At 61.5% G+C, this 55,540-nt stretch carries 56 protein-coding genes and 1 pseudogene (2 of these 57 running past the window's edge); 32 read left to right on the top strand and 25 right to left on the bottom strand.

What is annotated here, in order from left to right; genetic code table 11:
* Positions 1–334, top strand: partial view of an aldehyde oxidoreductase molybdenum-binding subunit PaoC gene (gene paoC / locus AC1UK9_RS17155; protein WP_482578091.1) — the 3' portion only. 1,865 nt of this gene lie to the left of the window's left edge; only the last 334 of its 2,199 coding nucleotides appear in the window; the start codon falls outside the window, past its left edge; it ends in the stop codon at positions 332–334.
* 49 nt (positions 335–383) lie between these two features.
* Here paoC and AC1UK9_RS17160 read toward each other — a convergent pair whose 3' ends face one another.
* The 4 genes from AC1UK9_RS17160 to AC1UK9_RS17175 form a co-directional block, all read right to left on the bottom strand.
* Complete coding sequence (locus AC1UK9_RS17160; RefSeq protein ID WP_482578092.1) at positions 384–2,798, bottom strand: TonB-dependent siderophore receptor; 2,415 nt, start codon at positions 2,796–2,798, stop codon at positions 384–386.
* 135 nt (positions 2,799–2,933) lie between these two features.
* Positions 2,934–3,899 carry a FecR family protein gene (locus AC1UK9_RS17165; RefSeq protein ID WP_482578093.1) on the bottom strand — a complete coding sequence of 322 codons (966 nt, stop codon included), beginning with the start codon at positions 3,897–3,899 and terminating at the stop codon, positions 2,934–2,936.
* Positions 3,896–4,429: a sigma-70 family RNA polymerase sigma factor gene (locus tag AC1UK9_RS17170; RefSeq protein ID WP_482578094.1), complete on the bottom strand. Its 534-nt coding sequence runs from the start codon at positions 4,427–4,429 to the stop codon at positions 3,896–3,898. The genes AC1UK9_RS17165 and AC1UK9_RS17170 overlap by 4 nt, the downstream gene beginning before the upstream one ends.
* 119 nt (positions 4,430–4,548) lie before the next feature.
* Positions 4,549–5,025: a (R)-mandelonitrile lyase gene (locus tag AC1UK9_RS17175; RefSeq protein ID WP_473012924.1), complete on the bottom strand. Its 477-nt coding sequence runs from the start codon at positions 5,023–5,025 to the stop codon at positions 4,549–4,551.
* Positions 5,026–5,122: 97 nt separating this feature from the next.
* On the opposite strand from AC1UK9_RS17175, the gene AC1UK9_RS17180 reads away from it, so the two are divergent.
* Positions 5,123–6,016 (top strand): LysR family transcriptional regulator, encoded by an 894-nt coding sequence (locus AC1UK9_RS17180; RefSeq protein ID WP_482578095.1) that lies wholly within the window; start codon positions 5,123–5,125, stop codon positions 6,014–6,016.
* Positions 6,017–6,020: 4 nt separating this feature from the next.
* Here AC1UK9_RS17180 and AC1UK9_RS17185 read toward each other — a convergent pair whose 3' ends face one another.
* Positions 6,021–6,965, bottom strand: coding sequence for an aldo/keto reductase (locus AC1UK9_RS17185; protein ID WP_025111296.1), 945 nt, complete (start codon positions 6,963–6,965; stop codon positions 6,021–6,023).
* A 112-nt stretch (positions 6,966–7,077) separates the two neighbouring features.
* Here AC1UK9_RS17185 and AC1UK9_RS17190 point away from each other — a divergent pair, with 112 nt between their 5' ends.
* Together AC1UK9_RS17190 and AC1UK9_RS17195 are read left to right on the top strand one after the other, a co-directional pair.
* Positions 7,078–7,851: an alpha/beta hydrolase gene (locus AC1UK9_RS17190; RefSeq protein WP_482578096.1), complete on the top strand. Its 774-nt coding sequence runs from the start codon at positions 7,078–7,080 to the stop codon at positions 7,849–7,851.
* A gap of 274 nt (positions 7,852–8,125) precedes the next feature.
* Complete coding sequence (locus AC1UK9_RS17195; protein WP_482578097.1) at positions 8,126–8,992, top strand: CAP domain-containing protein; 867 nt, start codon at positions 8,126–8,128, stop codon at positions 8,990–8,992.
* 130 nt (positions 8,993–9,122) lie between these two features.
* Here AC1UK9_RS17195 and AC1UK9_RS17200 read toward each other — a convergent pair whose 3' ends face one another.
* Both AC1UK9_RS17200 and AC1UK9_RS17205 read right to left on the bottom strand, forming a co-directional pair.
* Positions 9,123–9,761, bottom strand: a complete 639-nt coding sequence (locus AC1UK9_RS17200; RefSeq protein WP_482578098.1) for a Vgb family protein — start codon at positions 9,759–9,761, stop codon at positions 9,123–9,125.
* Positions 9,762–9,802: 41 nt separating this feature from the next.
* Complete coding sequence (locus tag AC1UK9_RS17205) at positions 9,803–11,014, bottom strand: helix-turn-helix domain-containing protein (RefSeq protein WP_482578099.1); 1,212 nt, start codon at positions 11,012–11,014, stop codon at positions 9,803–9,805.
* A gap of 214 nt (positions 11,015–11,228) precedes the next feature.
* Between AC1UK9_RS17205 and AC1UK9_RS17210 the strand changes: the two genes are divergently transcribed.
* Positions 11,229–11,837 carry a hypothetical protein gene (locus AC1UK9_RS17210; RefSeq protein ID WP_482578100.1) on the top strand — a complete coding sequence of 203 codons (609 nt, stop codon included), beginning with the start codon at positions 11,229–11,231 and terminating at the stop codon, positions 11,835–11,837.
* A 352-nt stretch (positions 11,838–12,189) separates the two neighbouring features.
* Complete coding sequence (locus AC1UK9_RS17215) at positions 12,190–12,621, top strand: nuclear transport factor 2 family protein (protein WP_482578101.1); 432 nt, start codon at positions 12,190–12,192, stop codon at positions 12,619–12,621.
* Between the two features lie 68 nt (positions 12,622–12,689).
* Here AC1UK9_RS17215 and mqo read toward each other — a convergent pair whose 3' ends face one another.
* The 3 genes and pseudogenes from mqo to AC1UK9_RS17230 all read right to left on the bottom strand — a co-directional run.
* Positions 12,690–14,336, bottom strand: a complete 1,647-nt coding sequence (mqo, locus tag AC1UK9_RS17220; RefSeq protein ID WP_025111288.1) for a malate dehydrogenase (quinone) — start codon at positions 14,334–14,336, stop codon at positions 12,690–12,692.
* 482 nt (positions 14,337–14,818) lie between these two features.
* Positions 14,819–15,682, bottom strand: coding sequence for a methyl-accepting chemotaxis protein (locus AC1UK9_RS17225; RefSeq protein WP_482580484.1), 864 nt, complete (start codon positions 15,680–15,682; stop codon positions 14,819–14,821).
* 39 nt (positions 15,683–15,721) lie between these two features.
* Positions 15,722–16,345: pseudogene (locus AC1UK9_RS17230) on the bottom strand (methyl-accepting chemotaxis protein); the annotation flags it as partial.
* Positions 16,346–16,621: 276 nt separating this feature from the next.
* On the opposite strand from AC1UK9_RS17230, the gene AC1UK9_RS17235 reads away from it, so the two are divergent.
* Together AC1UK9_RS17235 and AC1UK9_RS17240 are read left to right on the top strand one after the other, a co-directional pair.
* On the top strand, positions 16,622–16,936 hold the full coding sequence (locus AC1UK9_RS17235) for a DUF2388 domain-containing protein (protein WP_025111286.1): 315 nt from the start codon (positions 16,622–16,624) through the stop codon (positions 16,934–16,936).
* Positions 16,937–17,004: 68 nt separating this feature from the next.
* Positions 17,005–17,427 (top strand): hypothetical protein, encoded by a 423-nt coding sequence (locus AC1UK9_RS17240; protein ID WP_473012933.1) that lies wholly within the window; start codon positions 17,005–17,007, stop codon positions 17,425–17,427.
* Here AC1UK9_RS17240 and ligD read toward each other — a convergent pair whose 3' ends face one another.
* Together ligD and AC1UK9_RS17250 are read right to left on the bottom strand one after the other, a co-directional pair.
* Positions 17,428–20,028, bottom strand: coding sequence for a DNA ligase D (gene ligD, locus AC1UK9_RS17245; RefSeq protein ID WP_482578102.1), 2,601 nt, complete (start codon positions 20,026–20,028; stop codon positions 17,428–17,430).
* Between the two features lie 127 nt (positions 20,029–20,155).
* The gene (locus AC1UK9_RS17250; RefSeq protein ID WP_482578103.1) at positions 20,156–20,923 is read right to left on the bottom strand and encodes a tellurite resistance TerB family protein; all 768 of its coding nucleotides are present in this window, start codon (positions 20,921–20,923) and stop codon (positions 20,156–20,158) included.
* A gap of 260 nt (positions 20,924–21,183) precedes the next feature.
* On the opposite strand from AC1UK9_RS17250, the gene pcsA reads away from it, so the two are divergent.
* Positions 21,184–21,906, top strand: a complete 723-nt coding sequence (pcsA, locus tag AC1UK9_RS17255; RefSeq protein ID WP_025111282.1) for a phosphatidylcholine synthase — start codon at positions 21,184–21,186, stop codon at positions 21,904–21,906.
* Between the two features lie 139 nt (positions 21,907–22,045).
* On the opposite strand, the gene AC1UK9_RS17260 is transcribed toward pcsA, so the two are convergent.
* Together AC1UK9_RS17260 and AC1UK9_RS17265 are read right to left on the bottom strand one after the other, a co-directional pair.
* Positions 22,046–22,858: a class I SAM-dependent methyltransferase gene (locus AC1UK9_RS17260; protein WP_025111281.1), complete on the bottom strand. Its 813-nt coding sequence runs from the start codon at positions 22,856–22,858 to the stop codon at positions 22,046–22,048.
* Positions 22,859–22,888: 30 nt separating this feature from the next.
* A complete protein-coding gene (locus AC1UK9_RS17265; protein WP_025111280.1) occupies positions 22,889–23,161 on the bottom strand; it encodes a DUF4242 domain-containing protein in 273 nt (90 codons plus the stop codon).
* A 228-nt stretch (positions 23,162–23,389) separates the two neighbouring features.
* Here AC1UK9_RS17265 and AC1UK9_RS17270 point away from each other — a divergent pair, with 228 nt between their 5' ends.
* From AC1UK9_RS17270 to AC1UK9_RS17280, 3 genes are all read left to right on the top strand, one after another.
* Positions 23,390–23,851, top strand: a complete 462-nt coding sequence (locus tag AC1UK9_RS17270; RefSeq protein ID WP_482578104.1) for a GNAT family N-acetyltransferase — start codon at positions 23,390–23,392, stop codon at positions 23,849–23,851.
* A 339-nt stretch (positions 23,852–24,190) separates the two neighbouring features.
* Positions 24,191–25,237, top strand: a complete 1,047-nt coding sequence (locus AC1UK9_RS17275; RefSeq protein ID WP_482580485.1) for a class I SAM-dependent methyltransferase — start codon at positions 24,191–24,193, stop codon at positions 25,235–25,237.
* A 100-nt stretch (positions 25,238–25,337) separates the two neighbouring features.
* Positions 25,338–26,180: an NAD-dependent protein deacetylase gene (locus tag AC1UK9_RS17280; protein WP_482578105.1), complete on the top strand. Its 843-nt coding sequence runs from the start codon at positions 25,338–25,340 to the stop codon at positions 26,178–26,180.
* A 49-nt stretch (positions 26,181–26,229) separates the two neighbouring features.
* Here AC1UK9_RS17280 and AC1UK9_RS17285 read toward each other — a convergent pair whose 3' ends face one another.
* Positions 26,230–27,105: a LysR family transcriptional regulator gene (locus AC1UK9_RS17285; RefSeq protein ID WP_025111275.1), complete on the bottom strand. Its 876-nt coding sequence runs from the start codon at positions 27,103–27,105 to the stop codon at positions 26,230–26,232.
* A gap of 150 nt (positions 27,106–27,255) precedes the next feature.
* Between AC1UK9_RS17285 and AC1UK9_RS17290 the strand changes: the two genes are divergently transcribed.
* Genes AC1UK9_RS17290 through AC1UK9_RS17300 form a run of 3 tightly spaced genes read left to right on the top strand, consistent with a single transcriptional unit; the run spans position 27,256 to position 29,837 of the window.
* A complete protein-coding gene (locus AC1UK9_RS17290) occupies positions 27,256–27,954 on the top strand; it encodes a CoA transferase subunit A (RefSeq protein ID WP_482578106.1) in 699 nt (232 codons plus the stop codon).
* Positions 27,955–27,978: 24 nt separating this feature from the next.
* The gene (locus AC1UK9_RS17295) at positions 27,979–28,644 is read left to right on the top strand and encodes a CoA transferase subunit B (protein ID WP_025111273.1); all 666 of its coding nucleotides are present in this window, start codon (positions 27,979–27,981) and stop codon (positions 28,642–28,644) included.
* An 11-nt stretch (positions 28,645–28,655) separates the two neighbouring features.
* Positions 28,656–29,837: an acetyl-CoA C-acetyltransferase gene (locus tag AC1UK9_RS17300; protein ID WP_473012942.1), complete on the top strand. Its 1,182-nt coding sequence runs from the start codon at positions 28,656–28,658 to the stop codon at positions 29,835–29,837.
* Positions 29,838–30,062: 225 nt separating this feature from the next.
* Here the strand turns inward: AC1UK9_RS17300 and AC1UK9_RS17305 are convergent, their stop codons facing one another.
* A complete protein-coding gene (locus tag AC1UK9_RS17305) occupies positions 30,063–31,319 on the bottom strand; it encodes an Nramp family divalent metal transporter (protein WP_482580486.1) in 1,257 nt (418 codons plus the stop codon).
* A 142-nt stretch (positions 31,320–31,461) separates the two neighbouring features.
* Positions 31,462–31,995, bottom strand: a complete 534-nt coding sequence (locus tag AC1UK9_RS17310) for a chalcone isomerase family protein (protein WP_482578107.1) — start codon at positions 31,993–31,995, stop codon at positions 31,462–31,464.
* Between the two features lie 147 nt (positions 31,996–32,142).
* On the opposite strand from AC1UK9_RS17310, the gene AC1UK9_RS17315 reads away from it, so the two are divergent.
* Complete coding sequence (locus AC1UK9_RS17315; RefSeq protein ID WP_025111269.1) at positions 32,143–32,937, top strand: hypothetical protein; 795 nt, start codon at positions 32,143–32,145, stop codon at positions 32,935–32,937.
* A 75-nt stretch (positions 32,938–33,012) separates the two neighbouring features.
* Positions 33,013–33,579, top strand: a complete 567-nt coding sequence (locus tag AC1UK9_RS17320) for a DcrB/PsbP domain-containing protein (RefSeq protein ID WP_482578108.1) — start codon at positions 33,013–33,015, stop codon at positions 33,577–33,579.
* A gap of 3 nt (positions 33,580–33,582) precedes the next feature.
* Here the strand turns inward: AC1UK9_RS17320 and AC1UK9_RS17325 are convergent, their stop codons facing one another.
* The 4 genes from AC1UK9_RS17325 to AC1UK9_RS17340 all read right to left on the bottom strand — a co-directional run bounded on the left by AC1UK9_RS17325 (position 33,583) and on the right by AC1UK9_RS17340 (position 37,223).
* The gene (locus AC1UK9_RS17325; protein WP_482578109.1) at positions 33,583–34,299 is read right to left on the bottom strand and encodes an alpha/beta hydrolase; all 717 of its coding nucleotides are present in this window, start codon (positions 34,297–34,299) and stop codon (positions 33,583–33,585) included.
* Between the two features lie 160 nt (positions 34,300–34,459).
* Positions 34,460–35,572, bottom strand: a complete 1,113-nt coding sequence (locus AC1UK9_RS17330; protein ID WP_482578110.1) for a succinylglutamate desuccinylase/aspartoacylase family protein — start codon at positions 35,570–35,572, stop codon at positions 34,460–34,462.
* A gap of 197 nt (positions 35,573–35,769) precedes the next feature.
* Complete coding sequence (locus tag AC1UK9_RS17335) at positions 35,770–36,549, bottom strand: ABC transporter substrate-binding protein (protein ID WP_025111265.1); 780 nt, start codon at positions 36,547–36,549, stop codon at positions 35,770–35,772.
* Between the two features lie 245 nt (positions 36,550–36,794).
* On the bottom strand, positions 36,795–37,223 hold the full coding sequence (locus AC1UK9_RS17340) for a rhodanese-like domain-containing protein (RefSeq protein ID WP_473012947.1): 429 nt from the start codon (positions 37,221–37,223) through the stop codon (positions 36,795–36,797).
* Positions 37,224–37,325: 102 nt separating this feature from the next.
* Here AC1UK9_RS17340 and ftrA point away from each other — a divergent pair, with 102 nt between their 5' ends.
* A complete protein-coding gene (ftrA, locus tag AC1UK9_RS17345) occupies positions 37,326–38,300 on the top strand; it encodes a transcriptional regulator FtrA (RefSeq protein ID WP_482578111.1) in 975 nt (324 codons plus the stop codon).
* A 106-nt stretch (positions 38,301–38,406) separates the two neighbouring features.
* On the opposite strand, the gene cobF is transcribed toward ftrA, so the two are convergent.
* Both cobF and AC1UK9_RS17355 read right to left on the bottom strand, forming a co-directional pair.
* The gene (gene cobF, locus AC1UK9_RS17350; RefSeq protein WP_025111262.1) at positions 38,407–39,162 is read right to left on the bottom strand and encodes a precorrin-6A synthase (deacetylating); all 756 of its coding nucleotides are present in this window, start codon (positions 39,160–39,162) and stop codon (positions 38,407–38,409) included.
* Positions 39,162–39,752, bottom strand: coding sequence for a histidine phosphatase family protein (locus AC1UK9_RS17355; protein ID WP_482580487.1), 591 nt, complete (start codon positions 39,750–39,752; stop codon positions 39,162–39,164). The genes cobF and AC1UK9_RS17355 overlap by 1 nt, the downstream gene beginning before the upstream one ends.
* 310 nt (positions 39,753–40,062) lie before the next feature.
* On the opposite strand from AC1UK9_RS17355, the gene AC1UK9_RS17360 reads away from it, so the two are divergent.
* The 12 genes from AC1UK9_RS17360 (at position 40,063) to AC1UK9_RS17415 (ending at position 50,524) form a co-directional block, all read left to right on the top strand.
* Entirely contained in the window at positions 40,063–40,917 is an 855-nt protein-coding gene (locus AC1UK9_RS17360; protein ID WP_025111260.1) for a MurR/RpiR family transcriptional regulator, read from the top strand.
* A 2-nt stretch (positions 40,918–40,919) separates the two neighbouring features.
* Positions 40,920–41,564: a cysteine hydrolase family protein gene (locus AC1UK9_RS17365; RefSeq protein ID WP_482578112.1), complete on the top strand. Its 645-nt coding sequence runs from the start codon at positions 40,920–40,922 to the stop codon at positions 41,562–41,564.
* Complete coding sequence (locus AC1UK9_RS17370; RefSeq protein WP_482578113.1) at positions 41,561–42,892, top strand: type I glutamate--ammonia ligase; 1,332 nt, start codon at positions 41,561–41,563, stop codon at positions 42,890–42,892. Before AC1UK9_RS17365 ends, AC1UK9_RS17370 begins: the two co-directional genes overlap by 4 nt.
* Positions 42,876–43,628: an N-formylglutamate amidohydrolase gene (locus AC1UK9_RS17375; protein WP_482578114.1), complete on the top strand. Its 753-nt coding sequence runs from the start codon at positions 42,876–42,878 to the stop codon at positions 43,626–43,628. Before AC1UK9_RS17370 ends, AC1UK9_RS17375 begins: the two co-directional genes overlap by 17 nt.
* 88 nt (positions 43,629–43,716) lie before the next feature.
* A complete protein-coding gene (locus AC1UK9_RS17380; protein WP_025111256.1) occupies positions 43,717–45,066 on the top strand; it encodes an APC family permease in 1,350 nt (449 codons plus the stop codon).
* A 119-nt stretch (positions 45,067–45,185) separates the two neighbouring features.
* Positions 45,186–46,202: an arginine N-succinyltransferase gene (locus AC1UK9_RS17385; protein WP_482578115.1), complete on the top strand. Its 1,017-nt coding sequence runs from the start codon at positions 45,186–45,188 to the stop codon at positions 46,200–46,202.
* Positions 46,203–46,263: 61 nt separating this feature from the next.
* Positions 46,264–47,298, top strand: coding sequence for an arginine N-succinyltransferase (gene astA, locus AC1UK9_RS17390; RefSeq protein WP_025111254.1), 1,035 nt, complete (start codon positions 46,264–46,266; stop codon positions 47,296–47,298).
* Between the two features lie 121 nt (positions 47,299–47,419).
* Entirely contained in the window at positions 47,420–48,289 is an 870-nt protein-coding gene (locus AC1UK9_RS17395) for an isocitrate lyase/PEP mutase family protein (protein ID WP_025111253.1), read from the top strand.
* A gap of 282 nt (positions 48,290–48,571) precedes the next feature.
* Positions 48,572–48,751 carry a hypothetical protein gene (locus AC1UK9_RS17400; RefSeq protein WP_025111252.1) on the top strand — a complete coding sequence of 60 codons (180 nt, stop codon included), beginning with the start codon at positions 48,572–48,574 and terminating at the stop codon, positions 48,749–48,751.
* A gap of 149 nt (positions 48,752–48,900) precedes the next feature.
* Positions 48,901–49,674, top strand: coding sequence for a hypothetical protein (locus AC1UK9_RS17405; RefSeq protein WP_482578116.1), 774 nt, complete (start codon positions 48,901–48,903; stop codon positions 49,672–49,674).
* Positions 49,671–50,351 (top strand): transposase, encoded by a 681-nt coding sequence (locus AC1UK9_RS17410; RefSeq protein WP_482578117.1) that lies wholly within the window; start codon positions 49,671–49,673, stop codon positions 50,349–50,351. Before AC1UK9_RS17405 ends, AC1UK9_RS17410 begins: the two co-directional genes overlap by 4 nt.
* A complete protein-coding gene (locus AC1UK9_RS17415; RefSeq protein ID WP_473012956.1) occupies positions 50,348–50,524 on the top strand; it encodes a hypothetical protein in 177 nt (58 codons plus the stop codon). The genes AC1UK9_RS17410 and AC1UK9_RS17415 overlap by 4 nt, the downstream gene beginning before the upstream one ends.
* Positions 50,525–50,723: 199 nt before the next feature.
* On the opposite strand, the gene AC1UK9_RS17420 is transcribed toward AC1UK9_RS17415, so the two are convergent.
* The gene (locus AC1UK9_RS17420; RefSeq protein ID WP_482578118.1) at positions 50,724–51,959 is read right to left on the bottom strand and encodes a M20/M25/M40 family metallo-hydrolase; all 1,236 of its coding nucleotides are present in this window, start codon (positions 51,957–51,959) and stop codon (positions 50,724–50,726) included.
* Positions 51,960–52,168: 209 nt separating this feature from the next.
* Positions 52,169–53,242: a diguanylate cyclase gene (locus AC1UK9_RS17425; RefSeq protein WP_473012958.1), complete on the bottom strand. Its 1,074-nt coding sequence runs from the start codon at positions 53,240–53,242 to the stop codon at positions 52,169–52,171.
* A 613-nt stretch (positions 53,243–53,855) separates the two neighbouring features.
* Between AC1UK9_RS17425 and AC1UK9_RS17430 the strand changes: the two genes are divergently transcribed.
* Both AC1UK9_RS17430 and AC1UK9_RS17435 read left to right on the top strand, forming a co-directional pair.
* A complete protein-coding gene (locus AC1UK9_RS17430; protein ID WP_482578119.1) occupies positions 53,856–55,310 on the top strand; it encodes a flavin-containing monooxygenase in 1,455 nt (484 codons plus the stop codon).
* Between the two features lie 21 nt (positions 55,311–55,331).
* On the top strand, positions 55,332–55,540 hold the 5' end (the start) of the coding sequence (locus AC1UK9_RS17435) for an alpha/beta fold hydrolase (RefSeq protein WP_025111246.1). It continues 718 nt past the right edge of the window; 209 of the gene's 927 nt are visible here — the first part of the coding sequence; it begins with the start codon at positions 55,332–55,334; the stop codon falls past the right edge of the window.

A 55,540-nucleotide genomic window follows, 5' to 3' on the forward strand; every position in this document is an offset into this window, starting at 1 on the left:
GCGCAGCCAGGTGATAGGCGCGATGACCATGGGCGTCGGTGCTGCATTGATGGAGGAGCTGGCGGTGGACAAACGGCTGGGCTTTTTCGTCAATCACGACCTGGCCGGGTACGAAGTGCCGGTGCATGCCGACATCCCGCATCAGGAGGTGATTTTCCTCGACGAGACCGACCCGGTTTCATCGCCAATGAAAGCCAAGGGTGTGGGGGAGCTGGGGATTTGCGGCGTGAGTGCCGCAGTGGCGAATGCGATCTACAACGCCACCGGGGCGCGGGTACGCGAATATCCGATCACGCTGGACAAGATTCTTTCGTCGTTGCCGCCGATGATCTGAAGCAACCCCACAGAATCGCCCCTCCCTGCGCAGAGAGGGGCGTTCACCGTTACCAGCGATACGTCGCCGAAGCCACGGCGGTGCGCGGATTGCCGTACAGGCAACGGGTCGCGTCGTAGCATCCGGAAATGTAGTCATCATCGGTCAGGTTGGTGACGTTCAGTGCCAGTTTCCATGGCCCGGTCACGTAATGCGCCGAAGCATCGAACACAGTGTACGAGGGGATCTCCAGCGAGTTATCCGCCGCACCCGGGTTACTGCCGACGTAGCGCACGCCCGCGCCCATGCCGAAGTTCTTCAGCCAGCCATCGTGGAAGGTGTAGTCAGCCCACAGCGACGCCATGTTGCGCGGCGTCGGGATGAACGTCGGGGTCTTGCCCTCGCTGACGTCGTTGGCCTTGGTGATCTTTACGTCCTGATAGGTGTAACTGGCGATCACGTCCAGCTCACGGCTCAGGCTTGCCGTGCCTTCCAGCTCGAAACCACGGGAGCGGATTTCGCCGGTCTGCACCGAGTAATTGGGATTGATCGGGCCTGGCGTCAACACGTTAGTCTGGGTGATCTGAAAGACCGCCGCAGTCACCGACGCGTTGCTGTCCTTGGGCACGAATTTGATCCCGGCCTCATACTGCCTGGCCTCGGTCGGATCGAACGGTTTACCGTTGGCATCCAGCCCTGCGTTGGGGGTGAATGCGGTGGAGTAGCTGACGTAGGGTGCCAGGCCGTTGTCCGCCAGGTACACCAGACCGGCTCGACCGCTGAAGGCCTCGTCTTTCTGGTGGGTGGTGGTGTGCGCCAGGTGATCCTGGGTTTCGCTGCTGGCCCAGTCGTAGCGACCGCTCAGGGTCAGGCGCCAGTGCTCGTCGAACTTCAGCTGATCCTGCAGATACAGGCCGGTCTGATTCAGGGTCGAATCGATGTTGCTCGGGTAGCTCTTGTCCGGATCGTTGAAGATCGAGCGGTCGAACGGCACGAACACCGGGTGGTACGCGTTGACCGGCGCCGCGAGGGCATAGACCTCTTTGTCGGTGGCGTCCTGATGCTGATAATCCAGGCCCACGAGCACCGTGTGATCGACCCCGCCGGCACTGAAGTCGGCTTGCGCCTGGTTGTCCACGGTCCAGCGTTTGTAGGTGAAATCGGCGATGCCGGCCCAACGGTCGATGGTCGTCAACGAGCCTGCCTGGAAGCCACCGCCGTAGATCATGTTGTCGTTCAGGTCGAGGTGCGAGTAGCGCAGGTTCTGCCGCACTTGCCAGGTGTCACTCAGGCGTTTGGAGAACTCATAGCCGAACGAATACTGGCGCTTTTCGTACTTCTGAAAGTCTCGGTCGGCCTCGAAGATGTTGCGCTTGATGTGGCCGTTGGGGTTGTAGTCGATGGTGCCCGCCGACGGATAAAAACCATCGCCGGAATTGCTGTCGTCGTACAGGTAACTCGCGAGCAACGTGAAGCGCGTGTCGTCATCCGGCGCAAAGGTAAGCGAGGGCGCCAGTGATTGGCGCTTGTCCTGCCACGGAGTGTCCTTGATGTTCTGGTCGCGCAGCACGCCGACCATGCGGTACGACCACACGCCCTGCTCGTCCAGCGGGCCGGTGCTGTCGAAGTTGATCTGGCGGCGCGCATCGGTGCCGTATTGCACGCCGACTTCGTTGGCCGCCACTGCACTCGGGCGCTTCGATACCTGATTGATCACACCACCAGGATCGCCCTGCCCGTACAACACACCGGCCGGACCGCGCAGTACTTCGACGCGCTCGAGCATGTACGGATCGACCATCCAGCTCGCCAGATTGATCGTGGTCGGCAGTTGCAGGCTATCGAGGTACGTGGTCGGGGAGAAACCGCGAATCACCGTGTACCAGTCCGAGCGATTGTTGGCGCCATAGCTCGACACGCCGGGGGTGTAGCGCAACGCTTCGTTGACCGACTGCACGCCTTGCGCATCCATGCGCTCACGGGTGATGACCGAAATCGATTGCGGGGTTTCGTGGATCGGTGTGCCGGTCTTGGTCGCGCTGATGCTGTTCTGCGCAACGTAACCGTCCACCGGCCCGAACGGCCCATCGACCGTCTCCGGCGCACTGATCGACAGGCTGTCGAGCTGTACCTGGCCGGTGCCGGAAGGCAACGCCTGCAAACGATAAGTCGAGCCAACCTGTACCGCTTCCAGGCCACTGCCGCTGAGCAGCCTTGCCAGCGCCATTTCCAGGGTGTAGCGCCCGCTCAGGCCCGGCGTCTGTTTGCCACGGGTCAGCGCCGGATCGAACGCCTGGGCCACGCCGGCCTGCTCGGCCAAGGTGCTCAAGGCTACGCTGAGGTCACCGGCCGGCACCGCGAAGGTCTGCACGCGGCTCTGGGCGACACTGGCATCGTCAGCCGCCGCCGGCAGCACAGCACCGGCGAGAAAGATCGGAAACAGCGCGGCGGCAAGAGGGTGCAGCCGGACAACGGGGCGGGTCATGGGGTGGATTCCTGGGAGTTGTTTGGGTTTCTCAGGCCATGACGGGCGAGTTCGGGAAAGGGACAGTGAAGCGCTGAATTATTTTTCAGATCACCGCCCCCGGCAGGCGAAGGCCTGCAAAGTTTCGTGGTGAACTCAGGATTTGGGTTTGATCAGCACCAGCCAATCGGTAAAGCGCTGCACGCGAATCGGCAGGTTGGTCTGCAATGCCGCCAGCGCTGCGTTGCTGTCACCGAGCGGGAACGAGCCCGAGACCCGCAACCCGGCCAGCGCCTGCCGATCGAAGTGCAGGACGCCGGAGCGGTAGCGCGCCAGCTCATCGAGCACCTCCACCAGTGGCCGGTCGTCGACCTTGAGCACGCCTCGGGTCCAGCTCGCCGGGTCGCCGTTGGCCAAACCCATCGGGCTGTCGACATGATCGGCAAACACCGTCGCCTGCTGCCCGGCCGCCACCCGCACGGGACCCTCCGGGTGCTCGACCGGGCGCGCGGCAATCGCCGATTCCAGCACGGTGACACGGGTCTGGCCGTCCTCGCGGCGCACCAGGAACTGCGTGCCGAGTGCCGTCACGGTGCCGTGCTCGGTGCGCACCACGAAAGGCCGTTGCGGGTCCTTCGCCACCTCGACCCACAGCTCGCCGCGCTTGAGATCGATCAGCCGTTGCTGGCCGTCGAAATGCAGATCCACCGCCGTGTCGCTGTTGAGCTGCAAGTGGCTGTGATCGGCCAGCACCAGATCGCGCCGCTCGCCCACTGCCGTGCGTTGATCCGCCAGCCACACCGGCGCCTGGCGCACACCTTGCCACGCCACGCTCGCGGCGATCAGCAAGGCCAGACAAGTGCCGGTGCGCCGCAGGGTGCTGCCGCGCTTTGGCGTGAGGACACGGTCGAGGGTCTTGCGCGCGCGGCTCTTCGGCAAGCCGTCGAAACGTCCCCACAGCAGCGCCAGACGCGAAGCCGCCAAAGCATGGCTGGGGTCGGCATCGCGCCATTGGGCGAACGCCTGATGCTGATGATCACTGGCCTCACCGGAGTGCAGCAGCGCCAGCCATTGCGCCGCCGCGACCACCGTTTCATGGCTTGGCTCAGGCCCGTTGTTCACGCGGCACCGCCATACAGCGCGACATAGCAATGCACCATGACCTGAGCGATGTACTGCTTGATCATGCTTTTCGACACACCGAGGTGTTCGGCGATCTCGGCATGGCTCCAGCCGTCCAGGCGATTGAGCAGAAACGCCCGTCGTGGTTTCTCCGCAAGGCCGTCGAGCAGCCGGGCGATGGATTCGAGCAGTTCGATGATCTGATGGAAGTCCTGCGGGCTGATCGCCGCGGCGTCTGCATTTTCATGCGCCAGCACCGCCAGGTATGCCCGCTCCAGCTTGCGCCGGCGCTCGCCATCGATCAGCAGGCGAATCGCCGTGGTCGTGAGAAACGCCCGCGGCTCCTGCAAGCGCTCGGGTTCAGCGAGGGTCAGCACGCGGATGAAGGTGTCCTGCGCCAGATCCGCCGCTCGCTGCGAACAGCCGAGTTTTTTACGCAACCAGTTCTGCAACCAGCCGTGATGGTCGCTGTAAAGCAACGTCAGCAGCTGATTGCGCGGGGATTGGGCGGAAGGCAAATGAGCGGGCACAACGGCATCCTGGGAGGGGGCAACCTACACGAATGCGAATATATTTCATTTGCTAACAAGTGTCACCCAGCGCAAAAAAACGCTAGCGCACTCGCATGAGGTTCCAGCGGGCTGGTGCCTCATTCAGCCTTCGGATATTGCGCGTCGCTGACCTGCTCCATCCAGTCCACCACCTTGCCATCCAGCACTTCGGCAATGGCAATGTGGGTCATCGCCGTGTTCGGTGCAGCACCGTGCCAATGCTTGGCGCCGGGAGCGATCCACACGGTGTCGCCGGGGCGGATATCGCGAACGGGCTGGCCCCACTCCTGCACAAGACCGGCCCCGGCGGTGACGATCAACGTCTGCCCCAACGGATGGGTGTGCCATGCGGTGCGTGCGCCCGGCTCGAACGTCACCGTGGCGCCGCTGACGCGCGCCGCATCGCTGCCCTTGAACGGCGCGTCGACGCGCACGGTGCCGGTGAACCAGTCCGCCGGGCCCTTGGCCGAGGGTTGCGAGCCGTTGGGGGTGACAATGACGCGCAGGGGTTCGTTGGCCTGGGTCTCGCTCGCGAGTAAGGACAAGGTCAATGCGCAAGTGGCAATCGGGTTCATGGCGGTGGTCTCCGGTGAGCAATAACGGCACTTTACCGAGCTGAACTGTTCAGATAATCGACTAGAATTCGAAAAAACTTATGCAGGACACTCATCAATGCTTCGAGAAAACGCCAGTGACCTGCTCGCCTTCCTCGCCGTGGCCCGCGAGCGCAGTTTCACCAAAGCAGCGGCCAAACTCGGCGTCTCGCAATCGGCGCTCAGCCACACCATCCGTGCGCTGGAAGCGCGCCTGGGCCTGCGCCTGCTGACCCGCACCACCCGCAGCGTCTCGCCCACCGAGGCCGGCGAACATCTGCTGCAAACGATCGGCCCGCGTTTCGACGAGATCGAACTGGAACTGGCGGCCCTGAGCAACCTGCGCGAAACCCCGGCAGGCCGCATCCGTATCAGCGCCACCGACCATTCGCTGAACTGGCTGCTACGACCGGTGCTTCAGGCGTTCCTGCCCAAATACCCGGACATTGCCGTGGAGGTGTGTTGCGACTACGGTTTCGTCGACATCGCCGGGCAAGGCTTTGACGCCGGCATACGCCTGGGCGAGGACGTCGCCCAAGGCATGATTGCCACCCGCATCGGCCCGGACATGCGCATGGCGGTGGTCGGCTCGCCCGCCTATTTCGCCAACCGCACGCAACCGGAAACACCGAGAGAGCTGACCGACCATGCCTGCAACAACCTGCGTCTGCCCACCAACGGCGGGTTGTACACCTGGGAGTTCGAAAAGAACGACGAAAGCCTCAAGGTGCGCGTGTCCGGGCAAATCACCCTGAATGGCGTGTACCCGCTACTCGACGCTGCACTCGACGGCTTCGGCCTGAGTTACATCCCGCAAAACATCGTCGCACCGCACCTGGCCGACGGGCGTCTGGTGCAAGTGCTGGCGGACTGGTGCCCGACGTTTGCCGGTTATCACCTGTACTACCCGAGCCGACGGCAGGCAGCGCCGGCGTTTTCGCTGTTGCTGGAGGCGTTGCGTTATCGCGGTTGAGCGCCTACCCCAGCAGCGCAATCAACTGATGACGCTGCGCATCCGTCAGCATCGGCCCGAACCCGGCGCCGGCGTTGTCGGCCATGTAGCGCGGATTACCGGTGCCGGGAATCACGCAGGTCACCGCCGGGTGCGACAGCAGAAACTTCAGCGCCAGTTGCGGCCAACTGTTGACCTGCACATCCGAGACCCAGGCTGGCAGCGGCTTGCCCTTGAGCCGCGCGAGCAACCCGCCACCGCCGAACGGCCGGTTGCAGATCACCGCCACACCGCGCTCGCGGCACATCGGAAGAATGCGCTTCTCGACGCCACGGTCATCGAGGGCGTAGTTGATTTGCAGGAAGTCGAGCGGTTCGGCCTTGAGCAGCGCTTCGACTTCGTCATAGGCCGACGGCGTGTAATGGGTGATGCCGATGTAGCGGATGCGCCCCTGTTCTTTCCATTCACGCAGGGTTGGCAGATGGGTCTGCCAGTCCAGCAGGTTATGAATCTGCATCAGGTCGATGCGTTCGGTACGCAGCAGGCGGAAGGATTGTTCCATCTGCGCGATGCCCTCCTCACGCCCGCGCGTCCATACCTTGGTCGCCAGAAATGCCGGCGAGTGCGGTTGGTGGATCGACAGCAACTCGCCGGTGGTTTGCTCGGCGCGGCCGTACATCGGTGAGCTGTCGATCAGCGTGCCACCCTTTCGGAATAGCTCGTCGAGCACGGCAGGCAGTTGTTTGTAAGCAGTTTCACCGGGCGCAACGTCGAAGCCGCGATAGGTGCCCAAGCCCACCAGGGGCAGCAGCTCGGAGCTTGAGGGGATGGCGCGGGTCTGCATGGTCTGGTCTCCTGAGGCGCTCGACGAGGTGGCGGTGGCCAACGCCCGGTGCAAGGTGAAAACCGCCGAAACCCCGGCAGCCAGCGTGAGCAGACGACGCCGCGAGTAACCCTCAGTGTGGCGCATGCCGGTGCTCCTGCTACGTGGATCTGTTGCAGGGTATGTGGCATGGCAATCAGCAGACAACGCTGGACTACACTGCCACGACGCACCTGCGCGTCCCGTTAAAGTTAGCCGAATGTCCCGAACCGTCCTGTCACTCGTCGCATTGATCGTCGCCCTGTACCTGGCGCTGTGCGCGGCGGCGTTCGTGTTTCAGCGCTCGCTGATCTATTTCCCCCGGCCTGACAGCGCCATCACCACCCCGGATTCGCGGCTGAAACTGGCGATGCCGGATGCCGATGTGTGGGTAAGCGTTCGCGAGCACACCGGCCCCAAGGCGCTGATCTACTTTGGCGGCAACGCCGAGGACGTGTCACGCAATCTGCCTTCGTTCAGCCAGGCCTTTCCCGAGTACGCCGTGTTTCTCATGAACTACCGGGGGTTTGGCGGCAGTGGCGGCGCGCCCTCGGAGGAAGCGATTGCCGAAGATGCGCTGGCACTGTTTGACCGGGTGTACGCCAGCCATCCGCAGATTGCCGTGGTCGGCCGCAGCCTGGGTTCCGGGGTGGCGGTGCGGCTGGCGAGTCAGCGTCCGGCGACCCGGTTGATTTTGGTGACGCCATACAACAGCCTCGAAGAAATCGCCGTGCGCCAATACCCGTGGCTACCGGTGCAGTGGTTGCTCAAGGATCGTTTCGAGTCAGGCCGCTATGCCGCGCACATTCAGGTGCCGACCTTGCTACTGGCGGCCAGCGATGACGAGGTGATTCCACGGGACAGCACGCAGCGGCTGCTGGCGCATTTTCCCAAAGGCGTGGCGACGTTGCGGGTGGTGCCGGACTCAGGGCACAACTCGATTTCCGAGCGGGTGCAGTATCTGCAGTGGATGGGGGATGCGCTTGATCGCTGATCGGGTTTGATCAACCGATTTTGCGGTGGTGCAACTGGCCCTTTCGCGAGCAAGCCCGCTCCCACCTTGGCAATGCGCTCCACCGTGGGAGCGGGCTTGCTCGCGAAGGCGCCAGCGCGGACAACACAAATCCAGGCTCGCCCTGCCCTTCATCATCCCACCCAAAAAAGCCTTATGGCCACCATGAACCAAGTCCAAAAAGCCCAGTCCTAGTGGCGCCGCATTCCGCGGATCCGCACTTCAGCACTGTCCTTTTCCCAGAGCTTGCCGTCCCATGCGCCATGCCGTTCGCTCATCACGTTTCGTTTCGCTGTGCCTGCTGATCCTTGCCCCGCTGTTCACCGAGACCGCCCACGCCAGCGAAGAGCGGCAACTGGTGGCGGCCATCAACGACTACCGTGCTCACCCGCAACGCTGCGACCGCCGTCCTGCCCAACGCCTGGCGCCACTAGCGATGAAATCAAATCTGGCGCTGCCGATCGGCTATGGCTACGGTGGTGGCTTGCGCGAGACGTTGAAGTCTGCGGGTTATTCGGCGGTGGCGGTGCGCAGCATCCGCATTGTCGGTGCCGGGGATGCCGAGCAAGCCTTTGAACAGCTGCAAGACAGCCACTGCACCGCACTGCTCGACGCCCAGTACGCCGACATCGGCGTCAGCCGCTCCCGTGGTGAATGGCAAGTGGTGCTGGCGCAACCGGTGCTCGACAACCGTGTCGGCGACAACCGCAGTGTCGGTAAAGCCTTGCTCGCCGAGGTCAACGCCGCCCGGGCACGCCCACGGATGTGCGGGCGCCAGCGTTTCGCCGCCGCCCGGCCCTTGAGCTGGAACCCGGCGCTGGGGGCCGCTGCTCAAGGGCACAGCAAGGCCATGGCCTACGGCAACTACTTCGCCCACCGTGATCCGGACGGCGACATGCCGGCGGATCGCGCCCGGGCGGCGGGTTATCGCGGGCGACAGATCGGCGAAAACATCGCCGCCGGCCAGAGTTCGCCGGGCAAGGCGATGACCGGATGGCTGGCCAGTCCCGGACATTGTGCCAACCTGATGAACCCGATCTTCACCCAGGTCGGTGCCGGGTTTGCGAGTGAGGCGCGCAGTGATGAGGGGGTTTACTGGACGATGGTGTTTGGCGCGCCTTGATTCGCTGGGGAGATTTTCAGGGAAGCTACTGGCCGCTTCGCGAGCAGGCTCGCTCCCACATTTGTCCGGTTAACGCTGAACCAATGTGGGAGCGAGCCTGCTCGCGAAGGGGCCAGCACAGACACATCAATCACTTGGGCCGCCGCACCGCCCGCACCCGCCCACTGCCCCCGCCACCGCCACCGCAATAAAACCGCTCACCACCGTCCGCTTCCAGCCCGGAAACGCCGATCCCTGCGGGCATCTTCAGACTTTCCAGTACCTCGCCATCCTCTGGATCAACCCGACGCAATTCACTTTCATCGCCCTCCCAGGTGCCGTGCCACAAAGCCCCGTCAACCCAGGTCACCCCGGTGACAAAACGGTTCGATTCCAGCGTGCGCAGGATCTCGCCAGTGTCCGGATCAACCTGATAAATCTTGCGATCACGGTATTGGCCAATCCACAGCGAGCCCTCGGCCCAGGCCATTCCCGAATCGTTGCCAGCACCCGGTGCGGGAATCGTATTGAGGATGTACCCGGTCGCGGGGTCGATTTTCTGGATGCGGCTGTCGGCGATCTGGAACAGATGCTTGCCGTCGAACGCGGTGCCGGCGTCGGCGCCGACCTTGATCGTGCGCACCGTTTCTCCGCTGGCCGGGTCCAGCGCATTGAGCTGGCCGTCGCTGGCGAACCAGACTTGCCGGCCGTCGAAAGTGACGCCGTGGACACGTTCGACGCCTTCGAACGGGCCGTACTCACGAAGGATTTCTGCGTTTGCCTGTTTCATGATGCCTTCCTCGCTGATGGATGAGTCTGGGTGAGTCCAGCCTAGCCATTGCCCAGCGACATCGGGAGTAACAAGATCGTCGCGAAACCTGGCACCGGCGGCGTGGTCCAGCGACGCGCCCGGCCAACGCCGAAAGATTGCACCCGGTCCGTCGTTGCCAGGCTTTCCAACGCCCGTTGCACCTGGCGCTGGCTGCTGCCCAACGCCAGGGCCAGCGCCGAACTCGCCCAGGCTTCGCCATCGGCGAGCAACGCCAGCAACGCAGCGTGTTTGTCCTCGACCGGCAGGGTGAGCAACGCGACGTCGGCGGCCACCAATGCAAAACCACGCGCAGTCGCGACGATCCGCGCCAGCGGCTGCAACGCCGAACGCAATCGCCCGATCTCCACCCGCAGGCGTGCGCGATGGGATTCGTCGCTCAGTTTCAAGCGAAACGCCTTGGCGATCAGCGCCTCTCGCGAGACATCTTCGGGCCACGCCTGGGCCAGCATTTGCAGCAGACTGAACAGCACCGGACGTGTCGCCAACGCCAGCGTCATCCCGGCGCCGCGCACGCTGTAGCGACAGGCATCGACCACCAGGGTGCTGGAAGCGAACAACGCCTGTACCTGCTCAAGCTTCACTGGTTGCGCTTGATCGCCCCTGCTCAGTCGCGCGGCCGGGGCTTCAAGGATCTGCCCGGCGTGTTCAATCTCGGCAGTGAGCGCCGGAATCCCGGCCTGCTGCGCCGCCAGCGCGGCCCGAACCAGCGCAGCCCGCGCCGTGTGCGCCTGCACCTGACGCAAGGCAATGCCCGCCGTCAGCAATTCGTGGACAGCCCGCAGCGCCGGCGCCAACGGCGCGGGGTCCAGTTCAGCGAGCAACGCCTGCGCCTCATCGAGTTGACCGATCAACAACAAGCGGCGGATCTGCAAATACCGGGCGTGCGATGCGTTCAGGTGATCGGCGTGATCGTGCAACACCCGTCGCGCCGCCTCCAGCGCCTGCACCGGCCAGCCCAAATCCCGCGTCGCCAACGCCACCTCAGCCTCGGCGACCACACAGCGCGCCCGGGACAACGGCTCATTGGCGCCGAACGCCTTGACCGCCCGCTGCAGCAACGCCTTGGCCCGGGGCAAATCACCGAGCTGGGCCATGGCAATGCCGCGCAGCGCCAACGCGGGCGGGTCTTCGCGCAGGGCGACGAGCTTAAGTGCGGACAGCGGATCCCCCGCCGCAAGCGCGCGGCCGGCGGCGTTGATCAATGAGTCCATGGTGAGTTCGACATGGCAGCGCTTCTCGCTATCAGATCCTGTGGGGAGTCTAATACCGAATGCGCTTTTAATTAGATGGCGGTGTTCTTTCTGGCCCTTGATCGAGGATTGCACCGCATTTGAGGCCCCGCGGTGGCTGAGCGGTACACCGTTGGCAATTCAGGTAATCTGCGGCAGCTGGAAAAGGAAAACAGTCAATCACGGAGTCGATTAATTGAAACGTCTTGCCTTCTATCTGCTGGTTCCTCTGTTTGCAGCCTGTAGCACGGGTCCTTACCTGAATCCGCAATCGGCTGTCGGTCAGAACGCATTGCTGATCAGAACATGCCCCGGCCCACACCAGGCCATGAGCTACAAGACCACGTCGGAGGAACTCGATTGGGTGCACCTGCTGGTTTACGCAGCGCTGCCGGGGACCCCGACCAGGCCGGACTTGCATCACAACACCGATACCGAATTACGGATGTACGCGTACCTGTATACGCCACCCTATATGCGTAACCTGGACACCAAGGAAAAATGGGATGCTGCCTACAGCACTCCCCCACCGGCACTCTGGGTCAGCGCGGCCTCGCCCATGGCCACCGTGCAACTGGCCAATGGCAAATCCTATCAGGTCAGCATCGAACGCTTGAAAACCGGCTTCGACCCGCGTGAGCAATGGCTGGACCTGTATTCGCCCGGGACACCCTTGGGCAGCGGTGAGATGGACGATTTCATCCTGACGCTGCCGGAGCTCTTTCTGAATGGTGAGAAAATCCCGACAGCACCGATCCATTTCAAAAAACGTGAGGATCGTTACATGCCGGTACTCAACTGCTGATCGTCAGACCGGAGAAATCGTCGCGAGCATTCCGATCAGAATGGTCAACGCCAGAAACCCACCCAGGAAAATCGCCATCTTGTTCATGCTGCTCTCCTTAATGCTGAGCGTGCGGTGCACCGGGCGCTTCAGGATGAAGGACTGCCGCAAGTGACCGAACTGCAGGGGTATTTTGAGCGCCTGACTGAACCGGTAACAGAGGCAGATCCAGCATAAAAATACGGATCAGATGCCAAACTGATCCGCTCCCGCCATAGCACGGTATTCAGATCGCCACACAAAGGTTCGTCCACGGCCGCTTTGATCTAGAGTCATTGGCGTCGCGCAAACAACAACAAAAAGGAGTGAAACCATGTCCGACCTGAACCTGCACCCCAACGCCGCCGAGTCATTGAAGCGCTGGCACGAGATGATCCGCACCGGCAATCTCAAGGCCCTGCCCGAGCTGCTCGACCCCAACGCGGTGTTCCGCTCGCCCATGGCCCACACGCCTTACCCCGGCGCTCAGGTAGTGACGATGATCCTCAACACCGTGTTCGACGTGTTTGAGGACTTCAAATACCACCGCGAACTGGCAACTGCCGACGGCGTGAGTGTGGTTTTGGAGTTCAGCGCCAAAGTGGGGGCGAAAGAGCTGAAGGGGATCGACATGATTCGCTTTGACGAGCGCGGGAAGATTGTCGAATTCGAAGTGATGGTGCGGCCGCTGAGCGGGTTGCAGGCGTTGGGGGATGAGATGGGGCGCAAGCTTGGGGCGTATCTTGCGAGCGCAAAACCCAGGTAGACCCGAGGCACAAAAAAAGCCCACTGACCGTTACCGGTTCAGTGGGCTTTTGTGCGAATGGCGTCTAGTTACAGAGCCATGTCACGTGCAGCATTTTCCTTCGGTGCTTCAGCTTTTTCAGCTGCAGGTGCCGCCGGAGCAGCCGCCTGACCAATTACCGGAGGCGTTGGCAGTTCGAGGATCTTGGCGGTGTACGCCCACTCTTGTGCCACTTTGGCCGGATCGTTGTTCAGCTGGGTGCCGTAGCTTGGAACGATCTGGTGCAGCTTGGCTTGCCACTCAGGGGTTGCGACTTTGTCTTTGAAGACTTTCTGCAACACGCTCAGCATGATCGGTGCAGCGGTCGACGCGCCTGGCGATGCGCCCAGCAGGCCGGCGATGGAGCCGTCTTGTGCAGCAACGATTTCGGTGCCCAGTTTCAGCACGCCGCCAGCGGCTTCATCACGCTTGATGATTTGCACGCGTTGGCCGGCTTGCCACAGGCGCCAGTCTTCGGCTTTGGCGTTCGGGAAGTATTCCTTCAGCGCGTTCAGACGGTCTTCATCCGACAGCATCAGTTGACCGGCCAAGTACTCGACCAGCGGGTATTCCTTGATGCCGACCTTGGTCATAGGCCAGATGTTGTGGGTGGTGGTGCTGGTCAGCAGGTCCAGGTACGAGCCTTCTTTGAGGAACTTGGTGCTGAAGGTCGCGAATGGGCCAAACAGGATAACGCGCTTGCCGTCCAGGACACGGGTGTCCAGGTGCGGAACCGACATCGGCGGTGCGCCAACCGAAGCTTTACCGTAAGCCTTGGCCAGGTGCTGCTCGGCGATGGCCGGGTTATCGGTCACCAGGAACGAGCCGCCGACCGGGAAGCCTGCGTATTCCTTGGCTTCAGGAATGCCCGACTTCTGCAGCAGGTGCAGAGCGCCGCCACCGGCGCCGATAAACACGAACTTGGCGTCGGTTTCGGTCTTGGTGCCGTCTTTCAGGTTTTTGTAGCTGACGCGCCAGGTGCCGTCGGCGTTCTTGGTGATGTCTTCGACTTCGCTCGACAGCTTCAGGTCGAAGTTAGGCTTGGTCTGCAGGTAACCGGCGAACTGGCGGGTGATTTCGCCGAAGTTCATGTCGGTACCCAGCGGGCTCCAGGTGGCCGCGATTTTCTGGTTCGGGTCACGCCCTTCCATCATCAGCGGGACCCACTTCTTGATCACAGCCGGGTCTTCGGAGTACTGCATGCCGGCGAACAGCGGGCTCGCCTGCAGGGCTTCGTAGCGCTTTTTCAGGAACTTGATGTTGTCATCACCCCACACGAAGCTCATGTGCGGCGTGGTGTTGATGAACGAGCGAGGGTTCTTCAGAACACCTTGCTGAACCTGCCAGGCCCAGAACTGACGGGACACCTGGAACGCTTCGTTGATCTCGACAGCTTTCGGGATCGTCACGTTGCCTTTGTCGTCTTCCGGGGTGTAGTTCAGCTCGGCCAGCGCCGAGTGACCGGTACCGGCGTTGTTCCAGCCGTTGGAGCTTTCCAGGGCGACGCCATCGAGGCGCTCGACCATTTCCATCGACCAGCTCGGCTCCAGCTCATTGATCCACACACCCAGGGTGGTGCTCATGATGCCGCCGCCGATCAGCAGAACGTCGACTTTCTTCGCTTCTTCAGCATTGGCAGACGACATCCCCATCGCCAAAGCCAGCCCTAGCAAGGCTGTGTTCACTTTCTTAAACATCCGTTGCACCTATGATAAAACGCCTTCCGCCCGCCGCTGTTGTGGGTATGAGGGCCTTTTGTCGCGACACTCAGGCCAGGGTCGCGGGCACCTTCACACTGCAATTTTGACGGGTGGGCACACAAGGCCGACGTACCGCATCGACCTCAGTTAATGTCCCTTCTGAACTGACTTTTTATCATTATTGGCTTCAGCTACTTGAGCGACAGGGATTCCGTCAGCCTGCCAAACGGCAAGCAAACTGAATAAGGTCAAACCAAGTTGGCGCGAAGAATATCACGTCAGGGCAAACCCGCGCGTCTGTTCCCGACTTGAGAGTCTTTTTCCGCTCTGGGCGTTATCGGCCAATCCGGGCTGAACATGACCCCGAAAGCTGTGGTGCCCGGGCTGGCCCCATCGCGAGCAGGCTCACGCCTGCATAACACTGCCAACCCCTGCAGGCCTTCGCCTGCGCGCGATGGCGATAGTTCAAACACTCCCCACTACAAGCGAAACCGATCCACCGACAACGCCAGTGCCCCCGCCAGACTCGACAACTCATCCGTCGTATTGGCCGTCTGCCCGATCACCTTGCTGTTGCCCTCCGACATCCCGGCGATCATTTCCACCTGATGGGCTATTTCGTTGCTGGCCTGGCTCTGCTCGCCGATGGTGCGGGTGATGTCGTTGACCAGTTGCGTGGTGCTGAGGGTAGCGTCGAGGATTTCGCGAATCGCCCGTTCGACTTCGGCCGTGACCGCCATGCCCTTGTCGACCTGCGCCACACCCGCCTCCATGCTGCTGACCGCCTCGCGGGTGCTGTGCTGGATGCGCGCGACCATGGCGGCGATTTCCTGGGTTGAAGCGCTGGTGCGCGCAGCCAGGCTGCGTACCTCGTCGGCCACCACCGCAAAGCCCCTGCCCTGCTCACCGGCCCGCGCCGCTTCGATGGCCGCGTTGAGCGCCAGCAGGTTGGTCTGATCGGCAATGCTCTTGATCACCTGAATGATGTTGAAGATGCCTTCGGATTCCTGATCCAGCGTGCGGATGACCTGCGCCGACTGCTGCGCCGAGCGGGCGATGTCGTCCATGTCGCTGACCACCTGATGGATCACCTGTCCGCCACTCTTGGCCAGCGACTCGGCCTGATTGGCCATGCCCAGCGCACGTTCGGCGTGGCGGGTGATGTCCTCGATGCTGGCAGTCATCTGGCTGGCGGCAGCGGCCATGGTGCCGGCGGCAGCGCTTTGCTGCTGACTGCTGTCGGCCACCTGATGGCAGCCGTGGCTCAACTGCTCGCTCATGCCGCTGACGCCATGGGCGTTGCGTCGCACCACGTCGATCATGTCGCGCAGATCGCGCTGCATGGTCGCCAGGCTGCGGATCAGCGTGCTGGCCTCGTCCTTGCCGGCGGGTTCGCTGATCGCTTCGCTGAGGTTGCCATGGGCAATGCTTTGAGCGATGTGGTTAGCGGACTTCAGCGGCCCCATGATGCTGCGGGTCACCCAGCGCCCTTGCGCCAACAACAGCAACAGGCTGGCGAGCAACACCGCACCGAGGGCGATCTTGGCGTTGCGAATGGCGCTTTCAGTGGCGTGACGGGTGTCGCGGGTATTGCTTTCGATCAGTTCGCTGAGCCCGGCCATCTGCGCTTCGAGTTGACTGAACGCGGCATTGAAAGTGCCTAGTTCCCGCTGGGCACTGTCCGGGTTGTCCAGTGCGAGGCCGACGATGCGCTCGGCCGCCTCGATGTAGGTGTCCAGGCTGGGCTTGATGTGTTCCAGCGCAGCCTTGATCGTCGGGTTGACCGGCAGTTTGAGGTTTGCCTCCAGCACCTCGCGAAAGTGCGTCGCGTGCTCGTTGATCGAATCCCGCACCTCGGCCGCCGTGCCGGTGCTTTTGCCCAGGCCCACCAGCATCGCCGAATACACGTCGGCGCGCAGCGCGTCGTGCATCATGTCGGCTTCCATGTGATTGCGCAGCGCGGTCATGCTCACCGCATTGTCGTCCACCGCGCCGGACATGCGCATATTCCCCACATAGCTGACCAGACTCACGATCAGCGCCGTCAGCAGGCTGGTTGCAATCAGCAACCGCAAACGCAATTTGATCGACACCGTGGGTTCCTCCCTGAGGCTCGCTGGAATGCGCCTGTCAGGATTTCAGTTAAGCCTATTTGCGCGAATGCGCCGCCCCAGAGCGTTTCAGCAAGTATCCGTGCGTGCGAATGGAACTCCGGCAAGCGGTTCACCTCTGAGATTATGTAGTCCTTCCTTTTTGCTTCGCGCTTGTGGAGGAACACCGTCATGCGCAAGTTAGTGCTCGTTTCTTCTCTCCTGCTGTGCCTCCCTGTCGGCTCGGCTCTGGCTCGTGTCGATGCCGGAGACGTCGCTACCTCGGCGGGTGTTTCCGCCTCGCTGTACTCGACCTTCAAGGATCACAAAATGGTGATTCCGGCACGCGACGACCTGTCAGCGTTTGTCGCCAGCGGCGGGGCCATCCGTGGGGTTTATCTTGAGTCGGTGTTGCAACAGGTACGCCACGACAACCCTGGTCTGAACGCCAGCGATGAAGACCTCGCCAATGCGATTCTGGTGCATTACGAAGGTCTGAATCAGTAGCTGCCAGGGATAACGCGGCCGATGGATGGCAGCTGAAGGCACATAGGCAAAACTGTCCGACGGCCTCTATGATGGAGGCCATGACGACTCTTGCGCCCGTTGTGCCTTTGCGCTCACCTTGCCCGCCCGGCGCCTGCGATTGCGGGCGCGAATCATTGCTGGAGACGCCCGGCACGGATCTGCGCATCCTGCGGCTGACCCGCGAGCAGGAAAAAATCCTCCTCGCTCGCCTGGAACAACTCAAGGATCTTGCCGACCTGCGGCATCTGCAAAACCGCATGTACGAGCAATTGGGCGTACGGGTGGAAGTCTCACCGGGCTTTCATGAAGTGCGCACGATGCTCGGTATCGACATACAGATCGAGGCGCTGCCGGGACTGTGCCGCAAGACACGCAAGTCGATTCCGGCAGCCATTCGCCGGGGCCTGACCAACCACCCCGAAATCGCCTTCGAACTGCTCAACGCACACGACTTGCTGCGCGACACCTGATCACTTTTTCATACCGACCCGCTTGCGCATCTCGGCGGTGATGCTCTGGCGGGTTTTCTTCAGGTCAGCCCACGGCGCATCGCCGACCTCGTTCAGGCGCTCATGGACGTTGCTGATGTTCCACTGATTGCCGCCCTTGATCTCGGCCACCTCTTCGCGAAACAACGGCACCGATACCGGCAACCCTTCGCGGGTGCGCGCCGCGTAGGCACAAATGGTAGTGGCGCCCAAGCCGTTGCGCAGGTAATCGATGAAGATCCGCCCTACGCGATTTTTCGGCCCGGACACTGCGGAAAACCGCTCTGGCAAAAGCTTCGCCATGTGACTGACGATCGCATGGCTGAAGTCTTTGACCTCATCCCAGCCATGCTTGCGGGTCAACGGCACCACCAGGTGAATACCCTTGCCGCCGCTGGTCTTGAGAAACGCCTTGAGCCCCAGTTCATCGAGCACGGTCAGGGTCAGTGCGGTGGCCTCGACCATGCTTTTCCACGGCAGCGCAGGGTCCGGGTCAAGGTCGAGGACAAAGCGATCTGGCGTGTCCAGATCGACTGTCGTGGCATTCCAGGTGTGCAACTCGACCGTACTCATCTGCACCGCGCCGATCAACGCTTCGGCGTTGTTGATCAGCATTACCGGCTGGCCGGTGACGTCCTTGTCCAGCGTGGTGATGCCGGGAATCGCCAGGCGCTCGGCGTTTTTCTGGAAGAACAGTTCGCCGGCGATGCCGTCCGGCGCCCGCACCAATGCCACCGGACGGTCCTTGAGTTGCGGCAGGATCCACTCGGCGACGCTGGCGTAATACTCGGCCAGTTGCATCTTGGTGGTGCCGCTGACCGCATCGATCACCCGGTCGGGGTGGGTGATGCGCACCTTGCCGCTGGCGAGGCCAAGCTGCGACGGCGCAGCGTCGGATGTCTTCGACGCTGCGGCTTTCGTTGATGCAGCGGCTTTTTTTGATGAGCTGGCTTTGGCTGGCGTCTTCACGGTTTTCGCGCGCTCCTCGGTTATCGCTTTGGCCGGTTTGTCATTGCGCAGACCATGGAACACGGCGTGACGCACCGAGCCTTCCTTGGTCATTTCGGCGAACGCCACTTCCGCCAGCAGGTTCGGCTTGAGCCAGTGCACGCCTTTGGCCTCGAAGCCACTTGGCGGATTGACCACCGGCGCCTTCTTCACCTGCAACGGCTTGAGTTGGGCGAGGATGCTTTTCAGCGTGGCGTCGTTAAACCCGGTGCCGACCTTGCCGGCATAGCGCAACTCACCGCTGTCGCGATCATGCAAACCCAACAACAGCGCCCCGAAAGCACTGCGCGCGCCTTTCGGATCGGTGTAGCCGACGATCACGAACTCCTGCCGATGTTTGCACTTGAGCTTGATCCAGTCGCTGCTGCGCCGCGACACATAAGGTGAGCCGAGGCGTTTGCCGATCAACCCTTCCATCTGCATCTGGCAGGCGCTGTTGAGCAGCGCGTCCGGGGCTTCGTCGAAGGCTTCGGAAAAGCGCAGCAGGGGCTGCTCGTGCGCACCCAACACCGTGGACAGCGCCGCGCGACGCTCCTCGACCGGCACTTCGCGCAGGTCGACGCCGTTGAGATACGGCAAGTCGAACAGGTAATAGACAATGTGGCCGCTGCGCCCGGCTTCGAAGGCGTTTTGCAGCGCCTGAAAGTCCGGCACGCCTTGCTCGTCGGCCACCACCATTTCGCCGTCCAGCCACGCCGACTCCAGCCCCAGCGCGGCTAGCGCCTGCGCCTGTTGCGGCAGTTTGTGGGTCCAGTCGTGGCCGTTGCGGGTGAACAGCTGCACCTCGCCGTGATCGATGCGGGCCATGATCCGGTAACCGTCGAACTTGATCTCGTAACTCCACTGCCCTTCGGGTGCGCTGTCGACCAGGGTCGCCAGTTGCGGCTTGAGTTGTGCCGCAAGCTTGGCCTTGCGCGCACCGGTGAGCGTTCCGGACGCTGCCTTGCGCGGTTTGGCCGGGGCTTTTTTCAGCGGTTTGGCTTGCTCGGCGGCGAGCCTCGGTTTGCTGATCAGGGTCCGCTCGCTGAGCACACTGTCCGGCTCTGCGCTGAGCACGTCGTAGTCGTCTTGCGGGCGGGCGGCGCTGTCCTGATGCTTGATCAGGAACCAGTTTTCCTTCTTGCCCGGCATGTGCGTGCGCACCAGATTCCAGATACCGGACAACTTCTCGCCCTGCAGCTCGAACTTGAGTTTGCCCTTGGCGTAGGCCTTGGCCGGATCTTCCAGGGGGATCCACACGCCGCGATCCCAGACGATCACATCGCCAGCGCCGTAATGCCCCTCGGGAATACTGCCCTCGAACGTCGCGTAATCCAGCGGATGGTCCTCGACATGCACTGCCAGGCGCTTGACCTTGGGGTCGAGCGACGGCCCCTTGGGCACCGCCCAGCTCTTGAGCGCGCCATCGAGCTCCAAGCGGAAGTCGTAATGCAGGTGCGAAGCGTCGTGCTTCTGGATGCAGAACTGCAGGGCATGCTCAGTGGTCTTGTTGCGGCCACGGCGCTTGACGGCGGCGGGCTCTGACGTCGCCGAGAAATCGCGCATGCGGTTGTAGTCGTCGAGGTTCCTGTTCATGGCGCACCGGTCGCAGTGTGGCTCTGTTATGCAGAAGAGCGACGCGCCGCCGGAAAAATTCAATCGACGTAAAAAAGCCCCGGACGGATGGAACGCCCGAGGCTCGTACTTTCAAAGTTTTTCGAGGTCAGGCCGGACCTTTGGCCTGTTGTTCAAGATGCACCTGCAAATCCGGATCGATCCCCAAGGCAGCCGCCAGTTCATCCAGATAGCTGCGCTCGGCGTCCTGCTGGTCATCCACCAGGATCACACTGACCAGATACATCTCGGCAGCCATGGCCGGGTCACCTTTGGCAGCCTGCGCGACTTCGCTCGCATCCAGTGGTTTCGACACTTCGGCATCAAACCATTGCTGCAATTGCGGATCGTCAGTGTGTTTGCTGATTTCACCACTGATCATCTGCTGTTCGCGGTCATCGATCTGCCCGTCAGCCTTGGCCGCCGCAATCAGCGCCCGCAGTACCGCATGGCTGTGTTCCTCGACCTCTGGCCCGGCCAGCAGATCCGCCGTTTGCGGGATCTGTTGTGGCGCGGCCGAGGCCTGACTGCGTTGCCAGGCCTGATACGCCTGGAACGCCATCATCCCCAGCGACGCCAGCGCCGCATAATTGGTGCCGCCGGAACGGCTTTGCGTACTCCCGCCACCCAACGCGCCGCCGAGCGCACCGCCCAATCCACCGCCGCTACCGCCGCCGAGCAGGCCACCGAGCAAACCGCCCAGGCCGCCCAGCCCACCGGATGGCGCCGCGTTGGCGCCGCTGCCCGCACCGCCGCCCAACAGACCGCCGAGCAAACCGCCCAGCCCATCGAGACCACCGCCAGCGGAGGCTCCACTGGATTGTCCTGCCGAGGCCTGGCCCCGCAGCAGTTGTTCGAGCAAATCACTGGTGTTCATGATCTCGTCCTCAGGCATTGGCGTTAACTGCGTCAGGCAACGATAGACCGCTACAGCCATCGCGCCAACACCATTTGACTGACGCCAGTCGCAGACGGCGGATTTCGCCGAGGTATTTTTTGTGCGGCCAGCTAAGATTCAAAGGAGGTGAACCTTATCCCGGCCAAACCGGTCGATAGCTGCAACCCCGACCCGGTTTGCCGGCACCCTTTGCCCGAGGGTGATAACCGGCTTGCTTCATTTATCTGGAGAACGCCCCCGTGATATCGACCGTACACATCGCCAGGCTCAAAGCATGGGGCGCTCATGGTTTTACCGCGACCGGCGTGGTCACTGCATTTCTGGCAACCCTCGCGCTGCTGGAAAACCAGCCGACCCACTGCCTGATGTGGCTGGGCGTGGCGTTGATCGTCGACGGTCTCGACGGGGCGCTGGCACGCAAGGTCAATGTGCAATCGGTGCTGCCGAGTTTCGACGGATCGATCCTCGATCTGGTGATCGACTACCTGACCTACGTGTTCATCCCGGCGCTGTTCATCTACCGTTATATTCCCCTGCCCGACTACACCTTGCTGCTGACCGTGTCGCTGATTCTGGTGTCGTCGCTGTTCTGTTTCTGCAACGTCAACATGAAGAGCAAGGACAACTACTTCGTCGGCTTCCCCGCCGCGTGGAACGTGGTTGCCCTGTGCCTTTACATCATCGGCCCGGGGCCTTGGATCACCTTGTTGACGGTGATCGGTCTGGCGCTGCTGACCGTCACCCGAATGAAATTCCTCCACCCGTTCCGGGTACGCCGGTTCATGCCGATCAACATCGCGGTGACGGCGATCTGGCTGCTGTGCAGCCTGTCACTGGTGCTCAACCACCCGGTGATCAATCCGCTGGTAATGGGCTTGTGGCTGCTGATGTCGGCGTACTTTCTGGGCATCTGTATCTGGCGCACGGCGCTGGAATGGTTTGATCGGCCGCAGGTGAAATAGGCCAGTCCAGCCAGACACCATCCCCTGCAGGAGCGGGCTTGCTCGCGAATGCGCTGGGTCATTGGAAAGAACTAGTGACTGAACAGACGCTTTCGCGCGCAAGCCCGCTCCCACAGGGGTTTGTCATTTTTCTGAACATTCAGCGCCTGGTGATGACCACCTCCAGATACTCGCTCGGCACTACCAGCGAGCCTTCCCCCGCCCGGTTCGAGCGGTTGAGCAGATCCGCCAGATCGCTCTCCAGCGCTTGCCCGCTTTCCGGTGGCAACGCCGCGAACGCCTTGTGCACCGGCCCGTACCAGTGGCGGAAAATGTCGATGAAGTGCGCCGCCGAGCGATAGCGAAAGTTGAAGGTACGGCGCGTGATCTGCAGCAGGAACTCACGGTCGCCAAAGTGGCTGTGCAACCAGGCTTCGGTGCCCCAGTTAGACGGCGGCAAAGCCACGGCGGGCGGCGGCACGTGGCGACCGAGCACCTTGAACATCTGCCCGACGAAACCCTCCGGCGTCCAGTTCGCCAGGCCAATCCGCCCGCCCCGCCGACAGACCCGCGCCAGTTCCGCCGCTGCGGCGGCCTGATCCGGGGCAAACATCACGCCGAAAGTCGAGAGCACCGCGTCGTAACTCTCATCGGCAAACGGCAACGCTTCGGCATCGGCAACCTGAAAGGTCACGTCCAGGTGCTCGGCCCGTGCCCGGTCCTGGCCACGTTCCAGCAGCGCCGCCACATAGTCGGTGGACGTCACCAGACAACCACGCCGCGCCGCCGCCAAGGTGGCGTTGCCATTGCCGGCCGCGACATCCAGCACCTCTTCGTCGCAGCGCAGGTCGCAAGCTTCGGCAAGGTGTTCGCCGACGATTTGCAGGGTGGTGCCGATCACCGCGTAGTCGCCGCTGGCCCAGGCAACTTTCTGGCGCTCCTTGAGGCCCGTCAGATCAATGGGGGTGCTCATCAATCACGCTCCGCTACAGTCGGGTTGACCTCATTCAGCCGTGGTCGGGTCGATGACCGTCATCACCCGCGCCACACTGTTGGCCGGGAAACCGCCAAGCCTGGCGTGCTCGCGCACTTGCTCCTCATCAGGCGCGATGTACACGCAATAGATCTTGTCGGCGGTGACATAGCTGTGCAACCACTGCACTTGCGGCCCGAGTTCGCGCAACACCTGGCAGGAGGTTTGCGACACGGCTTTGAGTTCTTGCTCCGACAGCGTCCCGGCCCCTGGAATCTCGCGTTCAATCACGAATTTCGGCATGGCAACCTCGCGTCTTTTTATCGGTGACAGGGCCGGCAGTGGCCCTGCTTCCCACTATCGCGCCGAGGGTCGTCGGCGTCCCCTCCAATCGTCCGAAGAGCCGGTAAAACAAGGGCCGGGCCGATGAATGGCGGGATTTTGTAAAGCCCTCGAAACACTCTCGGGATTGCCATTGCACGGGGCAATCGGCTCTTATGCCTTCCCGTCTTCCGAGAATGGATTCCCGACATGTCCCTGCGCCTCGAATGGCTCGTCGATCACCTGCAGCACAGCGACACCTACGCCGAGTGGATCCACTGCCAGTTCGCCTACGAATATGCTCAGCAACCCTTGACCGAATGGCAACGCGAGTTCGCCGCAGGCCAGAGCAACGGCGACTGGCCGTGCCTGATTGCGCTGGATGGCGACCGACTGCTCGGCGGCGCGGCACTGGCCCGGGCGGATCTGGCCCTGCGCCCGGATCTCGGCCCGTGGCTGGCGTGCGTGTTTGTCAGCCCGCAGGCGCGGGGCCAGGGCCTGGCGGAACGTTTGATCGAAGGTATCAGTCAGGCCGCGAAACAGCGTGGCTTCGCGCGGCTCTATCTGCACACGCAGAACAAACAGGATTATTACGCCAAGCGCGGCTGGACATTGCTGGAGCGCTTCCGCGCTTGGGACAACGACCAATGGCTCATGGTGCGCGACCTGTGAGCCATTGATGTGTGCGGCCAGCGCCTGCCGATGCACAGCGGGACGGAGCACCACATATCCCCTGTGGGAGCGGGCTTGCTCGCGAAGGCGGTGGATCAGTCAATCCATCGGGGGCTGACACACCGCTTTCGCGAGCAAGCCCGCTCCCACATTGGGTTTGCGGTGTTCACAAAGCCTGCATCTCGCCCCAGCCCGACTAGACTGACTTATTACCCAGTCGAGGGGGAATGCAGGACGACGTCAGCTGTGCCCTGCCCACTTCTGTGACCACTGCCCTGCGGCCCATGCCTCGACAACGTTTTGCCACCGGACGGTGATCCTGTATCAGGAGCACTCATGATGGACGAATCAAGGCTCAACGCATTCATGGGCAAACTGGTCAACGACATGGGCGGTGCCGCGATGCTGGCAAACGTCATCGTTGGCGAAGAACTCGGGCTGTACCGGGCGATGGCCGACAGTCAGCCAATCACCCCGCAAGCCCTTGCCGAAAAAACCACCTGCAACCCACGACTGGTACACGAATGGCTAAGCGCGCATGCCGCGTCCGGCTACATGGAACATCACGATGGCCAGTTTCGCCTGCCGGAGGAACAGGCGTTGGCGCTGGCCGTCGAAGACTCTCCGGTGTACGTGGCCGGCGGGCTCGGCGTGGTGGCGTCGTTTTTCCACGACAAGGACAAACTGGTCAAGGCCATGCGCGGCAACGGCGCCCTGCCCTGGGGCGATCACCACCCGTGCATGTTCACCGGTACCGAGCGTTTCTTTCGCCCCGGCTACAAAGGTCACTTGATCGCTGAATGGCTGCCGGCGCTGGACGGCGTGGTAGCCAAACTTGAAGACGGCGCCAAAGTCGCCGACATCGGCTGCGGCCACGGCGCCTCAACGGTGATCATGGCCCAGGCGTTTCCCAACTCGCGCTTCGTCGGCTTCGATTACCACGCGCCGTCGATCACCGTCGCCACTCAGCGCGCCGAAGAAGGCGGGGTCAGCAGCCGGGCGAAATTCTTCCAGAACACCGCCAAAAGCTACCCCGGCGGCGACTATGACCTGATCTGCTATTTCGACTGCCTGCACGACATGGGCGACCCGGTCGGCGCCGCCCGGCATGCCTACGAGTCGTTGAAGGACGACGGCACGGTGCTGTTGGTCGAGCCGTTTGCCAACGATACGCTGGACGACAACATCAACCCGGTCGGCCGGTTGTTCTACGCGGCATCGACCTTTATCTGCACGCCGAACTCGCTGTCGCAGGAAGTCGGCCTCGGTCTCGGTGCACAGGCCGGTGAAATGCGCTTGCGCAAAGTGTTTGCCGAGGCCGGGTTCAAGCACTTTCGCCGGGCGACGCAAACGCCGTTCAATCTGATTCTGGAGGCGCGCAAGTGAATCACCGGGACAGAAAAGAACACCTACCCGTGGCAAGCCCCCTCGCCACAGGGTAGGTGCTAATCTGCTTGGCACCCCCATTGCCTCTGGAGTGCTGACCATGCTCGACAACCCGATCCGCGAGCACCTCGACACCCTGTACCAGGCCATGGCTGATGGCGGCTTTGTAGTGCTGACCGGCGCCGGTATCAGCACGCCCTCGGGCATCCCGGATTACCGTGACAGCGAAGGTGTACGGCGTGGCCGGCAGCCGATGATGTACCAGGAGTTTCTCGCTGCGCCCGAGTCCCGTCGCCGTTACTGGGCGCGGGCCATGCTCGGCTGGCCACGGGTGCGTCAGGCGCAACCCAACGCGGCGCATACAGCGCTGGCCGAGCTGCAGCGTCAGGGGCGGATCAGCGCCTTGATCACGCAGAACGTCGACACCCTGCACGATCAGGCCGGCAGTCAGGATGTGATCGAACTGCACGGCAGTCTGCACCGGGTGCTGTGCCTGGACTGTGGTCAGCGCAGCGCGCGTGATGACATTCAGCAACGCATGGTCGAGCAGAATCCGCATCTGGCCGGCGTCGATGCGGTACAGGCGCCGGATGGCGATACGCTGCTCGACCCGGCGTTCGAGGCACGCTTTCAGACCCCGCAGTGCCCCTATTGCGAAGGCGAACGGATGAAGCCGGACGTGGTGTTCTTCGGCGAGAACGTGGCACAGCCGACGGCGGCACGGGCCATGGCCGCAGCGGAAAATGCCGAGGGCTTGCTGGTGGTGGGCTCGTCGCTGATGGCGTATTCGGCGTTCCGTCTGTGCCGGGTAATCGCCGATCGCGGCAAGCCGTTGATGGCGATCAATCTGGGCAAGACCCGCGCGGATGATTTGCTCGATTTGAAGATCGAGGCGTCATGCGAGCAACTGCTGCCGTTGCTGGCGCAACACTTGACCACCTGAACGCACCAATCCTCTGCGGGCAGCGCCTACAGGGGTAGAGGTTTCAAGTTCAGTGTTCAGCCTTGAGAATGTCGAACAGTGCCTGCGCCGCTGCCGACAGGTCATTGCCCGGTTCGGTCAACACACCAATCGCCCGCTCCACCGAGTCATTCAAGGTCAGGCAACAGGCGCCCAATTCCAGCATCTGCTCGGCGCACAAGGCCGGCACCGCGCTGACCCCCAGCCCGCTGGCGACCATACGCCCGACCGTTGCCAGTTGATGGCTTTCAAACTCCACCGGCAGTTTCATGCCCCGGGCCTGCAAGTGTTCTTCAAGCATCACCCGCACCGTCGACGGCCGTTGCAGGGTAATGAACGGTTCCTGCAGCAAGGTCTGCCAGTCGATATCGCTAAGCCCGGCCAGCGCTGAATCCTGCGGCACCACCGCGACAAAACGGTCCATGTACAGCGGGGTGAACGTCAGCGAAGTGTTCTGCATCGGCTCGAACGCCACGCCCAGTTCCACTTGCCGGTCGCGGACCATTTCCAGCACTTGCTCGTTGATCACGTCGTTGACCGTGACGTTGACGTTCGGATACCGCGCGCGAAACGTCTTGAGGATCGGCGGCAGCAGGTTGCCGGCGAACGACGGCATGGCCGCCAGCGTCACCCGCCCGCGTTGCAGGCTGAAGCGCTGGCGCATTTCATCTTCGGCGTTGTCCCAGTCGGCGATCAGACGTCGGGCCAGCGGCAGCAGCGATTCGCCTTCGGCGGTCAGCGCCACGTTCCGCGTATTGCGACTGAACAGGCGCCCGCCCAGGCCCTCCTCCAGCGCCTTGATGGTCAGGCTCAAGGCCGATTGCGACAGGTGCAGGCGCTCGCAGGCCACGGCGAAACTCAGGCTCTGGGCTACAGCGAGAAAGGCGCGGATCTGTTTAACGGTCATGAACGCTATGCTTCCGTATCAGGATTCAATCAATTATTGAGCTTTATCAATCAATCGACCTTAAAAATCAACTTAACAAATATATCCTCCAGCGAGACACTCCAGTCATTCGGCTAGCCAGCCGCCCGACAAACAATAAAAGAGGTGCATATGGCAGGTTTCGACAAGCGCGTGAGTTCCTATGAGGAAGCCCTGGCGGGCCTTGAAGACGGCATGACCGTGATCGCCGGCGGCTTTGGCCTGTGCGGCATCCCGGAAAACCTGATCGCCGAAATCAAGCGCAAAGGCACCCGCGACCTCACCGTCGTCTCCAACAACTGCGGCGTCGACGGTTTCGGCCTCGGCGTGCTGCTGACCGACCGCCAGATCAGCAAGGTCATCGCCTCCTACGTCGGCGAAAACAAACTGTTCGAAGAACAACTGCTCAAGGGCGACGTCGAAGTCATCCTGACCCCGCAAGGCACCCTCGCCGAGAAAATGCGCGCAGGCGGCGCCGGCATTCCGGCTTTCTTTACCGCCACCGGCGTCGGCACCCCGGTTGCCGAAGGCAAGGAAGTGCGTGAGTTCAAAGGGCGCAAATACCTGATGGAAGAATCCATCACCGGCGATTTCGCCATCGTCAAAGGTTGGAAAGCCGACCATTTCGGTAACGTCATCTACCGCCACACCGCGCAGAACTTCAACCCGCTGGCTGCCACCGCCGGCAAGATCACTGTGGTCGAAGTCGAAGAAATCGTCGAACCCGGCGAGCTGGATCCGTCGCAGATCCACACCCCGGGCATCTACGTCGACCGGGTCATTTGCGGCACGTTCGAAAAACGCATCGAACAGCGCACCATCCGCAAATAATTCAGGCTGACGGAGAATAAAAACATGGCACTTTCCCGCGAACAAATGGCTCAGCGCGTCGCCCGCGAAATGCAGGACGGCTACTACGTGAACCTCGGCATCGGCATTCCGACCCTGGTCGCCAACTACATCCCCGAAGGCATGGAAGTCATGCTGCAATCGGAAAACGGTCTGCTCGGCATGGGCCCGTTTCCGACCGAAGAAACCATTGATGCCGACATGATCAACGCCGGCAAACAGACCGTGACCGCGCGGATCGGCGCGTCGATCTTCAACTCAGCCGAATCCTTCGCGATGATCCGTGGTGGCCATGTCGACCTGACCGTACTGGGTGCATTCGAAGTGGACGTCGAAGGCAACATCGCCTCGTGGATGATTCCCGGCAAACTGGTCAAGGGCATGGGCGGCGCCATGGATCTGGTGGCTGGTGCCGACAACATCATCGTGATCATGACCCACGCCTCCAAGGACGGTGAGTCCAAACTGCTGTCCAAGTGCAGCCTGCCGCTGACCGGCGCCGGGTGCATCAAACGCGTGCTGACCGACCTCGCCTATCTGGAAATCGAAAATGGCGCTTTTGTCCTCAAGGAACGCGCACCTGGCGTCAGCGTCGAGGAAATCGTCGCCAAAACCGCTGGTAAACTGATCGTCCCGGATCACGTACCGGAAATGCAGTTCGCTGCCCAGTGAGGAATTCGAAAATGCAAGACGTCGTAATTGTTGCCGCCACGCGTACCGCGATTGGCAGTTTCCAGGGTTCGCTGGCCAGCGTTTCCGCCGTTGACCTGGGCGCTGCGGTGATCCGCCAACTGCTTGAGCAGACCGGTCTGGACGGTGCGCAGGTCGATGAAGTGATCATGGGCCAGGTGCTGACTGCCGGCGCCGGCCAGAACCCGGCACGTCAAGCCGCGATCAAGGCTGGCCTGCCCCACGCCGTCCCGGCGATGACCCTGAACAAGGTCTGCGGTTCGGGCCTCAAGGCCCTGCATCTGGGCGCGCAAGCGATCCGCTGCGGCGACGCCGAGGTGATCATCGCCGGTGGTCAGGAGAACATGAGCCTGTCCAACTATGTCATGCCGGGCGCTCGCACCGGTCTGCGCATGGGCCATGCGCAAATCGTCGACACCATGATCAGCGATGGCCTGTGGGATGCGTTCAACGACTACCACATGGGTATCACCGCGGAAAATCTGGTCGACAAGTACGACATCAGCCGCGAGCAGCAGGACGCCTTCGCTGCCGCGTCGCAGCAAAAAGCTGCCGCCGCGATCGAAGCCGGGCGTTTCGTTGATGAGATCACTCCGATCCTGATCCCGCAGCGCAAAGGCGATCCAGTGGCCTTCAAGGTCGACGAACAGCCGCGTGGCGACACCACCGCCCAATCGCTGGCGAAACTGCGTCCAGCGTTCAAAAAGGACGGCAGCGTCACCGCCGGCAACGCTTCGTCGCTGAACGACGGCGCCGCTGCGGTGATCCTGATGAGCGCGGAAAAAGCCAAAGCATTGGGCTTGCCGGTGCTGGCGAAAATCGCTGCCTACGCGAACGCGGGCGTGGACCCGGCGATCATGGGCATCGGCCCGGTGTCGGCCACCCGCCGTTGCCTGGACAAGGCCGGCTGGAGCATCGGCCAACTGGACCTGATCGAAGCCAACGAAGCTTTCGCCGCGCAATCGCTGGCGGTAGCCAAGGATCTGCAATGGGATCTGGACAAGGTCAACGTCAACGGCGGCGCCATCGCCCTCGGTCACCCGATCGGTGCGTCGGGTTGCCGGGTGCTGGTGACCCTGCTGCACGAGATGATCAAACGTGATGCAAAAAAAGGTCTGGCGACCTTGTGCATCGGCGGCGGTCAAGGTGTAGCGCTGGCGCTGGAACGCGCTTAAACATCGAGTTCAACGGCGGGCGGTGGATCCACGACATCCGCTGCTCGCTGGCAACAAAAAACCCGGTGCGACTTGCATTGCACCGGGTCTTTTTTTGTCCATTGAAATCTGCAGTGAATGTTCTGATGCCATCGCGAGCAGGCTCACTCCTACAGGGGAATACATTCCAAAGTGGGAGCGGGCTTGCTCGCGAAGGGGCCAGTTCATACGCCACAAAACCCTCAGTCACACCGCCATCTGCAGAATCAACCAGGCATTCGCCCCACTGATCACCGCGAACAAGCCCCACGCCAGCACCCGGGTCGGCAGCCGGTTCACAAACGGCCCCATCAGCTGTTGGTCACTGGTCATGCGGATCAACGGGTACAGCGCAAACGGCAATTGCAGACTCAACACCACCTGGCTCAACACCAGCAGCTTGCCCACCGCGTTGTCACCCATCAGCCACACGCCGATGAACGCCGGAATCAGCGCCAGCCCGCGAGTGATCAAGCGCCGCTGCCAGCAGGGAATCCGCAGGTTCAGATAGCCTTCCATGATCACCTGCCCGGCGATGGTCCCGGTGAAGGTCGAGCTCTGCCCCGAGGCCAGTAACGCCACCCCGAACAGCACACTCGCCAGCGCACCGCCCACCAGCGGGTCGAGCAGGTGATAGGCGTCCTGAATGTCGACCACGTCGGTATGCCCGGACTGATGGAACGCCGCAGCCGCCAGAATCAGAATCGCCGCGTTGACCAGCAGCGCCAGTGCCAGCGAAGCGATGGTGTCGATGCGCGCCAGGTTCACCGCGTCCTGCTTGCTCGCCAGGTCCGTGCCGATCATCCGGGTCTGCACGATCGAGGTATGCAGGTAGAGGTTATGCGGCATCACCGTCGCCCCGAGAATGCCAATCGCCAGGTACAACGGTGCGGCATCGCTGAGCGCCGAGAGCGACGGCTTGAACCCGGCGAATACGTCCGGCCAGTAGGGTTTGATCAGTACCAGTTCGACGAAGAAACACACGCCGATGGTCGCCACCAGCACCAGCATGATCGCTTCCAGTCGGCGGAAGCCACGGTTTTGCAAGGCCAGTACCAGCAACGTGTCGAAGGCGGTCAGGGCAATGCCGAAGGTCAGTGAGCAGCCGAGCAACAGGTGAAACGCCAGTGCGCAACCGAGCACTTCGGCCAGGTCGGTGGCGATGATCGAGATTTCCGCCAGCACCCATTGCAGGCGCGCGGTTGGCGTGCTGTAGCGCTCGCGGGACAGCTGCGCCAGATCGCGTCCGGTGGCGATACCCAGACGCGAGCACAGGCACTGCACGACCATGCCCGCCAGGCTCGCCAGCAACACCACAAACAGCAGGCTGTAACCAAAGCGCGAACCGGCTTCGATGGCGGTCGCCCAGTTGCCCGGGTCCATGTAGCCGATCGACACCAGCAGTCCGGGACCGGCAAAGCGCAATGCGCGCTTGAAAAACGAAGCGCGGGGATCGACTTCCACACTGCCGGCGACTTCGGGCGGGCAGAACGGCGCGGTGGCGATTTTGGGCAAGCTGAATTTCACGCACACATCCAGAAACAAGTTCGAAAGGTGCAGCTTAGACGTTTCAGCCGACGCCTTGAAGGCTGCAATCCGCTGAACGTTATCGATTCATGCCCAACAGTTGCTCGCGTAACTCGGGATTGCGCGTGCGCGGATCGAGCCAGATGTTGAAAAACGCCCGGGCAAACTGCGGATCATCGATTTCATGCTGCAACTGCTGCCCGACAAAAAACCGTGCGCCCTGCCCCGGCAGGTACACACCAGTAATCCGGGTACCGGCCTGCACGTCGACAAACGACTGTTGCATCTGCGCTTGCCACACGGCCAGTTGCGCCGGGCTGACATTTGCACCGCCCAGGCGTTTGATTTCATCGACGCTGGCTTGCACCAGATCATCGCGCGAGACATGCCGCCGATAGATCAGCTCAAGGGCAAACGGCTGCTCGGTCGACAACGGCCGCGCAGCGCTCCACATCCGGGCGTTGTACACGTCGAAACCGAACACACTGAAATCTCCGCTGCCAATGACCTGCGCGCCCGGCACGGCGTCCTGCCAATTGGCCCAGGTCGGGGTCAGCAACAAGGCCCACAAACCGATGCCACAGCAACCACGCAACACCTTCGTTCTGTTCATTGCGGCATCGACTCCGGTAAATCCTGATACTCAGAGCATAGCCGGCGATCGACCCCGGCATGTTGTATACAATTTTTGTAGAGCAATGCAGCAATCGGCGAGTGGCAATGCTAACGTGGCCCTCTCTCACCCGACGGAGCCTCCCGCGTGCTGATTCTCAAACTGCTGCTGATCCCCGGTTTTCTGCTGCTGATTTCCCTCGCCGGCAAGCGTTGGGGGCCGAGCGTGGCCGGGTGGTTGTCGGGGTTGCCGGTGGTGGTCGGGCCGATTCTGTTTTTCCTCGCCATTGAACAGGGGCCGCAGTTTGCCGCGCAATCGGCGGTGGCAGCGCTGTCGGCGATGTTTGCCATGATCGCGTTCTGCATCACCTATGCGCAGGTCGCGCAGCGAGCGAACTGGCCGTGGGCGCTGACGGTTTCCCTGTCGGTGTGGACGCTGCTGGCGTTGGTGTTGTCGCTGATTCCACCGTCGCTGACGTTTTCGGTTGCGGCAGCGGCGACGGCCCTGCTGGCGGCGCCGTACCTGTTCCCCCACGTGCAACCGGTGCTGAACGGCCCGGCACCGAAGTCGGACAAACTGATCTGGCGGATGCTTGCCGGGGCGGCGCTGACGCTGCTGGTAACGATGCTCGCCAGCACCGTGGGCGAACGCTGGAGCGGCTTGCTCGCGGTGTTCCCGGTGCTCGGCAGCGTGATGGCGGTATTCTCGCAACAGACCCGTGGCCCGGCGTTTACCGCTGCATTGCTGCGGGCGACGGCGATCGGCATGTACTCGTTTTCGGCGTTTTGCCTGGTGTCAGCGCTGACCCTGCCAACCCTCGGCCTCGGCGGCTTCATCGCCGGTGTCGCGGTGTCGGTGGCGATGCTCGGCGTCACCCGCAAACTGCTGGCCCGACCGGCCCCGGCGAAGAAGCGCAACCCCGAGGCTGACGCAAACGCCTGACAAACCGCGCTGGAATGCCATGCATGCTCCGTGGGATCATCGCCGACCTGGCGCGACCATCCCTCGGAGATTCACATGTCATTGCTCAGCAAGAAAGCCGTCGTCCTGTTGCTGGCGGCGGTCGCCGGCCTCGGCGCCATCAATGCCCAAGCGGCCAAGGCCAAGGAAAAAGCCCCGACCAACAGTGTGTCGATGCTCGACGGCAAGTTCACTTTCGTCCTGCCCAAAGGCTTCACCGCCGACCCGCTGCCCGCCGGCCCGACCGGTGCCAATGGCACGATGTACACCAATCAGGCGACCAAGACCGTGGTCATCGCGGCGCAAAACCAGATCGCCGGTGGCGCCAGCGTCAAGGACAACGACAATGAATTTCTCGACGGCAGCCTGGCGAGTTTCATCGATGACCAGCGCAAGGCTTTGCCGGACTTCAACAAGCTCAGCGAAAAGAGTCTGACCCAGAAAAGCAGCGGCCTCGGTGTGCGGCAGGTCGACAGCACCGCCACTCAGGGTGGCGGTCAGACCCTCAACACCACCCTGCTCGCCGCATCCGGCAAGCGCATGGCGCTGGTCCAGGTGATTTCCCGCGCCAGCGACAAGAGCGGTCACGATGCGTTGGTGAAGGCCATCCTCAAGGACAAGTGATCCTCAAGGATTGAGCCGCTGCAGCCAGACGTTCAAGTCCCGCAGTTCGGCCGCACTGATGCTGTGGCCGACGCCGGGATAGGCGTGAAACTCGGGGGTGTAGGCGAGTTTTTGCAGCAGCGCATTGGCCTCGGTGCCGTCACGGTACGGCACCCGATCATCGGCGGTGCCGTGGCCGATGAAGATGTGCAGCGGCAACGGTGGCTGCTCGGCCGCAAGCTCGGTTTTCAACACCGGCAACAACCGTCCGCTCAACGCCGCGATGCCGCCGACCGCCACGGGCGGACGCAAGCCCACCTCGTACGTCATCATCGCGCCCTGGCTGAAGCCGATCAGGTACACCTTGTCCGGGCTGGCGTGATATTTCTTCGCCGCCTGCGCGACAAATTCCCGCAGCTTCTGGCCGCTGGCCTGCAAATCATCGGTCTCACCGTTGTAGGCGCCTTCGCCTTTCTTGCGAAACCACTGGAAACGCCCTTCGCCCAATGCCAGCGGCGCCTGCACCGACAGGTAGTTGTACTGCGCCGGGAGCTGAAACTTCATGCCGATCAGATCGGCTTCGTTACTGCCGTAACCGTGCAGAAAAATCACCAGCGGCCGGGTGTCCGCGTCGGGGTGAACCTGTTCGATGTACTTCAGTGGCAGGTCGCTTTGCAGCGTGGTTTGCGCATGGACGGCGCTGGACGCCAGCAGGGTTAACAGGGCAAACGCCTTCAACATAAAGACTTCCTTCACGAAGTGTCGGGTTCGGGGGCAGCCTAACATTCTGCAGTCAGGATCCAAATGTTGAAGGTGTTGCCGATGGCCCCTTCGCGAGCAGGCTCGCTCCCACAGGAGAACGCATTCCAAAGTGCGAGCGAAGGGGCTCGCTGCAGATCTATCAGTCGTTGATCAGCTTGCCCGCCCGAATCGGTTCGCGCCCCGCCACCTTGGCCTGCCAGATCCCCGGCTGGGTATACCGTCCGCGATCAATCGCAAACAACACCCCGCTGGTGCCGGCGCACACGGTGCTGAGGCGGTCATTCAGTGGGTCCACCACTTCGAACAGCGCATCACCCTTCTCGACCCATTCACCGGCATTGCGCAGGAAGCTGACCACGCCATGGTGTGGGGCGAACAGGTATTGGGTGCCTTCGAATGGCATGCCTTCGCAACATTCTTGCGGCGCCGCCGGCCATTCGCCGCTGATGAATCCCTGTTCGGCGAGAAAGCCGAGAATCGCTGCGCAGTTGGCCTGGGCCTGATCGACCCGGGTGTCGCCCATGCTGCCCAGTTCCAGAGTGGTGGCAAGGTTGGCCGGGGGAATCGCTGCGTGCGGGAACGCTTGCGCCAGTCGCAACCACGGCGACGAGCACGACTCGTCGAACGAACTGCCGCCAGAGTCTTCGCACAGCAGCGCCACCCCGGCCTTCAGTCGAGCCGCCAGCGATTGCCAACGCGGCCAGTGTTGCGGCAGCGCGTAGAGGTGGATCGCCGCATCGAAATCGCAATGCAGATCGAGGGTGATATCGGCATCACAGGCGTGGCGCAGCAGCAATCGGTGCAGCGCTTCAAGTTGCGAAGCCGGCGCTGGCAGCTCATCGAGCACCTGGCCCATGGTCTGGCGGACCAGCGCAATGTTGGCCTCGGCATCGCTGCCCAGCCGCGTGCCGATCCGCGCTGCGACCGGTGCGCTGAGTTCGACGAATGCGCGGTTGAAATTCTTGCCGCTGCCCAGTTCGAAGCGGCCCATGTGGCTGCCTTGCAGGTGCTGATCGAGGCCGATCGGGTTGGCCACCGGCACCAGCTCGATCACCCCTAGCAGGCGGCCTTGCTGTTCCAGTTCGGCAAGGCGTTGTTTGAGTTCCCACGCAGTGCGCATGCCCGGCAGCTCGTCGGCGTGCAGGCTGGCCTGGATGTACACCTTGCGGCTGCCCGCGCCGTAACGAAATACGCTGAGGGAGCGTTCGCTGCCCAGGTGGCTCCAGGGCAGAACATGGTCGATGCGTTGCATGAGAAAACTCCTGAATGGCTGGATCACGCAGACCCTTGTAGGAGTGAGCCTGCTCGCGATAGCGGTGCGTCAGGCACTAAGCGGCTGAATGTTAAACCGCTATCGCGAGCAGGCTCACTCCTACAAGGCTCTCATTTGAATCAGGGCACAAAAAAAGTGGCCACCGCTTGCACGGGACCACTTTTTTCTACGGCGTATTAATGGCCGTACACGTCAAAGTCGAAGTACTTGTCCTGGACTTTCTTGTACTCGCCGTTGGCGCGGATTTCGGTGATGGCCTTGTTGAATTTCTCGGCCAGCGCGGTATCGCCCTTGCGCACTGCAATGCCGGCACCGCCGCCGAAATACTTGGCGTCTTCGTAGGTCGGGCCGACGAATTCGAAGCCTTTGCCTGCGTCGGTTTTCAGGAAGCCGTCGCTCAGGTTGACCGAGTCGGCCAGCATCGCGTCCAGACGACCGGATTTCATGTCCAGGTTGGCTTCCTGTTGCGAGCCATAACGCACCACTTCAAACCCGGCGTCCTTGGCCATGTCGGTGGCGTAGCGGTCGTGGGTGCTGGCGCGCAGCACGCCGACTTTCTTGCCCTTGAGCTCGGTCAACGGGTCTTTGACACCGGAGCCTTCCTTCATTACGAAGCGCGCCGGGGTGTGATAGTACTTGATGGTGAAATCGACGTTCTTCTTGCGGTCGTCAGTGATGGTCATCGAGGACAGGATCGCGTCGATCTTCTTCACTTTCAGTGCCGGGATCAGGCCATCGAATTCCTGCTCGACCCACACGCATTTGACGTCCATCTGCTTGCACAGCGCATCACCGATGTCGACGTCGAACCCGCCAAGTTTGCCGTCAGCGGTTTTCATCGAGAATGGCGGGTAAGCGGCTTCAATCCCGAGGCGGATCGGCTTGGCGTCTTCGGCCACAGCAGTCAGGGACAACATCGACAGTGCCAGGGCACCGAACATCACTAGCTTCTTCATTTATTACTCCTGTGTGCGGAGGCTTTTATTGGCAGCTTTCGATTGGCGTTCGGTCATGGCCATTTAGCGGCAAAAACCGAAGTGGCCGGCAGTCTATGGCGCCGCGCACAGGGTAAATTGTTTTTAAGCGACAAATACTTACAGAAAATCGGCGCAGGCGTTGACCGGGATCAACGGTGCGCCGACATGGTGCAAAGGCTGTAGGACAAACTCTGATTTCGCTCAGGAAATGGCTGAAAATTGCGTCAGCATTCGCACCCAATCGGCGCTCTGGCGATCTGTTCGACACTCAGGCTGAAGCCCTCGTCCAGCCATCCGGTCACACCGCCGATCATCTCCTTGACCGGGTAACCCAACGCTGCCAGTTTCACCGCGGCCTTGTTGGCGCCGTTGCAATGCGGGCCGGCGCAATAGACCACGAACAGTGTGCTTGTCGCGTAGTCCGCCAGGCCTTCGGCTGTCAGCGAGCGGGTCGGAATATTGATGGCGCCCGGCACATGACCGCGCTCGTACGCCTGCGGACCGCGCACATCGACCAGCACAAAATCGACCTCCCCCGCCTCCTGGCTGCTGAAGACGTCGGAACAATCGGTTTCAAAGGTCAGACGGTTACTGAAGTGCATCAAGGCGATCGCCGACGGCGCGGCAGGAATTTCGCGAACCAGGCTGCTCATGCTGTGTGGCTCCTGTATCTGTTGGGGTGTGAACAGACTTTATCGGGCCGGCACTTGACGCTACAGTGGCGCGCAAGACACTCACCGGGAATTTTCCGCCAAATGCCTGACTCACCTGGATTGGTCGCAATTCTGGCCTACGACGGCCTCTGTACCTTCGAGTTCGGGATTGCCGTGGAGATCTTCGGCCTGACTCGGCCGGAGTTCGACTTCCCGTGGTACGAGCACCGCATCGTTGCCGTCGACCAAGGGCCGATGCGCGCCATGGGCGGGATCCACGTACTGGCCGATGGTGGCCTGGACCTGCTGGCGCAGGCGCGCACCATCATCATTCCCGGTTGGCGTGACCGCGAGGCCCCGGTGCCATCGGCTCTGCTTGAAGCCTTGCGCCAGGCCCACGCCCAGGGTGCGCGGCTGCTATCGATCTGCTCCGGGGTGTTTGTGCTGGCTGCCAGCGGCTTGCTCGACGGCCACAGCGCAACCACCCACTGGCGCTACAGCGATGAGCTGGCGCGGCGCTTTCCGGCGATTACGGTCGATCCGGAGGTGCTCTACGTCGACGCCGGCCAGTTGATCACCTCGGCGGGCAGCGCCGCCGGGATCGATGCGTGCCTGCATCTGGTGGCGCGGGACTTCGGCACTCAGGTCGCCAATTCGGTCGCGCGGCGGCTGGTGATGTCGCCGCAACGCACCGGCGGCCAGGCGCAGTTCATCCCCACGCCCGTCAGCCCGACACCGCGCAATGACCTGTCGCGGGTGATGCAGTGGGCCCGCGAGCGTCTGCACCAACCACTGGAAGTGCGCGATCTGGCCAGCGAAGCGGCGATGAGCGAGCGCACGTTTCTGCGGCGGTTCAGCGAAGCCAGCGGGCAATCGCCCAAGGCCTGGTTGCAGCACGAACGCCTGGCGCGGGCGCGGGAGCTGCTGGAGAGCACCGCGCACAACACCGAGCAGATCGCCCAGCGCTGTGGTTACCGCTCGGTGGAAAGTTTTCGCGTGGCATTTCGCAGTGTGGTCGGGGTGCCGCCGTCGGTGTATCGGGAGCGGTTTGGGCGTGGGGTCAAAGCGGTTTCCTGAGGTGACTGATAGACCGCTTTCGCGAGCAGGCTCGCTCCCACATTTGAAACGCGCCCCCTGTGGGAGCGAGCCTGCTCGCGAAGGGGCCAGCCCAGACAACAACAATCTAAGGCTTGCGCAACAGATAGGTATCCATGATCCACCCATGCTTAGCCCGCGCCGCCTGGCGCATACGCTCGATCAGATCCGCCACATCCTTGAGCTTACCGCTGATCAGAATCTCATCCGGCGTGCCGAGGTAAGCGCCCCAGTAAATCTCGGTCTGCTGATCCGCCACGCTGTGGTAAGCGTCCTCGGCATCGAGCATCACCACCAGACTGTCGGTGTCACTCACTTGCCCCGCCGCCAGGCGCCGGCCGGTGGTGATTTCGATCGGCCGGCCAATGGTGTTCAGCGGCACCTTGTGTTGCGCGGCCAGAGCCTGAACGCTGCTAATGCCTGGGATCACTTCAAACTCGAAAACACAGCGGCCTGACGCCAGAATCGCCCGCAGAATGCGAATCGTGCTGTCGTACAGCGCCGGGTCACCCCACACGAGGAAACCGCCGCACTGCTCGTCAGCCAATTCTTCATTGATCAACCGCTCGAAGGTTTGCTGTTTGGCGCGGTTCAGATCATCGACCGCACGGGTGTAGTCCACGTCGCCGCGTTCACGTTCCGGGCTTTGCGCTTCGACGAATCGATAAGCCGGATCGGTGATGTAGCGTTCACAAATGTCCCGGCGCAGCTCGATCAGTTTGTTTTTGCTCTGGCCTTTATCCATCAAAAAGAACACGTCCACCCGGTTGAGCGCCTTCACCGCCTGCAGGGTGATGTAGTCGGGGTTGCCGGCGCCGATGCCGATGACCAGCAGTCGTTTCATCACTGTGCTCCCGCAAGTTCGATACCGGGTAAGCGTAGCCGCCAGATCCCGTTGAATCGCAGTTGGACCACTGACAGCGGTTCAACATCAATCGCGTTGAACGCTGCGCCTTGCACCACCTGCATTAATGCGGCGCGCACCACGAACGGATGAGTGATGGCGACGACATGCCCCGGCGCACCTTGCAGGCTGATCAGCCACGCCGCCACGCGTTCGCCCAATTGCATCACCGACTCACCGCCGTGGGGTGCTGCCTGCGGATCGCTGATCCACGCTTGCAAGGCTTCGGCCTCACTCAGTTGCAGATCCTTGATCGCTTGCCCGTGCCAGCGCCCCCAGTCGCAATCACGCAGCGCATCGTCCACTTGCGGCGTTGCACCGAATCCCTCGGCGGTCTGCCGCGTGCGCAATTCCGGCCCGCACAGCAAACGCGTGGCGCTACCAAACTGTTTTGCCAGCGCACCGAGCGCCAGTGGCTGATTTTCAACAGGCTCGTTCGTAGGAAAACGCGACAATTTCTGTGCGACGGTTCGAGCGTGGCAAATCAAAGTCAAACGGGTGGATTGCACAGGGTTGCACTCGCTGAACATCAGTTGAATTGGCGGCAAACCGCCGGTCTTGCGGCAATTGTGCCGCAAACCGGGCGGTTCGGGGGATCTCGCAAACTGGTCGCCCGGCCTGATGAGCGTGCAAAAACGGCAATGTCTTACACATCAATGGGCAATGGACTACAAGGGTCGACGACATCGGTGTAGCCCTTGTGACACAGGCCTCTCACGTTATTTAAACGCTGAATCGCTACCGCTAAAAATTCACTAGACATGTAACCTGAGTTACATAAATACTGTTTTAACGGATTGTGAAACGAATTCAACACCCCTTCATCCAGCAGGAGCCCGGATGCCCCCTCTTAGAGACTTGATCACCGATCCCGGCCTGGAGCTGACGCCGTCGGAGCGCAAAGTGATTCGCGCCCTGCTCGACCAGTATCCACGCAACGGCCTCGGTCCGATGGCGCGCCTGGCCGAACACGCCGGCGTCAGCGATCCGACCATTGTGCGACTGGTGAAGAAGCTCGGATTCGGCGGTTATGCCGAATTTCAGGACGCCTTGCTCAGCGACATGGACCACCGCCTGCGTTCGCCAAGCACCCTGTTGCAACCGCGCTCGCACCTGAACAAGGACGATGCCTGGGGCCATTATCTGGCCGACAGCCAGCGGTTGCTGGTGGAAACCCAGGCCCTGACCCAGCCTGAAGACGTGCGCATTCTGCTCGACTGGCTGCTCGATACGCGGCACCAGATCTACTGCTTCGGCGGGCGTTTCAGCAGCCTGATGGCCAACTACCTGCTCAATCACTTGCGTCTGCTGCGCCCCGGCTGCTTTGCCCTGGAAGACAACGCGCAACTGCCTGACCGCTTGTTCGACCTGCAACGTCAGGACGTGGTGCTGTTGTTCGACTATCGCCGCTACCAGACCCAGGCTCTGCGCGTGGCCAGCGCCGCAAAAAGCCGCAATGCCCGGGTGGTGTTGTTCACCGACATCTATGCATCACCGCTGCGCGAACTCGCCGACCTGATCATCAGCGCCCCGGTCGAATCGGCCTCGCCGTTCGACACCATGGTGCCGGCACTGGCCCAGGTCGAGGCGCTGATTGCCAGCCTGACCCTGCGCAGCCCCGATCTGGCCGATCGCCTGGAAGGCATCGACGCGATGCGCAACGAGTTCAACACCCACCTGCTGGAGGATAAATAAGGATGTTCAGCCTTCCCCACCGCTCGCCGCGGGACTTGCCGTTTGTCACCGATCACACCTCATTGTTACTGGTGGACATGCAGCGCGCCTGGCTAGAACCGCAGTACGACCCGCACCTGAACGGGCCGGACGCCGAATATTTCCTGACCCGCACCCACATGCAGGTGGTGCCCAACCAGCGCCGGTTGCTCAGCGCCTTTCGCGAAGCGCGGCAGAACGTGCTGCACACCATTATCGAAAGCCTGACCGCCGATGGCCGCGACCGCTCGCTGGACCACAAGCTGTCGGACATGCACCTGCCCAAGGGCAGTGAGCAGGCGCGAATCATCGACGACCTGACCCCGGTGGAAAACGAGATCGTGTTGCCGAAAACCTCGTCCGGGGTGTTCAACTCGACCAACATCGATTACGTGCTGCGCAACCTCGAGACCCGTCACCTGATCATCGCCGGCATCGTTACTGACCAGTGCGTCGACATGGCGGTGCGCGACGCCGCCGACCGTGGTTATCTGGTGACGCTGGTCGAAGACGCCTGCGCCACCTACACCCCGGCGCGGCATGACGCCTGCCTGAATGCGATCAAGGGTTACTGCTGGATCACCGACACGCAAACCGTGCTCGGCCGGTTGCAGGAGCTGCGACCATGAGCGAGCGCCTGACGCCGTTGCCGATGACCACCATCGTCACCACCGACCTGATCGGCATTACCCGTGGCCGTTCGTTCCCCACTGACGAGCTGGAGCACTATCAAGCCGCCGGTTGCGGCTGGGTGCCAGCCAACAGCGCACTGACGCCGCAGGACATCATCGCCCAGGCCAACCCGTGGGGCGCTTATGGCGACTTGCGGCTGATTCCGGACCTGGCCAGTCGCGTCACCGTCGGCAGCGGGCCAGACGCCGCGGCGCCGGCGCTGGACTTCATCCATGGCGACATCCGCGAGACCGATGGACGCCCATGGAGCGCCTGCCCACGCACATTGTTGCGCGATGAAATCGAGCGCTATCGCGACGAACTCGGCTTGCAGGTCAACGCGGCGTTCGAACACGAATTCAACCTGCATGCCGGTTTCGCTGAACACCAGGCGTTCTCCCTCGAAGCCCAGCGTCAGGGCGCCGAATTCGGCGGCTGGCTGCTCAGTGCCCTGCGCGCCGGCGGCGTTGAACCGGAAATGTTCCTGCCCGAATACGGCAAACATCAATACGAAATCACCTGCCGCCCGACTCGCGGTGTGGCAGCGGCGGACCGCGCGGTGAATGTGCGCGAGATCACCCGCGAAATCGCCCGGCAAATGGGCGTCGACGTCAGTTTCGCACCGAAAACCAAGGCCGACGCGGTGTGCAACGGCGTGCACCTGCACGTCAGCCTGCTCGATCTGCAAGGCCTGCCGATGCTGTACGACGCCGGCACCAGCAACGGTTTGTCGACCCTCGGCCAACATTGGGCTGCCGGGATCCTGCATTACCTGCCAGCGCTGTGTGCGTTCACCGCGCCGACGCCGGTGTCGTATGAGCGTTTGCAACCGCATCACTGGAGCGCGTCCTACGCGTGCCTGGGGCAGCAAAACCGTGAAGCGGCGCTGCGCATCTGCCCGACCGTGAGCCTGGGCGGCAAATCCGTGGCGGCGCAGTACAACCTGGAATTTCGCGCCATGGACGCCACCGCCTCGCCGCACCTGGCGATGGGCGCGCTGCTGATTGCCGGACGGCTGGGCATCGAACAGCGTCTGGCACTGAACGCGATCACTGATGAGATTCCCGATTCACTCAACGACGAGCAACGCAAGGCCCGGGGCATTGTTGCCCTGCCCGCCTCACTGGCCCAGGCGCTGGATTGCCTGCGTGACAGTGCAGCCTTCAACCAATGGCTGCCCAAGCCGTTGCTCGACACCTACCACGCCCTTAAAACCGAGGAACTGGCGCTGACGGAACAGCTCTCGCCCGCTGACCTGTGTGAGCACTATGCACGCCTGTACTGAATCCGCCGAGCTGGGGTTGTACACCCGCCCGGTCTACAACCTGAGCCGCGAAGATTCTTCGCATCCGTTGATCCTGGTGTGTGAGCACGCCAGCCGCTACATCCCCGAAGCCCTGAGCAATCTGGGCCTGGACGATGCAGCCGCCCGCGAGCACATCGCCTGGGACATCGGTGCACTGCAACTGGCAGAAGCGCTGTCGGAAAAACTCGGCGCGACGTTGTTGAGCGCCAACTATTCACGGCTGCTGATCGACCTCAATCGGCCCCGGCATGCCCCTGACAGCATTCCGGCGCAGAGCGAGATCTATCAGGTGCCCGGCAACCGCGATCTGGATGAAGCCACTCGCGAATACCGGCGCCAGCAGCTGTTCAAACCGTTTCACGCCCGGCTGCAGACCCTGATCGACGAGCGCGTCGCGCAGGGCCAGCCGGTGCGGGTGGTAGGAATTCACAGTTTCACCCCGGTGTATTACGGCCAGCCGCGCCCGCTGGAAATCGGTGTGCTGTTCGGTCAGGCCAGCGCCTATGCGCAACGGCTGATCGACGGCCTCGGCCAGCACCCGCTGAAAGTTGCGGGCAACCAGCCGTACCGGATTGATCCGTTGGGCGACATGACGGTACCGGTGCACGGCGATGCACGAGGGCTGGAGTCGGTGCTGATCGAGGTGCGCAACGACCTGCTGCGCGGCCCCGAAGCCGTGTCACTGTGGGCCGAGCGCCTGGCGCCGTGGCTGTAACGAATGCTGTAAAAACCGCTGATGCTGTAAACGATGGACCGATATAACAACTAAAAACGCTGGATAGGCTGACAAGGAGTTGCGCTTCATGGAAATAGAAGAGTTCGGCTACAAACAGGAGTTGAAACGTAGCCTGACACTGACCGACCTGGTGGTGTACGGGATGATTTTCATGATCCCCATCGCCCCCTTCGGCGTGTATGGCTACGTCAATGCCGAGGCGCCCGGGATGGTGCCGCTGGCCTACATCATCGGCATGGTGGCAATGCTGTTCACCGCGCTGAGCTACGGCAGCATGGCGCGGGCGTTTCCGATTGCAGGTTCGGTATATTCCTACGCGCAACGCGGCCTCAATCAACACGTCGGTTTCATCGCCGGCTGGCTGATGCTGCTCGACTATCTGCTGATTCCACCGCTGCTGTACGTCTATGCGGCGATGGCCCTGAACCATCTGTACCCGGACATTCCGAAAGTCGGCTTCATCCTGGCGTTCCTGGTCAGCGCCACCTTCGTCAACCTGCGCGGCATCACTTTCACCGCACGGATGAACATCATCTTCCTGCTGGCACAGCTGGTGGTGCTGGGGATTTTCCTGTTCTACGCCTGGAACGCCCTGCACAACGGTGGTGGCAACGGCGAGCTGACCCTGGCGCCGTTGTATCACGCGGAAACCTTCAACTTCGCCCTGCTGATGCAAGCGGTGTCGATTGCAGTGCTGTCGTTCCTCGGCTTCGATGCGATCTCGACCCTCGCCGAAGAAATCAAAGGCGACCCGGGCAAAAGCGTCGGCAAAGCGGCGCTGATCACCTTGGTGGTGATGGGCGCGATTTTCGTCGTACAGACCTGGATCGCCACCGATCTGGCTGCCGGCATGGGTTTCAAGTCCGCCGACACCGCGTTCTATGAAATTGCCGAAATCGCTGCCGGCAGCTGGCTGGCGACGCTGACCGGCGTGGCGACCGCACTCGCCTGGGGCGTCGCGGTGGCGATCACCTCGCAAGCCGCCGTGTCGCGCCTGCTGTTCGGCATGGCCCGCGACGGCAAGTTGCCGAAAGTGCTGGCCAAGGTGCACCCGAAACACAACACCCCGTACCTGAGCATTTATCTGGTGGCGGTGCTGTCGCTGGTGATCTGCTACCTGTTCATCAATTCGGTCGACACCCTGACCTCGCTGGTCAACTTCGGTGCCCTTAGCGGTTTCATGCTGCTGCACCTGACGGTAATCAACTACTACTGGCGTCGGCAGAAGTCGGGTCAGGTCGTACGCCATCTGATCTGCCCGGTGATCGGTTTCATCATCGTCGCCGCCATCATGTACAACATGGGCGTCGATGCGCAGAAGCTCGGGCTGATCTGGATCGCTTTGGGCCTGGTGTACCTTTTCTTCCTGAACAAGCTCGGCGCCAGCACCGCGCTGCCTGACCCGAGCAATGGCTGACAAGAAAAAGGGCGGCGTCTGACAACAAATCAGGCGACCGCCGCTTTAAAGCGTGGCAACCGACAGTGATAGTCAGGTTCGGTGGGGATCACCGAACCCTTTGATACAGGAGTGCATCCATGCTGGTCTTACGCCCAGTCGAGCCAACCGACCTGCCGCAATTGCAGCAACTGGCCCGCGACAGTCTGGTCGGCGTCACGTCGCTGCCGGACGACAGCGAGCGCCTGCGCGAAAAAATCGCCGGTTCCTGCGCCTCGTTCGACAGCGACGTTCAGGCGCAAGGCCCGGAGAACTACTTCTTCGTGCTGGAAGACCTCGACACTCGGCGGCTGGTCGGCTGCTCGGAGATCCTCGCCACTGCCGGTTTCAACGAGCCGTTCTACAGCCTGCGCAACCGGCACTTCACCAGTGCCTCGAGGGAATTGAACATCGAGCACGGCGTGCCGGCGCTGTCGCTGTGTCACGACCTCAACGACCACACTCTGCTTCGCGGCTTTCACATCGATAACGCGCTGGTGCGCAGCGCCTTTTCCGAATTGCTGTCGCGGGCGCGCCTGCTGTTCATCGCCGCCCATGCCCAACGTTTCTCCGATGCGGTGATCACCGAAATCGTCGGCTACAGCGACGAAAACGGCCACTCGCCGTTCTGGGACGCCCTGGGCAAGCATTTCTTTGATCTGCCCTATGTCGAGGCCGAGCGCCTGTGTGGCCTGCAAAGCCGCTCGTTTCTCGCCGAACTGATGCCGCAATACCCGATTTACGTGCCGATGCTGCCCCCGGCTGCCCAGGCGTGCATCGGCCGGATTCACCCGGACGGCCAGGAAGCCTTCGACATCCTTGAGCGTGAAGGCTTTGAAACCAACAGCTACATCGATCTGTTCGACGCCGGCCCGACCCTGTATGCGCGCACCGCGAACATCCGTTCGATTGCCCACAGTCAGACCGCCAGCGTGCGCCAGCAGCCGCGAATCGACGCCCGCGGCCGCTACCTCTTGAGTAACGACGCACTGCACGGCTTCCGGGCCATCGTCGCCGAACTGGATTGCCAGCCCGATCAACCGCTGTCCCTGACGCCGGATCTGTGTGCGGCGCTGAATGTCACCGATGGCCGCACGATCAGGCTGATCGCCCTGTGAACCACGCCCGGCTGCACACCCAACGACAGTGCCCGAACAGGCGCGTACAAGGAGTTACCGCATGATCGTCCGTCCGGTCAAAGTCAGCGACCTGCCAGCGCTGATGACCCTGGTTCGACAGGCCGGCCCCGGGTTCACCACCCTGCCGGCCAATGAAGACCGCCTCGCCCACCGGGTGCGCTGGGCCCAGCGGGCGTTCGCCGCGCAGGTGGAACGGGCCGACGCCGATTATCTGTTCGTGCTCGAAGACGACGACTTGCGCGTGGTTGGCGTCAGCGCCCTGACCGGGGCGGTGGGCCTGCGTGAGCCGTGGTACAACTACCGCGTCGGGTTGACCGTGAGTTCGGCGCCGGATCTCGGCATTTCGCGGCAGATTCCCACACTGTTCCTCAATAACGAACTGACTGGCCAGTCCGAGCTGTGTTCGCTGTTCCTGCATCCGGAGCACCGTCATGGCAGTAATGGCCGGTTGCTGTCGCTCGGACGCCTGTTGTTCGTGGCTGAGTTCCCGCAGCTGTTTGGCGAGAAAATGATCGCCGAATTGCGCGGCAATGCCGATGAACTCGGCTGTTCGCCGTTCTGGGACAGCCTGGGCCGGCACTTTTTCAAGATGGACTTCAGCCACGCCGACCACTTGTCGGGCCTGGGCAACAAATCGTTCATCGCCGAACTGATGCCGCGCCAGCCGCTGTACACCTGCCTGCTCACCGAACAGGCGCAAGCGGTCATCGGCCAACCGCACCCCAACACCGAACCGGCGCTGAAGATCCTGCGCGAAGAAGGTTTTGTGCATAAGGGCTACATCGATATCTTCGACGGCGGCCCGGTGATCGAAGCCGAGATTCCGAACATCCGTACTGTGCGCGACAGCCTCGCACTGACGTTGACCCTCGGCACACCCGACGATCAGGCGCCGCTGTGGCTGATCCACAACCGACGCCTGGAAAACTGCCGCATCACCGTGGCTCCGGGCCGTCAGGTCGGCAATACCCTGGTGGTCGACCGCCTCACCGCCAAGCGTCTGCAGCTGCAACCGGGCAATTCGGTGCGCGCGGTGCTGCTGCCCCGACAACAGCAACAGGCGGTCGCGGCCTGAATCCCCTCCTCCCTCGCAAATTCGTCATGAACCTTGACCCATCCGCGTGATAGCCTTTTCATTCTTCGGCGTTGACACCTTTGCTCAAGCCGTTCCATTCCTTTGTATTGGTGGAACTCGTATGACCAGGCTTTCCCATCAAGATTTGCGCCGTAACTTCCGTCAATTGCTGGCCTCCGACACCTGCTATCACACCGCCTCGGTGTTCGACCCGATGTCCGCGCGCATTGCCGCAGACCTCGGTTTTGAAGTGGGGATCCTCGGCGGCTCCGTGGCCTCGCTGCAGGTGCTGGGCGCCCCCGACTTCGCCCTGATCACCCTCAGCGAGTTCGCCGAACAGGCCACCCGTATCGGCCGCGTCGCCCAATTGCCGGTGATCGCCGACGCCGACCACGGCTACGGCAACGCCCTCAACGTGATGCGCACCATCGTTGAACTGGAACGCGCCGGCGTCGCCGCCCTGACCATCGAAGACACCCTGCTGCCGGCACAATTCGGGCGCAAGTCCACCGACCTGATCTCGGTTGCCGAAGGCGTCGGCAAGATCCGTGCAGCGCTGGAAGCTCGTGTCGATTCGGAAATGGCGATCATTGCCCGCACCAACGCCGGCATCCTGCCGAACCAGGAAATCATCAGCCGTACCCGGCAGTACCAGGCCGCTGGCGCCGACGGCATCTGCATGGTCGGAGTACAGGACTTCGATCAGCTGGAACAGATTGCCGAGCACCTGACCGTCCCGCTGATGCTGGTCACCTACGGTAACCCGGCCCTGCGTGACGACAAGCGTCTGGCAGAACTCGGCGTACGCGTGACCATCGACGGCCATGGCGCGTATTTCGCCGCGATCAAGGCCACCTACGACAGCCTGCGCGAACAGCGGCAGATCTTCACTCAGGCCTCGGACCTGAGCGCCACCGAGCTGACGCACACCTATACCCAGCCTGAGGAGTACATTCTCTGGGCGAAGGAATATATGAGTGTGAAAGAATAATTCCTGTTCGGAACTCGCTCTCCCTCTGGTAACTTCCAAAAGGGCCGGTAGACGCAATGTCACCGGCCAGGCTACCAGAATACTTCGGTCAATCGCCGTCGGCGCCCGCCAGGCAATACACACCTTAGAATAACTACCAATATTTAATAACAACTCCTGCGTTGATATTAAATATCGCCTCCCTATAATCGCAAACCGTTAAACAGGCAAAATGTTTAACACCCAAAAAGCAAAATCAAAAAACCAACCTATATCAAGCACAACCAGAAAATAAGGATATTTATGAACGCCGTTACTCAAAACTGGGAAAATGCACCCCTGTTACGCGCAGAAGCAAAAGTTATCAATACTCCGACCAAATCCACCCACGCTGCCAACTGCCCGGGCTGGGACGGACTGCGTTTCAATGTGGGCAACATTCACGAAATCAAGAAAATCCGCGAGCTGCCTGTCCAAGGCTAGCCCGCTTGGCGTATAGCGTCGCCGTAGACGTCAATGAGCAGAATACTCAGCCATTGACGTCTATTTACCCATAACCAAAAAGCCAGATGTTTGCGCCTGCTCAAGTAACTCTCTGCAGTTTATTTGACAGCCTATAAAAGTGATCCCCCATGATAAAAAACCTGCTCAACCCAGACTTGGCGCCTGCACAATTGATCGCCCGCATCAAGACAACAAACATGGGGGCCGAAATACATAATCTGGCAAAACAGTTAATCAACCCAACAGCCGACACTCAAGACTCGCTTCATCGCGCTGCGATCCTGAAAGCGACAAACATCCACACCGGAACACTGACTTTATATTGCAACAACGATGGAAACATCAGCCTGAAAACTCCAGATAAGGCGACGCCCCCGGAACAACTTTATTCCGTCCCCGGCAAAAGCATTTTGTTTGCAATCAACGGGGAGTCATTTCCCATTCAACTTTACCAGCTCGAAGGTGAGTGCCTGACGCTTGCAGAGCGGGTCATCGTGGATGGCAATAATCCGCTGTTCGTGGACGGCGCGAAGGTCCTGTTCGACAGCAACCCCAATGGCGACGGGCACCCGGCTTTCATTGGCAGCATCAATCTGCCTGAAAAAACTGCCGACATCGGTGTGTTTGACCCCGCATCATTGCGCAAAGTCGCCTGGTTCCCGCATGACGACAGCGCCGCACGCTTTCTGGTGAGTCTTGAGCTGCTTGAAGCCGCCCAGGACCCCGGCGCCTGCAAAGTGGCTGAAGAATTGATTTATCACTACCACCCCGCTGTCGCCTGGAAGGCTTTTCAGGTGATCAGCAGAACCGATCCGCAGGCTGCGTTGAATTGCGCACCGCTGTTGAGAAATCTGCAAAACAGCCGCCTGAACCATTTACTCGACCAGTGTGAAGCCGCATGAAACTGAATACTTTTGTCGAGCGTATGGCGACCTACGATCTGCAGCTGGACAGCGCGAAGATCATTGACGACCTGCGTCAACTGGCCAGCAACCGTACGTTGGTGAGTGACTACCTTTATACGACGATCCAGCAGGACGGTTTCAGTACCAAAAACAGACTCTACGGCGCTTATGCATTTGTTCTGCACTCCAACGATCTGTTCACCGTGCGCCTGGGTTTCTGGTCGCCTGCCACGTCACGGGATGAGCGGGAAACCTTCATCTACGACCTCAACCACAGTCATGACTTCGAGCTCTATTGCGTGGGATACAGCGGTGACGGTTACACCACCGTTTCGCGAGAGATTCTCCAGCAAACGCCACTTCAGGCAGGCGTAAAACCGAAGTTTGGCGAAGAACGAGTCCTTAAACTTATTCCGGGTGAGGTGCTGCACATGCTTCCACTAAGCGAAGTACACAAGCAGCTTCCACCTGAAACGATGTCCGCCTCGCTGAGCTTGCTTATTCATCCTCGGCAGGAGAACAAAACCGAAGAAGCCTGGTGCTTCGACGACAACCTGATACCGACTTATCCCGGTATCGCCCGGCAGGAGACAGCGCTGTTTGAAAGCCTGCTGTCCCGGCTACAACGTGAGCAGACTTCTCTGCCCACTCAATCAGAAAGGAAATCTGTATGAACAAGCCACTCGATAACTGGAACCAAACCCCACTGCTGCATGCTGGCACCAACGTCATCACCACTCCCGTGAAGACCACGGCTGCGTCTCCGTGCGCCAGCTTCATGCCGCGTTACAACGTGGGCAACATTCACGAAATCAAACAATTCTGGAACAACGCGCAACCCGCCTGATTGTTGCCGGCCTGGCGCACCATGAGTGTCAAACAGTGATGCGTCGGCCGGACTGACGCCATCGCGAGCAAGCCCTCTCCTACATTGGATCTGTGTCGAACACGTGTGTTGTGTTCACTGAAGATCCACTGTGGGAGCGGGCTTGCTCGCGAAGGCGTCAGTCGCAACACCGCCAGACCGGACGGGTTTCCACCGCCTGTCAGCGCTTGGCCAGCTCCATGATCATTCTCGACAACAGATAAATCCGCGGCGCCACGCTCGCCACTTCGGCGTATTCCTCCGGCGTGTGAATATTGCCGCCGACAATTCCGAACCCATCCAGCGTCGGCGTGCCGACTCCGGCTGACAGGCTGGCATCCGCCGCGCCACCGCTGCCCTCCTCGGTCAACTTACGGCCGATCTCGCCATAAATCCCCTGCGCCATTGCCATCAAGCGATCCGACTCTGCCGTCTGCGGCATCGGCGGCAAACCGCGTTTGAGGCTGGTGGTCACTTCGGTTTCCGCGATCAGCTTGTCCTGCGAGACGCGGGCGAGGTCTTTCTCGATCCGGTCGAACTCTTCCGGCACTGCCGCACGCACGTCAGCCTTGGCCGTGGCGTGGTCGGGAATCACGTTGGTACGATCACCGGCCTGGAGCACGGTGAAATTGATCGTGGTTTTCTTCGCCTCATCGCCGAGTTTGCCCAGTTGCAGAATCTGGTGTGCAGCTTCCATCGCCGCGTTACGCCCCAGTTCCGGCGCGACTCCGGCATGTGCCGCTTTCCCTTTGACCTCGACCAGCGCCGTCGCGCTGCCCTTGCGCCACACCACCAGGCCATCGGCCGGACGACCCGGTTCAAGGTTGAGGGTCACGTCGTGATCCTTGGCGGTTTTCTTGATCAGGTCGGTGGCGACGTCCGAGCCGGTTTCTTCGCTGGCGTCGAGCAGGAAAGTGATTTGCGCGTAGTCCTTGAAGTCGAGGTTTTTCAGAATCTTCAGCGCGTAGATCCCGGCGACGATGCCGCCCTTGTCGTCCATCACCCCTGGCCCGTAGGCGCGGCCGTCCTTGATGCGGAACGGGCGCTCGGCGGCGGAGCCTTCCTTGAACACCGTGTCCATGTGCGCCATCAGGAGGATTTTCGCCTTGCCGGTGCCCTTGAAGGTGGCCAATACGTGGTTGGATTTTTCCGGGGTATTGGGCACCAACTCGATGGTCGCGCCGAGTTTTTTCAACTCGTCGATGGCGATCTCACTGACTTGTTTCAGGCCGGGTTCGTAACCGGAACCGGAGTCGATATTGACCAAGCGTTCCAGCAGCTTCAGGGCTTCAGGCTGATACTGTTCGGCGTCGGCCAGTACTTGCTTGTGCGGTTCGGCGAGGGCGCTGGCAGCGCTGAAGGCGAGGGACAGGCCGAGGCTGGCGGCCAGCAGGGAGCGGGAAAATGAGAACGTCATGAATCGATCCTTGTTTCGCGTCGGGGGGACTAAACCGTACCTGACATCGACGCAAGGCTCTATACCGGATGCGACATCTCTGCGGCGGACACCGAACACCTGTAGGAGTGAGCCTGCTCGCGATAGCGTTATATCGGTCAACACCCGGGTTACTGATAGATTGCAATCGCGAGCAGGCTCACGCCTACAAAGGGAATTGTGGTGGGCAGTCAGACCGAATCGAGCAATTCACGCTTCGGCCGATTATCACTGTTGCAGATCACCCGATTGCGTCCGGTGGCCTTGGCCTCGTACAACGCCTGATCAGCATCGTTGAGCCACCGGGTCGCATCGCCATGGAGCGGATCATAGGCCGCCAGACCAATGCTCAGGCTGACCTTGAGTGCCGGATTCTGCTCGTAACCCAGCGTGGCGAAACGCTCGCGCAAGGCCTCCATGGCCTGCGCGGCATTGAACAGCGGCAAGTCCGGCAGGATCACGCAGAATTCGTCACCGCCGTAACGTCCGGCCACGTCGGCGGCGCGCAGGTTCTGCTTGAGGATCTTGCTCAGCTGTCGCAGCACAATGTCGCCTGCCACGTGACCGTAGGTGTCGTTGATCGACTTGAAATGATCGATGTCGATCAACGCAATCGCCGCGCCCTGATGCTGCCGGCGGCAGCGTTGAAATTCGATTTCCAGTTGATCTTTCCAGGCGCCATGATTGAGCAACCCGGTGAGGCTGTCGGTGCGGCTCAGGGCCAGCAATTCACGCTTGTGCAGCCCCAGCGTGTAGGCCTGGCGAAAGCAGATCCAGCCCAGCGCCAACGGGTACAGCATCAGCAATGGCAGGCACGCATACAGTTGCAAGGGTGAGGTTTGCGGGATGAACGCCGGGGCGAAAACCACCAGGCCGACGCCGATGCCGAGGATCTGCGCCGCCAGGCCTGCGGCGAGAAAACGCAGTCCGCCGATGGCGACGTTGTTCATCGCCATCATCGAAATGGTGGTGGCACTGGGCAGCGGATTGAAATGCATGGCGGCGACCCAGAAGCCGCCCATAAACGCGTCGACCAACAGATTGCGGTGTTCGGCGTGGTAGGGAACGCTGGAGCGACGCGCCCATTGGAACGCCAGGTGCGGCCAGATCAGGCCATTGAACAGCATCAGTGCCCAAACCCACTGCGGCGGGTCGAGCGGGTACATCGCCGCACTCACGCACAAAAGCCCCAGCACCAGCCCGAGGGTTCGCGATGTATAAAGCCTCCTGGCCAATGAAAGTCCCTTTCCCCCCTTGTTTCGCATAAGGGCCTCGACCACTCAACGGAACCTGCGCACACCGTCAGACGCGTGTGCTGGAAGTCTAACAGGCAGCCGTTAAATAGCCATCACCGGCCAGCCACCGCAACCCCGATAAATCGCACTGTGGGAGGGGGCTTGCTCCCGAAGGCGGTGGGGCAGCCAATATCATCGGTGAATGACCCACCGCTTTCGTGAGCAAGCCCACTCCCACAGGGGATTTGTGGTGTGTCAGGGTCGACTGTGTTTCGTTGCCTCGGAGCAAAGTGCAGCAACTGCCTGGAATACAGATTCCTGTGGGAGGGGGCTTGCTCCCGAAGGCGGTGGGGCAGCCAACATCATCGGTGAATGGCCCGCCGCTTTCGTGAGCAAGCCCACTCCCACATGGGGATTGTGGTGTGTCAGGGGGCGACTGTGTTTCGCTGCCTCGGAGCAAAGTGCAGCAACTGCCTGGAATACAGTTCCCTGTGGGAGGGGGCTTGCTCCCGAAGGCGGTGGGGCAGCCAGCATCATTGTTGAATGGCCCGCCGCTTTCGTGAGCAAGCCCACTCCCACAATGCAAATATTTAGCTATACCTGAAAGGATGAAAACGGAAAAACGACTATAAGAAGGAAGCCCATGCAGACCTACCGAGTGTTGATCATCGGCAGCGGATTTGGTGGCCAGTGTGCGGCGGTCAATTTGCTCAAGGCCGGGATCGACGATTTTCGCCTGCTGGAAAGACGCGACTTCTTCGGCGGCACCTGGTGCCAGAACACCTACCCCGGTGCTGCGGTGGATGTGCCCTCGCCGCTGTACTCGCTGTCCTTCGCGCCATACCGCTGGACGCAGATGTTCGCCGCGCAGGCCGAACTGCACCGCTACACCGAACACGTCATCGACCGCTTCGGCCTGCGCGAACATGTCGAACTGCAGGCCAATGTCGAGCGTATCGAATGGGACGAGGTGCAACAGCGCTGGGCCGTGTACACCAGCGCCAAGGGCACCTTTCACGCGCAATTCGTGATCAACGCCAGCGGGCCGTTGAGCCAACCGGTAATACCGCCCTTCCCCGGCCTCGATCGCTTTCAGGGCAAGACTTTTCATACCAACAACTGGGATCACAGCTACGACTACCGCGGTAAACGCGTGGCCATCGTCGGCAGTGGCGCCAGTGCTGCGCAGGTGATTCCGGCGATTGCCCCCGAGGTCGAACAACTGCATGTGTTCCAGCGTACGCCGCATTGGGTGTTGCCTCGGCCCGATCGTACGTTCGGACGTTTTCAGCGCTGGCTGCTGGGCTTGAAGCCGGCCTACAAACTGCTGCGCTGGTTGCTCTACTGGCAATTCGAAACCCGGGTGATCGCCTTCAAATATTCAAAACCGGCGATTCACATGGTCCAGCGCCAGGCGCTGCGCTTTCTCAAGCAACAGGTACCGGATCCGCTGTTGCGCGAAAAACTCACCCCGGACTTCACCATCGGCTGCAAGCGCATCCTGCTTTCCAGCACCTATTACCCGGCGCTGACCCGGCCCAATGTCACACTGCACAGCCGCGAGCAAGGCATCGCCGACATCGATGAAAGCGGAATCACCACGACGGACGGCCAACACATCGAGGTTGACCTGATTGTCTGGTCGACCGGCTACGACGCCACCGACGGCGTGGTCTCCTACCCGGTGACCGGCAAGCACGGCGTGCAGCTCAAGAACGTGTGGGCGCAGTACCCGCGCGCCTACCTGGGCACAAGCCTGCCGGACTTTCCCAACCTGTTCATCGTTACCGGACCGAACACCGGCATCGGGCATACCTCGGCGCTGTTCATCATCGAGGCGCAGATGAACTACATCCTCGACTGCATTCACACACTGCAGGCCAAAAACCTGCGCAGCATCGAAGTACGCCCCGAAGCGGAACGTACCTACACTGCAATGATCCACCGTGAGATGGAGCGCACGGTATGGAAGTCCGGCGGCTGTCACAGTTGGTATCAGAGCAAAAGCGGTCATGTGATCGCGATTTTTCCCGGCTTCAGTTTCAGCTACTACCGGTTGACCCGGGCGTTGAAACCGGCTGACCACATTCTGTCCTGAACACGTAAAAGGAAGACGTCGATGCTTTTGCTGTTTGTCGCTCTCGCGGTTTTCGTGGCCTGGAGCTGGTTGAGTTACCCGGCGGTGGGTCATTGGCTGTACGACCTGAGCATGGCCCTCGAGGCCAAACTCTATAAGCTGCACAAAATCGAGGTGCCGATCGCCGAAATGACGGTATCGACGTGGCAAGGTGGCCCCTATGAAGCGGCCAGCGCGATCCTGATGCTGCA

This window comes from Pseudomonas sp. AK-TSAG1-1, from assembly GCF_056821665.1.

Excerpts from the sequence above, each read along its gene's own strand:
- AC1UK9_RS17265 (WP_025111280.1), bottom strand. The coding sequence starts at position 23,161 with ATGCCGAAATTCGTGATTGAACGCGAGATTCCAGGGGCCGGGACGCTG.
- AC1UK9_RS17375 (WP_482578114.1), top strand. The coding sequence starts at position 42,876 with ATGCACGCCTGTACTGAATCCGCCGAGCTGGGGTTGTACACCCGCCCG.
- AC1UK9_RS17280 (WP_482578105.1), top strand. The coding sequence starts at position 25,338 with ATGCTCGACAACCCGATCCGCGAGCACCTCGACACCCTGTACCAGGCC.
- AC1UK9_RS17415 (WP_473012956.1), top strand. The coding sequence starts at position 50,348 with ATGAACAAGCCACTCGATAACTGGAACCAAACCCCACTGCTGCATGCT.
- AC1UK9_RS17425 (WP_473012958.1), bottom strand. The coding sequence starts at position 53,242 with ATGCGAAACAAGGGGGGAAAGGGACTTTCATTGGCCAGGAGGCTTTAT.
- AC1UK9_RS17225 (WP_482580484.1), bottom strand. The coding sequence starts at position 15,682 with ATGCAGCGCGATCTGCGCGACATGATCGACGTGGTGCGACGCAACGCC.
- AC1UK9_RS17340 (WP_473012947.1), bottom strand. The coding sequence starts at position 37,223 with ATGAGCAGCCTGGTTCGCGAAATTCCTGCCGCGCCGTCGGCGATCGCC.
- AC1UK9_RS17205 (WP_482578099.1), bottom strand. The coding sequence starts at position 11,014 with ATGGACTCATTGATCAACGCCGCCGGCCGCGCGCTTGCGGCGGGGGAT.
- ftrA (WP_482578111.1), top strand. The coding sequence starts at position 37,326 with ATGCCTGACTCACCTGGATTGGTCGCAATTCTGGCCTACGACGGCCTC.
- AC1UK9_RS17360 (WP_025111260.1), top strand. The coding sequence starts at position 40,063 with ATGCCCCCTCTTAGAGACTTGATCACCGATCCCGGCCTGGAGCTGACG.
- AC1UK9_RS17195 (WP_482578097.1), top strand. The coding sequence starts at position 8,126 with ATGCGCCATGCCGTTCGCTCATCACGTTTCGTTTCGCTGTGCCTGCTG.
- AC1UK9_RS17310 (WP_482578107.1), bottom strand. The coding sequence starts at position 31,995 with ATGAACAGAACGAAGGTGTTGCGTGGTTGCTGTGGCATCGGTTTGTGG.
- AC1UK9_RS17400 (WP_025111252.1), top strand. The coding sequence starts at position 48,572 with ATGAACGCCGTTACTCAAAACTGGGAAAATGCACCCCTGTTACGCGCA.
- AC1UK9_RS17335 (WP_025111265.1), bottom strand. The coding sequence starts at position 36,549 with ATGAAGAAGCTAGTGATGTTCGGTGCCCTGGCACTGTCGATGTTGTCC.
- AC1UK9_RS17370 (WP_482578113.1), top strand. The coding sequence starts at position 41,561 with ATGAGCGAGCGCCTGACGCCGTTGCCGATGACCACCATCGTCACCACC.
- AC1UK9_RS17320 (WP_482578108.1), top strand. The coding sequence starts at position 33,013 with ATGTCATTGCTCAGCAAGAAAGCCGTCGTCCTGTTGCTGGCGGCGGTC.
- AC1UK9_RS17185 (WP_025111296.1), bottom strand. The coding sequence starts at position 6,965 with ATGCGCCACACTGAGGGTTACTCGCGGCGTCGTCTGCTCACGCTGGCT.
- AC1UK9_RS17180 (WP_482578095.1), top strand. The coding sequence starts at position 5,123 with ATGCTTCGAGAAAACGCCAGTGACCTGCTCGCCTTCCTCGCCGTGGCC.
- cobF (WP_025111262.1), bottom strand. The coding sequence starts at position 39,162 with ATGAAACGACTGCTGGTCATCGGCATCGGCGCCGGCAACCCCGACTAC.
- AC1UK9_RS17175 (WP_473012924.1), bottom strand. The coding sequence starts at position 5,025 with ATGAACCCGATTGCCACTTGCGCATTGACCTTGTCCTTACTCGCGAGC.
- AC1UK9_RS17380 (WP_025111256.1), top strand. The coding sequence starts at position 43,717 with ATGGAAATAGAAGAGTTCGGCTACAAACAGGAGTTGAAACGTAGCCTG.
- AC1UK9_RS17275 (WP_482580485.1), top strand. The coding sequence starts at position 24,191 with ATGGACGAATCAAGGCTCAACGCATTCATGGGCAAACTGGTCAACGAC.
- AC1UK9_RS17215 (WP_482578101.1), top strand. The coding sequence starts at position 12,190 with ATGTCCGACCTGAACCTGCACCCCAACGCCGCCGAGTCATTGAAGCGC.
- AC1UK9_RS17160 (WP_482578092.1), bottom strand. The coding sequence starts at position 2,798 with ATGACCCGCCCCGTTGTCCGGCTGCACCCTCTTGCCGCCGCGCTGTTT.
- AC1UK9_RS17430 (WP_482578119.1), top strand. The coding sequence starts at position 53,856 with ATGCAGACCTACCGAGTGTTGATCATCGGCAGCGGATTTGGTGGCCAG.
- AC1UK9_RS17260 (WP_025111281.1), bottom strand. The coding sequence starts at position 22,858 with ATGAGCACCCCCATTGATCTGACGGGCCTCAAGGAGCGCCAGAAAGTT.
- AC1UK9_RS17190 (WP_482578096.1), top strand. The coding sequence starts at position 7,078 with ATGTCCCGAACCGTCCTGTCACTCGTCGCATTGATCGTCGCCCTGTAC.
- AC1UK9_RS17355 (WP_482580487.1), bottom strand. The coding sequence starts at position 39,752 with ATGTTCAGCGAGTGCAACCCTGTGCAATCCACCCGTTTGACTTTGATT.
- ligD (WP_482578102.1), bottom strand. The coding sequence starts at position 20,028 with ATGAACAGGAACCTCGACGACTACAACCGCATGCGCGATTTCTCGGCG.
- AC1UK9_RS17395 (WP_025111253.1), top strand. The coding sequence starts at position 47,420 with ATGACCAGGCTTTCCCATCAAGATTTGCGCCGTAACTTCCGTCAATTG.
- AC1UK9_RS17325 (WP_482578109.1), bottom strand. The coding sequence starts at position 34,299 with ATGTTGAAGGCGTTTGCCCTGTTAACCCTGCTGGCGTCCAGCGCCGTC.
- astA (WP_025111254.1), top strand. The coding sequence starts at position 46,264 with ATGATCGTCCGTCCGGTCAAAGTCAGCGACCTGCCAGCGCTGATGACC.
- AC1UK9_RS17300 (WP_473012942.1), top strand. The coding sequence starts at position 28,656 with ATGCAAGACGTCGTAATTGTTGCCGCCACGCGTACCGCGATTGGCAGT.
- AC1UK9_RS17240 (WP_473012933.1), top strand. The coding sequence starts at position 17,005 with ATGATGGAGGCCATGACGACTCTTGCGCCCGTTGTGCCTTTGCGCTCA.
- AC1UK9_RS17200 (WP_482578098.1), bottom strand. The coding sequence starts at position 9,761 with ATGAAACAGGCAAACGCAGAAATCCTTCGTGAGTACGGCCCGTTCGAA.
- AC1UK9_RS17295 (WP_025111273.1), top strand. The coding sequence starts at position 27,979 with ATGGCACTTTCCCGCGAACAAATGGCTCAGCGCGTCGCCCGCGAAATG.
- AC1UK9_RS17235 (WP_025111286.1), top strand. The coding sequence starts at position 16,622 with ATGCGCAAGTTAGTGCTCGTTTCTTCTCTCCTGCTGTGCCTCCCTGTC.
- mqo (WP_025111288.1), bottom strand. The coding sequence starts at position 14,336 with ATGTTTAAGAAAGTGAACACAGCCTTGCTAGGGCTGGCTTTGGCGATG.
- AC1UK9_RS17420 (WP_482578118.1), bottom strand. The coding sequence starts at position 51,959 with ATGACGTTCTCATTTTCCCGCTCCCTGCTGGCCGCCAGCCTCGGCCTG.
- AC1UK9_RS17385 (WP_482578115.1), top strand. The coding sequence starts at position 45,186 with ATGCTGGTCTTACGCCCAGTCGAGCCAACCGACCTGCCGCAATTGCAG.
- AC1UK9_RS17285 (WP_025111275.1), bottom strand. The coding sequence starts at position 27,105 with ATGACCGTTAAACAGATCCGCGCCTTTCTCGCTGTAGCCCAGAGCCTG.
- AC1UK9_RS17365 (WP_482578112.1), top strand. The coding sequence starts at position 40,920 with ATGTTCAGCCTTCCCCACCGCTCGCCGCGGGACTTGCCGTTTGTCACC.
- AC1UK9_RS17405 (WP_482578116.1), top strand. The coding sequence starts at position 48,901 with ATGATAAAAAACCTGCTCAACCCAGACTTGGCGCCTGCACAATTGATC.
- AC1UK9_RS17330 (WP_482578110.1), bottom strand. The coding sequence starts at position 35,572 with ATGCAACGCATCGACCATGTTCTGCCCTGGAGCCACCTGGGCAGCGAA.
- AC1UK9_RS17410 (WP_482578117.1), top strand. The coding sequence starts at position 49,671 with ATGAAACTGAATACTTTTGTCGAGCGTATGGCGACCTACGATCTGCAG.
- AC1UK9_RS17270 (WP_482578104.1), top strand. The coding sequence starts at position 23,390 with ATGTCCCTGCGCCTCGAATGGCTCGTCGATCACCTGCAGCACAGCGAC.
- AC1UK9_RS17250 (WP_482578103.1), bottom strand. The coding sequence starts at position 20,923 with ATGAACACCAGTGATTTGCTCGAACAACTGCTGCGGGGCCAGGCCTCG.
- AC1UK9_RS17290 (WP_482578106.1), top strand. The coding sequence starts at position 27,256 with ATGGCAGGTTTCGACAAGCGCGTGAGTTCCTATGAGGAAGCCCTGGCG.